48 protein-coding genes, 4 tRNA genes and 1 pseudogene are annotated in these 57,671 nt (G+C 35.8%); 20 read left to right on the forward strand and 33 right to left on the reverse strand.

What is annotated here, in order from left to right; genetic code table 11:
- Positions 1–159: 159 nt before the first annotated feature.
- A complete protein-coding gene (locus tag BHE19_RS20470) occupies positions 160–540 on the forward strand; it encodes a DUF1508 domain-containing protein (protein ID WP_070908668.1) in 381 nt (126 codons plus the stop codon).
- A 193-nt stretch (positions 541–733) separates the two neighbouring features.
- Here the strand turns inward: BHE19_RS20470 and BHE19_RS20475 are convergent, their stop codons facing one another.
- Together BHE19_RS20475 and BHE19_RS20480 are read right to left on the reverse strand one after the other, a co-directional pair.
- On the reverse strand, positions 734–958 hold the full coding sequence (locus BHE19_RS20475; RefSeq protein WP_017497763.1) for a PG1828 family lipoprotein: 225 nt from the start codon (positions 956–958) through the stop codon (positions 734–736).
- 325 nt (positions 959–1,283) lie between these two features.
- On the reverse strand, positions 1,284–2,537 hold the full coding sequence (locus BHE19_RS20480; RefSeq protein ID WP_070908669.1) for a 3-deoxy-D-manno-octulosonic acid transferase: 1,254 nt from the start codon (positions 2,535–2,537) through the stop codon (positions 1,284–1,286).
- A gap of 135 nt (positions 2,538–2,672) precedes the next feature.
- On the opposite strand from BHE19_RS20480, the gene BHE19_RS20485 reads away from it, so the two are divergent.
- The 4 genes from BHE19_RS20485 to BHE19_RS20500 all read left to right on the forward strand — a co-directional run bounded on the left by BHE19_RS20485 (position 2,673) and on the right by BHE19_RS20500 (position 5,484).
- Positions 2,673–3,806: a DegT/DnrJ/EryC1/StrS family aminotransferase gene (locus tag BHE19_RS20485; RefSeq protein WP_070908670.1), complete on the forward strand. Its 1,134-nt coding sequence runs from the start codon at positions 2,673–2,675 to the stop codon at positions 3,804–3,806.
- Positions 3,807–3,849: 43 nt separating this feature from the next.
- Positions 3,850–4,863: a UDP-glucose 4-epimerase GalE gene (gene galE / locus BHE19_RS20490; RefSeq protein WP_017497766.1), complete on the forward strand. Its 1,014-nt coding sequence runs from the start codon at positions 3,850–3,852 to the stop codon at positions 4,861–4,863.
- A gap of 118 nt (positions 4,864–4,981) precedes the next feature.
- A complete protein-coding gene (locus BHE19_RS20495) occupies positions 4,982–5,179 on the forward strand; it encodes a hypothetical protein (RefSeq protein ID WP_070908671.1) in 198 nt (65 codons plus the stop codon).
- The gene (locus tag BHE19_RS20500) at positions 5,167–5,484 is read left to right on the forward strand and encodes a hypothetical protein (RefSeq protein ID WP_070908672.1); all 318 of its coding nucleotides are present in this window, start codon (positions 5,167–5,169) and stop codon (positions 5,482–5,484) included. Before BHE19_RS20495 ends, BHE19_RS20500 begins: the two co-directional genes overlap by 13 nt.
- 88 nt (positions 5,485–5,572) lie before the next feature.
- Here BHE19_RS20500 and fabD read toward each other — a convergent pair whose 3' ends face one another.
- Entirely contained in the window at positions 5,573–6,448 is an 876-nt protein-coding gene (fabD, locus tag BHE19_RS20505; RefSeq protein ID WP_017497769.1) for an ACP S-malonyltransferase, read from the reverse strand.
- 72 nt (positions 6,449–6,520) lie between these two features.
- A complete protein-coding gene (locus tag BHE19_RS20510; RefSeq protein ID WP_017497770.1) occupies positions 6,521–6,883 on the reverse strand; it encodes a hypothetical protein in 363 nt (120 codons plus the stop codon).
- Positions 6,884–7,069: 186 nt separating this feature from the next.
- On the opposite strand from BHE19_RS20510, the gene BHE19_RS20515 reads away from it, so the two are divergent.
- Positions 7,070–7,930: a helix-turn-helix domain-containing protein gene (locus BHE19_RS20515; RefSeq protein ID WP_017497771.1), complete on the forward strand. Its 861-nt coding sequence runs from the start codon at positions 7,070–7,072 to the stop codon at positions 7,928–7,930.
- Positions 7,931–8,083: 153 nt separating this feature from the next.
- Here the strand turns inward: BHE19_RS20515 and BHE19_RS20520 are convergent, their stop codons facing one another.
- The 4 genes from BHE19_RS20520 to BHE19_RS20535 all read right to left on the reverse strand — a co-directional run bounded on the left by BHE19_RS20520 (position 8,084) and on the right by BHE19_RS20535 (position 11,734).
- Positions 8,084–8,617 carry a YceI family protein gene (locus BHE19_RS20520; protein ID WP_070908801.1) on the reverse strand — a complete coding sequence of 178 codons (534 nt, stop codon included), beginning with the start codon at positions 8,615–8,617 and terminating at the stop codon, positions 8,084–8,086.
- 256 nt (positions 8,618–8,873) lie between these two features.
- On the reverse strand, positions 8,874–9,104 hold the full coding sequence (locus BHE19_RS20525) for a (4Fe-4S)-binding protein (RefSeq protein WP_070908673.1): 231 nt from the start codon (positions 9,102–9,104) through the stop codon (positions 8,874–8,876).
- A 173-nt stretch (positions 9,105–9,277) separates the two neighbouring features.
- Positions 9,278–9,994, reverse strand: a complete 717-nt coding sequence (locus BHE19_RS20530; protein WP_017497774.1) for a pirin family protein — start codon at positions 9,992–9,994, stop codon at positions 9,278–9,280.
- Positions 9,995–10,252: 258 nt separating this feature from the next.
- Complete coding sequence (locus tag BHE19_RS20535; RefSeq protein ID WP_070908674.1) at positions 10,253–11,734, reverse strand: helix-turn-helix domain-containing protein; 1,482 nt, start codon at positions 11,732–11,734, stop codon at positions 10,253–10,255.
- A 197-nt stretch (positions 11,735–11,931) separates the two neighbouring features.
- Here BHE19_RS20535 and aceB point away from each other — a divergent pair, with 197 nt between their 5' ends.
- On the forward strand, positions 11,932–13,533 hold the full coding sequence (gene aceB / locus BHE19_RS20540; protein ID WP_070908675.1) for a malate synthase A: 1,602 nt from the start codon (positions 11,932–11,934) through the stop codon (positions 13,531–13,533).
- 121 nt (positions 13,534–13,654) lie between these two features.
- Complete coding sequence (gene aceA, locus BHE19_RS20545; protein ID WP_017497777.1) at positions 13,655–14,935, forward strand: isocitrate lyase; 1,281 nt, start codon at positions 13,655–13,657, stop codon at positions 14,933–14,935.
- Between the two features lie 187 nt (positions 14,936–15,122).
- Here aceA and BHE19_RS20550 read toward each other — a convergent pair whose 3' ends face one another.
- From BHE19_RS20550 to dinD, 6 genes are all read right to left on the reverse strand, one after another.
- Positions 15,123–15,698, reverse strand: coding sequence for a Crp/Fnr family transcriptional regulator (locus BHE19_RS20550; protein WP_017497778.1), 576 nt, complete (start codon positions 15,696–15,698; stop codon positions 15,123–15,125).
- Positions 15,698–16,015, reverse strand: a complete 318-nt coding sequence (locus BHE19_RS20555; RefSeq protein ID WP_070908676.1) for a DUF6370 family protein — start codon at positions 16,013–16,015, stop codon at positions 15,698–15,700. Before BHE19_RS20555 ends, BHE19_RS20550 begins: the two co-directional genes overlap by 1 nt.
- A gap of 3 nt (positions 16,016–16,018) precedes the next feature.
- On the reverse strand, positions 16,019–17,179 hold the full coding sequence (gene purT / locus BHE19_RS20560; protein ID WP_070908677.1) for a formate-dependent phosphoribosylglycinamide formyltransferase: 1,161 nt from the start codon (positions 17,177–17,179) through the stop codon (positions 16,019–16,021).
- Positions 17,180–17,564: 385 nt separating this feature from the next.
- Complete coding sequence (locus tag BHE19_RS20565; RefSeq protein ID WP_070908678.1) at positions 17,565–19,439, reverse strand: peptidase U32 family protein; 1,875 nt, start codon at positions 19,437–19,439, stop codon at positions 17,565–17,567.
- Between the two features lie 135 nt (positions 19,440–19,574).
- A complete protein-coding gene (locus tag BHE19_RS20570) occupies positions 19,575–20,120 on the reverse strand; it encodes a dihydrofolate reductase family protein (RefSeq protein WP_070908679.1) in 546 nt (181 codons plus the stop codon).
- Between the two features lie 122 nt (positions 20,121–20,242).
- On the reverse strand, positions 20,243–21,082 hold the full coding sequence (gene dinD, locus BHE19_RS20575; protein ID WP_070908680.1) for a DNA damage-inducible protein D: 840 nt from the start codon (positions 21,080–21,082) through the stop codon (positions 20,243–20,245).
- A 220-nt stretch (positions 21,083–21,302) separates the two neighbouring features.
- On the opposite strand from dinD, the gene BHE19_RS20580 reads away from it, so the two are divergent.
- Entirely contained in the window at positions 21,303–22,361 is a 1,059-nt protein-coding gene (locus tag BHE19_RS20580; protein WP_070908802.1) for a serine hydrolase domain-containing protein, read from the forward strand.
- Between the two features lie 56 nt (positions 22,362–22,417).
- On the opposite strand, the gene BHE19_RS20585 is transcribed toward BHE19_RS20580, so the two are convergent.
- The gene (locus BHE19_RS20585; RefSeq protein WP_070908681.1) at positions 22,418–23,608 is read right to left on the reverse strand and encodes a pyridoxal phosphate-dependent aminotransferase; all 1,191 of its coding nucleotides are present in this window, start codon (positions 23,606–23,608) and stop codon (positions 22,418–22,420) included.
- Between the two features lie 69 nt (positions 23,609–23,677).
- Positions 23,678–24,772, reverse strand: coding sequence for a fatty acid desaturase family protein (locus BHE19_RS20590; protein ID WP_017497785.1), 1,095 nt, complete (start codon positions 24,770–24,772; stop codon positions 23,678–23,680).
- 108 nt (positions 24,773–24,880) lie between these two features.
- Here BHE19_RS20590 and rsmG point away from each other — a divergent pair, with 108 nt between their 5' ends.
- Positions 24,881–25,510 carry a 16S rRNA (guanine(527)-N(7))-methyltransferase RsmG gene (gene rsmG / locus BHE19_RS20595; RefSeq protein WP_017497786.1) on the forward strand — a complete coding sequence of 210 codons (630 nt, stop codon included), beginning with the start codon at positions 24,881–24,883 and terminating at the stop codon, positions 25,508–25,510.
- An 84-nt stretch (positions 25,511–25,594) separates the two neighbouring features.
- Here the strand turns inward: rsmG and BHE19_RS20600 are convergent, their stop codons facing one another.
- Positions 25,595–26,326, reverse strand: coding sequence for a hypothetical protein (locus BHE19_RS20600; protein ID WP_070908682.1), 732 nt, complete (start codon positions 26,324–26,326; stop codon positions 25,595–25,597).
- Positions 26,327–26,811: 485 nt separating this feature from the next.
- Between BHE19_RS20600 and BHE19_RS20605 the strand changes: the two genes are divergently transcribed.
- The 3 genes from BHE19_RS20605 (at position 26,812) to BHE19_RS20615 (ending at position 30,532) form a co-directional block, all read left to right on the forward strand.
- A complete protein-coding gene (locus BHE19_RS20605) occupies positions 26,812–27,867 on the forward strand; it encodes a sensor histidine kinase (RefSeq protein WP_070908683.1) in 1,056 nt (351 codons plus the stop codon).
- A complete protein-coding gene (locus BHE19_RS20610) occupies positions 27,864–28,583 on the forward strand; it encodes a LytR/AlgR family response regulator transcription factor (RefSeq protein ID WP_070908684.1) in 720 nt (239 codons plus the stop codon). The genes BHE19_RS20605 and BHE19_RS20610 overlap by 4 nt, the downstream gene beginning before the upstream one ends.
- A gap of 200 nt (positions 28,584–28,783) precedes the next feature.
- Positions 28,784–30,532 (forward strand): CocE/NonD family hydrolase, encoded by a 1,749-nt coding sequence (locus BHE19_RS20615; RefSeq protein WP_165607940.1) that lies wholly within the window; start codon positions 28,784–28,786, stop codon positions 30,530–30,532.
- 44 nt (positions 30,533–30,576) lie between these two features.
- Here BHE19_RS20615 and BHE19_RS20620 read toward each other — a convergent pair whose 3' ends face one another.
- Positions 30,577–31,281: a LytR/AlgR family response regulator transcription factor gene (locus tag BHE19_RS20620; protein ID WP_070908686.1), complete on the reverse strand. Its 705-nt coding sequence runs from the start codon at positions 31,279–31,281 to the stop codon at positions 30,577–30,579.
- Between the two features lie 103 nt (positions 31,282–31,384).
- A complete protein-coding gene (locus tag BHE19_RS20625; RefSeq protein ID WP_070908687.1) occupies positions 31,385–32,437 on the reverse strand; it encodes a sensor histidine kinase in 1,053 nt (350 codons plus the stop codon).
- A 308-nt stretch (positions 32,438–32,745) separates the two neighbouring features.
- On the opposite strand from BHE19_RS20625, the gene BHE19_RS20630 reads away from it, so the two are divergent.
- Positions 32,746–33,819, forward strand: a complete 1,074-nt coding sequence (locus BHE19_RS20630; protein ID WP_123923452.1) for an NHL repeat-containing protein — start codon at positions 32,746–32,748, stop codon at positions 33,817–33,819.
- 124 nt (positions 33,820–33,943) lie between these two features.
- Here the strand turns inward: BHE19_RS20630 and pruA are convergent, their stop codons facing one another.
- From pruA to map, 7 genes are all read right to left on the reverse strand, one after another.
- A complete protein-coding gene (pruA, locus tag BHE19_RS20635; protein WP_017497795.1) occupies positions 33,944–35,569 on the reverse strand; it encodes an L-glutamate gamma-semialdehyde dehydrogenase in 1,626 nt (541 codons plus the stop codon).
- A gap of 154 nt (positions 35,570–35,723) precedes the next feature.
- Entirely contained in the window at positions 35,724–36,110 is a 387-nt protein-coding gene (apaG, locus tag BHE19_RS20640) for a Co2+/Mg2+ efflux protein ApaG (RefSeq protein ID WP_008467225.1), read from the reverse strand.
- A 79-nt stretch (positions 36,111–36,189) separates the two neighbouring features.
- A complete protein-coding gene (locus BHE19_RS20645) occupies positions 36,190–37,452 on the reverse strand; it encodes a type IX secretion system plug protein (RefSeq protein ID WP_070908689.1) in 1,263 nt (420 codons plus the stop codon).
- 82 nt (positions 37,453–37,534) lie between these two features.
- Positions 37,535–40,441 carry a DEAD/DEAH box helicase gene (locus BHE19_RS20650; protein WP_070908690.1) on the reverse strand — a complete coding sequence of 969 codons (2,907 nt, stop codon included), beginning with the start codon at positions 40,439–40,441 and terminating at the stop codon, positions 37,535–37,537.
- Between the two features lie 121 nt (positions 40,442–40,562).
- Positions 40,563–41,336 (reverse strand): class I SAM-dependent methyltransferase, encoded by a 774-nt coding sequence (locus BHE19_RS20655; RefSeq protein ID WP_070908691.1) that lies wholly within the window; start codon positions 41,334–41,336, stop codon positions 40,563–40,565.
- A 79-nt stretch (positions 41,337–41,415) separates the two neighbouring features.
- Positions 41,416–41,790, reverse strand: coding sequence for a GxxExxY protein (locus BHE19_RS20660; RefSeq protein ID WP_070908692.1), 375 nt, complete (start codon positions 41,788–41,790; stop codon positions 41,416–41,418).
- A gap of 67 nt (positions 41,791–41,857) precedes the next feature.
- Complete coding sequence (gene map, locus BHE19_RS20665; RefSeq protein WP_017497801.1) at positions 41,858–42,676, reverse strand: type I methionyl aminopeptidase; 819 nt, start codon at positions 42,674–42,676, stop codon at positions 41,858–41,860.
- Between the two features lie 250 nt (positions 42,677–42,926).
- On the opposite strand from map, the gene BHE19_RS20670 reads away from it, so the two are divergent.
- Positions 42,927–44,180 carry a DUF445 domain-containing protein gene (locus BHE19_RS20670; protein ID WP_070908693.1) on the forward strand — a complete coding sequence of 418 codons (1,254 nt, stop codon included), beginning with the start codon at positions 42,927–42,929 and terminating at the stop codon, positions 44,178–44,180.
- Positions 44,181–44,421: 241 nt separating this feature from the next.
- On the opposite strand, the gene BHE19_RS20675 is transcribed toward BHE19_RS20670, so the two are convergent.
- The 6 genes and pseudogenes from BHE19_RS20675 to BHE19_RS20700 all read right to left on the reverse strand — a co-directional run bounded on the left by BHE19_RS20675 (position 44,422) and on the right by BHE19_RS20700 (position 53,802).
- Positions 44,422–45,810 (reverse strand): TolC family protein, encoded by a 1,389-nt coding sequence (locus BHE19_RS20675; protein ID WP_070908694.1) that lies wholly within the window; start codon positions 45,808–45,810, stop codon positions 44,422–44,424.
- Positions 45,810–47,156 carry an HlyD family secretion protein gene (locus BHE19_RS20680; protein WP_070908695.1) on the reverse strand — a complete coding sequence of 449 codons (1,347 nt, stop codon included), beginning with the start codon at positions 47,154–47,156 and terminating at the stop codon, positions 45,810–45,812. Before BHE19_RS20680 ends, BHE19_RS20675 begins: the two co-directional genes overlap by 1 nt.
- Before the next feature lie 3 nt (positions 47,157–47,159).
- The gene (locus BHE19_RS20685; RefSeq protein ID WP_017497805.1) at positions 47,160–48,827 is read right to left on the reverse strand and encodes a peptidase domain-containing ABC transporter; all 1,668 of its coding nucleotides are present in this window, start codon (positions 48,825–48,827) and stop codon (positions 47,160–47,162) included.
- Between the two features lie 16 nt (positions 48,828–48,843).
- Positions 48,844–49,515: a TetR/AcrR family transcriptional regulator gene (locus BHE19_RS20690; RefSeq protein ID WP_026110125.1), complete on the reverse strand. Its 672-nt coding sequence runs from the start codon at positions 49,513–49,515 to the stop codon at positions 48,844–48,846.
- Between the two features lie 203 nt (positions 49,516–49,718).
- On the reverse strand, positions 49,719–51,236 hold the full coding sequence (gene gpmI, locus BHE19_RS20695) for a 2,3-bisphosphoglycerate-independent phosphoglycerate mutase (protein ID WP_070908696.1): 1,518 nt from the start codon (positions 51,234–51,236) through the stop codon (positions 49,719–49,721).
- A gap of 139 nt (positions 51,237–51,375) precedes the next feature.
- Positions 51,376–53,802 (reverse strand): annotated as a pseudogene (locus BHE19_RS20700) (DUF5916 domain-containing protein).
- A gap of 317 nt (positions 53,803–54,119) precedes the next feature.
- On the opposite strand from BHE19_RS20700, the gene BHE19_RS20710 reads away from it, so the two are divergent.
- Positions 54,120–54,842, forward strand: coding sequence for a murein L,D-transpeptidase catalytic domain family protein (locus BHE19_RS20710; protein ID WP_070908698.1), 723 nt, complete (start codon positions 54,120–54,122; stop codon positions 54,840–54,842).
- On the opposite strand, the gene BHE19_RS20715 is transcribed toward BHE19_RS20710, so the two are convergent.
- Positions 54,831–56,414, reverse strand: a complete 1,584-nt coding sequence (locus BHE19_RS20715) for a L,D-transpeptidase family protein (protein WP_070908699.1) — start codon at positions 56,412–56,414, stop codon at positions 54,831–54,833. The genes BHE19_RS20710 and BHE19_RS20715 overlap by 12 nt on opposite strands.
- Positions 56,415–56,981: 567 nt before the next feature.
- On the opposite strand from BHE19_RS20715, the gene BHE19_RS20720 reads away from it, so the two are divergent.
- The 4 genes from BHE19_RS20720 (at position 56,982) to BHE19_RS20735 (ending at position 57,593) form a co-directional block, all read left to right on the forward strand.
- Positions 56,982–57,054 (forward strand) — tRNA-Gly (locus BHE19_RS20720).
- Positions 57,055–57,160: 106 nt separating this feature from the next.
- Positions 57,161–57,233: transfer RNA gene (locus tag BHE19_RS20725), tRNA-Gly, on the forward strand.
- A 107-nt stretch (positions 57,234–57,340) separates the two neighbouring features.
- A tRNA-Gly gene (locus tag BHE19_RS20730) sits at positions 57,341–57,413 on the forward strand.
- A gap of 107 nt (positions 57,414–57,520) precedes the next feature.
- Positions 57,521–57,593 (forward strand) — tRNA-Gly (locus BHE19_RS20735).
- Positions 57,594–57,671 lie beyond the last annotated feature (78 nt).

Here is a 57,671-nt window from a genome sequence, read left to right on the forward strand (position 1 = left end):
AGAATCTAAGAATCTAAGAATCTAAGAATCTAAGAATCTAAGAATCTAAGAATCTAAGAATCTAAGAATCTAAGAATCTAAGAATCTAAGAATCTAAGAATCTAAGAATCTAAGAATCTAAGAATCTGAAATCAGTAATTTAAAATCTAAAATAATAATATGGGTGCCTTTGTAATTAGTAAGCGGTTTAATGATGAATATAAATTCGTATTTACTTCGAGGAAGGGTAAGGTGATATTTACGAGTCTTAGTTATGAGTTGAGGTTTGAGTGCGAAGAGGATATCGAGAAGTTTAAGGTGAATATTGAGATGGCTCGGTTTTTAAAGTTTAAAGGAGCTGGGGGGAGGTATTTTTTTAAATTGATGTTGGGGGAGCTTCATTTTGCTACAAGTCGAAAATACACAACGGAATTGCTTTTGCAGAAAGGAATCAAGGAAATTGTGACTTATGCTTCTAGAGCTGAGATTTTGGATTTTTCCTCGAGTGAATCTATTTTTGAAGATGAAGTTGTGGGTGAGGAAGTGGAAGTGGAGGATTAGGAAATAAAAGAGTGTCTTTTGTTTTCTAGGTTTTGGTAATTGTATAAAGGCCTGGTGGGTTTTGAAGACTTATCAGGTCTTTTTTTATAGTGTGTGTTGTGGTTAGGAAAGGCATTGTGGTTTTGTTGGGTATAAGGCATAAAAAAAGCTATCTGCAAAGAGATAGCTTTTTATTTTTTTGAGTAATTTAGAATTACTTTTTAGCAGGAGCAGCAGCTTCTTCAACTTTTGCAGCAGCAGAGTCAACTTTTGCAGCAGCAGAATCAACAGTTGCAGCAGCAGAATCAACTACAGCAGCAGCAGAATCAACAGCAACAGCAGTAGAATCTACAGCTTCAGTAGCTGCAGCGTCAGCTTTTTTACAAGATACAACAGTTAAAACAGCAACAACAGCTAAACTTAAAAATACTTTTTTCATCTTACTTTATTATAAAAGGTTAATTATTAATTCGTGGCAAAGATATAAATTTTTTAATATGTAAAATATTTTTTTATTTTTTTTTTAAAATATTTTCATTGCTCACGATTATCTTATTTATCAAACAATGTGCCAAATTAATAATAATATGTTAAATTATGGTATATTTTGTCTAAATTATTTTTTATTGAAGATTCAATAAGAGAATTGGGGGTTTTTATACTCTTAGTTGCAGTTTGTTTTGTGTTTTTTAGAATATTAGGTAGCGCTATGAAAAAACAAAAGAGCTTAAATAAGCCCTTTTGTGTGTAATGTTGTTTCTGAATCACGTGCGATTCGTATAAAAAGGTTGCGCGACGATATTCATGATGCTGTTTGTAGCTCCTTTATTGTTCTGAATATACGATTTACAAATCTGACTCTTTTCTTCTAAATACGCTTTGTCCTGAAGCAAACGATCAAGATTTTGCTTTAATTCCTGATTGTTCGAGATTACAAGGCATCCTTTGAGCGCTACCAGTTCAATTGCTTCGGCGAAATTCGAGTAGTTGGGGCCAATTACAATTGGGATTCCAAAAGTAGCCGGTTCTAATATATTATGGATTCCCGGGTTTCCAAATCCGCCGCCAACATAAGCAATTGTTCCGTAACTGTAAATTTTAGTCAGTAATCCAATAGTATCTATAATAAAGACATTGTAATTAGATAAGTCGGCATTTTCTTTTTCGGAGAATAATATTGTTGATTTAGTAATTTGCGCTTTCAGGCTTGTGATCTGATCACTTTTAATGTTGTGAGGTGCAATGATGAATTTTACATCTTCGGATGCCTGGTTGATGTATTCTGCTAATAATACTTCATCTTTAGGCCAAGAGCTGCCTATAATGATGGTTGGAGTGTTGTTTTTGAATTTTTCGATAAAATCCAAAGTGTTGTCTCTTTCTAAAATAGCATTTACACGATCAAAACGAGTGTCTCCTGAAACAATAACATTATCAAAGCCAATACTCTTTATTTTTTCTTTCGAATTTTCGTTCTGAACAAAAAAGTAAGTGAATGCTTTTAATGCTTTTCTGTAAAAACCGCCGTACCATTTAAAAAACATCTGATTGTCTCTGAAAATTCCGGAAATTAAATAGGTCGGGGTTTGGCTTTTCTCTAATTCATTCAGGTAATTCAGCCAAAATTCATATTTTATGAAAAATGCCAATTCAGGATGAGCAAGCTTTAAGAATTTCTTTGCATTACTTTTAGTGTCCAGTGGAAGGTACAGTGTAACAGCTGCAGTAGTATTGTTTTTTCGGACTTCGTAGCCTGAGGGAGAGAAAAAGGTAACGATGATTTTGTGCGCAGGGTATTTTTCTTTGATTTTTTCGATTACCGGAAGGCCTTGTTCGTATTCACCAAGTGAGGCCGAATGAAACCAGATGGTTTTATCTGAAGGCTTTATCTTTTCTTCAAGAATCGTGAAAACATTTTTACGACCTTCGACAAAAAGCTTAATTTTCGGACTAAAAAGCGCTACAATTTTCAGAAAAAAGCCAGCAATAGAAATAACTAAATTATAGAGAAAAAGCATCTGTTTGTTTTTGTGGCTAAATTACGGTTCTTTCGATTATTTTCATTGGTTTGAAGGTATTAAATAACTATTTTTGTTCCTCCTTTTAGAGACGCTGAATGAAATGCAAGTCTTTAATTTTAAAATATATTGAAAATGAAAAAAATTCAAATGGTTGACCTAAAAAGTCAATACGAAAAAATAAAAACTACAGTTGATGCCTCTATTCAGGAGGTCTTGGATACCAATACTTACATAAACGGTCCTTTAGTACACCAGTTTCAAAAAAATCTGGAAGACTATCTGGGAGCAAAACACGTGATTCCGTGTGCAAACGGAACCGATGCTTTGCAAATTGCCATGATGGGATTGGATTTGAAACCGGGTGATGAGGTAATTACGGCCGATTTTACTTTTGCAGCTACTGTTGAGGTAATTGCTTTGCTACAATTGACGCCGGTTTTAGTAGATGTTGATGTCGTAAATATGAACATCGATATTGAAGCGCTTAAAAAAGCGATTACACCAAAAACAAAAGCAATTGTTCCGGTACATTTATTTGGACGTGCAGCAAACATGGATGCTATTATGGAAATTGCTGCCGAACATAATTTATATGTAATCGAAGACAATGCACAGGCAATTGGAGCAGATTATATTTCTAAATCAGGAGCAAAAAACAAAGTTGGGGTAATTGGTCATGTAGCGGCAACTTCATTTTTCCCGTCTAAAAATTTAGGCTGTTATGGAGATGGAGGAGCAATTTTTACCAACGATGATAAACTAGCGCACATCATTCGCGGGATCGTTAATCACGGAATGTACGAGCGTTACCACCATGATGTTGTAGGAGTGAATTCACGTTTGGATAGTATTCAGGCCGGAGTTTTAAATGCAAAATTGCCATTGTTGGACGAGTACAATGCAGCACGCCGTTTAGCGGCAACAAAGTACAATGCAGCTTTTGCCGGAAATACACATATTATTACACCGGAATTTGATGCAAGTCAAAATGATCATGTTTTTCATCAATATGTATTGAGAATTATTGATGCAGATCGTAATGCTTTGATGCAGTATTTATTGGATAAGGGAATTCCGTGTGCGATTTATTATCCGATTCCGTTGCATTCACAAAAAGCTTATGCTGATTCTCGTTACAAAGAAGAGCAGTTTCCAGTGACCAACCAATTGGTGAAAGAAGTAATTGCTCTACCAATGCATACAGAACTGGATGATGAGCAAATCAAATTTATAACCGATTCTGTTTTGGAATTTTTGAATAAATAATAAAGATTAAACCAAATAAACAACAGCACAAAATAACCACAAAATGAAAGTATTAGTAACAGGAGGATTAGGATTTATTGGTTCTCATACCGTTGTAGAATTGCAAAATGAAGGTTTTGAAGTAGTCATTATTGACAACCTTTCCAATTCTACAGAAGATGTTTTAAAAGGGATTACGTCCATTACAGGAAAAACACCTTTATTCGAAAAGTTGGATTTAAGAGAAAAAGCGTCGGTTCGGGAATTTTTTAAAAAGCATAACGATGTTACCGGAGTAATTCATTTTGCGGCTTCAAAAGCAGTTGGTGAAAGTGTTGAAAATCCATTGTTGTACTATGAAAACAATATTGCTTCATTAGTATATTTATTGCAAGAATTGCAGCAAAAACCTGAAGCGAGTTTTATTTTTAGTTCGTCTTGTACCGTTTATGGTCAGGCCGAAAAAATGCCAATTACTGAAGATGCTCCGGTACAGGCGGCGATTTCGCCTTACGGAAATACGAAACAGATAGGTGAAGAAATTATTACGGATACCGCTAAAGTAACCAATATCAGTGCAATTTTACTGCGTTATTTTAACCCGGTTGGAGCTCATGCAACGACTGAGATTGGCGAATTACCAATTGGTGTTCCTCAAAATTTAGTACCTTTCATTACACAAACAGGTGTAGGACTGCGTCAGGAATTATCGGTTTTTGGAGATGATTATCCAACTCCTGATGGTACGGCAGTTCGTGATTATATTCACGTAGTAGATTTGGCAAAAGCGCACGTAATTGCCTTACAACGTTTGTTGGCTAAAAAGAATTTGCAAAAAGTTGAAACTTTCAATCTAGGAACCGGAAAAGGAAGTTCTGTTTTAGAAGTGATTCATAGTTTTGAAAAAGTAAGCGATAAAAAATTACCATATAAAATTATGCCGCGTCGTGAAGGTGATATTACAGAAGCTTACGCAAATACAGATAAAGCAAATAATGTTTTAGGCTGGAAAGCCCAATTAAGTTTAGACGAAGCCATGGCAAGTGCCTGGAAATGGGAACAGAAAGTTCGTTCTTAATTTTTTTCAGACGAAAATAAAATATAAGAAAAACCCCAAATAATCTAAAATTTATTTGGGGTTTTTATTTTTGGCTTAATTTATTTTTGTAAATTTGTAAGAATAAATTGTAGGAATTATGAAGAAGAAAAAAGAAGAAGTTAGAGCTAGCAAGGTGGAAGAGCCTGCTGTGGAATATGAAGTTCAAAAATCTAAATTTAAAGGAATTGATCAGGAAACTTTTGATTTTGATGCCGAGTTTGCAAAAGGACTGACTCCAGAGGAATTTAAAGCTGAAATGTTTAAGAGAATTCAAGCTTATCCGTGGAAAAAGTAATTTTTGAAAAAGAAGTTCTTGACTATTTTGATGATTTAGTTTTTGCGCTTTTTAAAGAGGAGTATTTTGGTTTTCCTGAATCAGCTCAGAATTATGTAGATAAGATAGTTGTTTTTATTATTTCAGATATTTCGAGTTTTCCTCACAAGAAAACACCAAAATTACTCCAATATTTAGGTTCAAATTATATTTTTTACAAACCCAATGCCGAAACAACCTGGTATATCTTCTTTGAAAAAAGAAATCAAAATTATTTGATAACCGGAATTGTAAATAATTACAGTGCAGAAGCAAAAGGGTTATAAAAAACAAAATCCTCATAAACAATCTTGTTCATGAGGATTTTTTTTATGTAGTGAGTAACTGAAAACTGTTACTGAGACTAAATGCTAATTATGCATTCGCAGTAACCGCTTCTTTGTCAATTTTGTTAATCAAACCTGCTAACACTTTTCCCGGACCAACTTCAGTGAATAAAGTAGCACCGTCAGCGATCATTTGCTGAACAGATTGTGTCCATTTTACCGGAGCAGTCAATTGTATGATTAAGTTCTTTTTGATTTCGTTTGCATCTGAAACAGCATTTGCGGTTACGTTTTGGTAAACCGGACAAACAGGAGTGGAGAATGTAGTGGCTTCAATTGCAGCAGCTAATTCCTCTCTTGCAGGTTCCATCATCGGAGAGTGAAATGCTCCTCCAACAGGTAAAATTAAAGCACGTTTTGCGCCGGCAGCTTTCATAGCTTCACAAGCTTTTTCAACAGCCGAAGTTTCTCCGGAAATCACCAATTGTCCAGGACAGTTGTAATTTGCCGCAACAACTATTCCGTCAATAGAAGCACAAACTTCTTCTACAATATTATCAGCTAAACCTAAAACCGCAGCCATTGTAGATGGAGTGATTTCACAAGCTTTTTGCATAGCTAAAGCACGTTGAGAAACTAATTTAAGACCGTCTTCAAAAGACAAAGTTCCGTTGGCAACCAAGGCTGAAAATTCTCCTAAAGAATGTCCTGCAACCATTTCTGGTTTAAAATCGTCTCCTAAAGTTTTAGCTAAAATAACGGAGTGTAAAAATACCGCAGGCTGTGTAACTTTAGTTTCTTTTAGTTCTTCGGCAGTACCTTCGAACATGATATCTGTAATTCTAAAACCTAAAATTTCATTAGCTTTTTCGAACAATTCTTTGGCTAAAGCCGATGTTTCATATAAGTCCTTGCCCATTCCTGTAAATTGTGCGCCCTGACCCGGAAATACGTATGCTTTCATTTGTCTAATTTAAAGATTGAATTTTTTTGAATTGAAAATTAGTTTCAATTGAAAGGCAAAAGTAGCTTTTTTTTACTTCGTATAATCCTTAAACATGTAAATCCATGCTAATCTTGAAAATCTAAGATTGAAAGAAGTCAGCAGGGTAATGACGACAGCGATAATCGGAATGATTCTTAAATCGAAATTCTTTTCGAAGAAAAATTGTGCGATACAGTACGTTGCAATTCCCTGAGCGACTGTTAATCCGTAGTTTACATACATAGCGCCAAAGAAATAACCAGGCTCTTTTTGAAACTTATAATTACAGTGACTACAAAATTCGTTCATCTTTGGAAGGCCAAAAGTGAAAAAAATATTTTTATCTGTAAAAACCTTTCCTTTATGACAAATGGGACATTCGTTGCTTAAAATATGAGTTAATGCACTTGACATGATCTTGTTGTTTTTTATTTATACAAAGGTAATTCAGAACAGGATTAAAGTCTTTTTTATATCTTCGCTACTTATAGCACAATAAAGACATTTATTATGATATCGCCTGCCTTAAACGAATTTGTAAACGAAAAATAGGATTAGGCGATCGCATATATGACCAGTAAAAAAATAAATTCTACTTATATGAAAAAATACCCGGTTTATAGTGTTCAGAATTTTAGCTGTAATGATATTCATCGTGATTTTTATGTCAATACCTTCAAAGAGCATTTAAAAAGTCATAGTTTTGTAGAAGAACCACACCGGCATGATTCGTATTTGATGGTGTTTTTTACGAAAGGCTCTGGACAGCACGAAGTTGATTTTGATCAGTTTGAAATTAAAAAGGGAAGCCTGTTTGTGCTACAGCCGGGACAAATGCATCATTGGAGTTTATCTGAAGATGTTGAGGGCTTTGTGATTATTTTTTCACAGGAGTTGTATAATTTATATTTTGGACAGAAAAAAATCAACGAATATAATTTTTACCATTCGATTCACAATCGGCCGGAAATGGTTTTTGAAGAAAAAGGAATTACTAAAATCCGTCCTTATTTTGACTTATTAATTCAGGAAAGTACTCAGGAGGGGCGATATCAACTGGATAAAATGTTGAATTTGCTAGATTGTATTCATATTGAAATAGCCCGCAAATACAACGAAACCTATTCGCATCAGGCGCATTCGTATAACATTAAAATTGACAAGTTCGAAATGCTTTTGGAGCACTATTTTAAACAAGAAAAATTACCGTCTTTTTACGCTGAAAAATTAAGCATTACTTTAAAGCATTTGAACCGTATCTGCAATGAAATTCTGCAAAAAACAGCCACAGAAGTGATTACGGACCGAGTGATTCTTGAAATTAAAAGAATGTTGATTGACAAACAATTAGCGGTTAACGAAGTAGCGTTTAAAGTAGGCTACGAAGATTATTCGTATTTCTCCAGATTCTTCAAAAAACAAACCGGACTATCGCCAACGGAATTTAGGAATAAGAAGTAAAAAAAGAGTTGGGCTTCGACTTCTCCCAGCTTGACATTTGATATCTTTAAAGTACAAATGTCAAGCTGGGAGAAGCCGAAGCCTCGTCCCTACAAACAAAGCCCTGCAGATGCAGGGCTTAATAACCAATCAATTAAATTCTGAGATATTGAATTAAGCTTGTTTTGCAAACTGTAATTCAATGTTCAAACGAACTTCTTCTCCAACCAGAACACCACCGGTTTCAAGAGCTGAGTTCCAGTTGAGTCCCCAATCTTTACGGTTTATTTTTCCTTCGATATTTAATCCGACTTTTGTGTTACCCCATGGATCAGTCATAGTTCCGCTAAACTCTACCGGAAAAGTTACTGATTTTGAGGTGCCTTTGATGTTTAGATCTCCGGTTAATTCATAGCTCCCTTCATTGATTTTTTTGAAAGAAGAACCTTTGAAAGTTAGTTTTGGATGATTCTCGGCATCAAAGAAATCGCCACTTCTTAGGTGATTGTCTCTGTCTGTATTTGCAGTATCAATAGAAGTGATGTCGCCTGAGAATTCGATCGCAGCATTCTCGAAATTGTCACCGTCTGTGTTGATTGTTGCATCGTAAGTTCCAAATTTGCCTGAAACATTGGTAAACATCATATGTTTAACTTTAAAACCAATTTCTGAATGTGTTGGGTCAATTGACCATTTTGTAGTTGCCATAATTTTATCTTTTAAATAATTAATTTCATTTTGATAGGACAAAGTTACGGTGGTAGTGAGCGTAAGGGACTTAACCTAGATTAAGAAATAAAAAATGCGATGACTTTTTGAGTATCGCATCTTTTATTGTTGTTCTGAGTCCCCCGGTTAGAGGGAAGAGTCTTAGTTTTTTGCCACGGATTAAAGGATTTTTATGGATTAGTATGTTTCAATTCAGAAAAAATCTTTTTAATCTAGGTAATCTGTGGAAAGAAAATCAGCTTTTGTCATTCATGTAAAAGCTCAATGCTCCTGAAGGACATTTGTGAATGGTTGAAATAATTTTTTCTGTTGTAGAGCGTTCAGGAATGATCCATGGTTTTTCTTTTGGGTGAAAAACATCGGGATTGTTTTTTACACAATTGGCAGAATGAATGCATTTTCCGGACTGCCATACAATGGTTACTTCTCCATTGCTATATTCTTTCGTAAGGTCATTTGGATTCATGATTGAAAATTTTAGCGGTTAATTTTAGTTTTAAATTCAGACCAATTTTCTATTAATAAATTTAATACTTCTTTTTGGTTTTTTTGTGATTTGAGAAAAAAAAGAAACGATAACATGCTGTTATACAGTATGATTATCGTTTCTTTTGAAGTGTGTGTGAGGTATCTTACAAATTAGTAATTCATAGGAACTTCCATTAGCAGGAATTCGGCCTCAGTGTTGGCTTTGATGTTTAAAGTTTCAAAATCAGAGATTCCCATAGCATCACGAGTGTTCAATTCCTGACCGTTTATAGTTACATTTCCTTTTAAGATAAAAACGTAGACCCCGTTTCCTTCTTTTTTTAGTTTATAGGTTGTAGCGATTCCGGAATCGAAATTTCCCATATGAAACCAAGCGTCCTGGTGGATCCAGACTCCTTCATCATCAGCATTTGGAGATAAAACCTGAGACAGTTTGTTGTGTCTGTCGGCAACATCTAAAGTGATTTGTTGGTAACGCGGAGTTACATTTCTTTGGTTAGGAAACAGCCAGATTTGTAACAGCTTCGTTTGCTGATCGGCATTTGGATTGAATTCACTATGTTGGATTCCGGTTCCGGCACTCATCACCTGAATGTCACCATTTTTAATAATTTCGGTATTCCCCATGCTGTCTTTGTGTGCTAAATCACCTTCTAACGGAATGGTAATGATTTCCATATTATCGTGAGGATGAGTTCCAAAACCCATTCCGCCTGCAATAGTATCGTCATTCAGAACACGAAGCGCTCCAAACTGAATTCTTTCCGGGTTGTACCAGCTCGCAAAGCTAAAACTGTGATAGGCATTAAGCCATCCGTGATTTGCATTTCCTCTTGTTTCTGCTTTGTGTATTACTATATTTTCCATGATGATAATTGTTTTGTTATTTTTTATAGTACAAATTTACGATCAACATGCCTGAAAAGCACTTAATGTAGATTAAGAAAAGGGGCTGAGGTTCGGAGTTGCTAAGGGACTAAGGTTTTTAGTTACAAAGGTACAAAGGTTCAGAGGCTTTGGCGACGACTTAGATTGGCTTGATTTTCGTGTTTATGATCTAAACATTCTAAGAATCGAATAGTTCAATAATCTGAGGATCTAACAAATTCAAAGGTCTAAGAAAGTCTAACTGTATTGCGAAATAAACTGCTGCACAACGGCATCTGTATTCTCGTGGCGTTTTTTCTTTTCCAATGCGATTGGAGGAGCGGCTCTTTCGAGGCAGTCTTTTACATCGCAGGTTTCACAGGTGACCCCTACAATTCGTTTTACAAGTGGTTTTCCTTCGATGAATTTGAATTTCTTTTTCATCGTCGGATTGATTAAAATACCAACCGAAATACTTCTTATGTTGTCTTTGATGAAAGGATCTTTTGTGGCTGATGAAAAAACCAGATATTCATTTCCGCTATGAACATAGCTCGAAATCTGTGCGTCAAAAAAGTGTGGTTTGTTTTGTTTGATAGCCTCGTCTATGGTTTTTACCGAAACCCATCTTCTGCAATAATGCTCGTTGGTTTCGTTTGCATGTGGTTCTTGTTGATTGGTAATGTGTAATTCCTTTTTGATTTGGTAAAAATCAGAGCCAATTTTATGCGACATTCTTAAAAAGAATAAATTTTTCAGATGGAAATCTTTAGGGAGTAAATTGGTTAATCTTTGATAAAAAGATTCCGGTGAAACTTCAAAACTTTCGATCAACGTTACAAATTCTTCCGGATTTGGATTTTCGTTATTTAAAAAGTCATTGATTTTGTTTACTAACAACTGTCTAGGCAGTAATAAAGCACCTGCGAAATAAGAAGCATAGAAATTATGCAATACCTGATCAAAGTTTTCGAACTTGATCCAACTGAAAGTCAGTAAACGATCGGATAAATTCAGATAATTATAAGCAATTTCTTTGGCCAGAATAAAAGCCTTTTGCGGATCGTCGATTTCTGTTGAAAGTAAGAGGGTTTTGCTTTTTGGTACGTAGATGGAACGCAGATCTTCTAAGGCTTCCTGATCAGTGAAGGCAATTTCTTTGATGGTGTAGTCAAATTCCTCTTTAAGAATAGCTTCGAGTTCTTTAATAGTGATCTTAGAGTCTAAATTAATTTGAAAGGACTTAGAAAAAGCAATGACCTTTTCTTCTAAATCTTCAAAATAATTACTGTGAGCCTCCTGATACGAGCGTAAGGCAGCCAGGAAAAAACTCTCCCTGCTCAGATTGTAATGCTGGGCAATTTCGATAATGGTGCTGATAAACGCATTGACCTTGGCGGGGGCATTGGCAATAATATCAATTAAATCTGCCTCCTGAATGCCAAAAAGCTCCAGAGGAATCTCTTTTAAAATTCCTGATTTTAAGATTTCTCCAATCGGAGCGAGGTTGTTGTCCAGTTTTAAAGAAACCATTTGGTCGTAAGTAACATCCAAATGTTCGCATAAAAGCAAAATCTTATCTGTTTTTGGATATTTCTTTCCTTTTTCAATCTCGTTCAAATACGATTTTGAAAGATTGGTCAGTTTCGCCAAACCAAATAGAGAGAGGTTTTTCTGAGTACGAACTTGCTTGAGTTTTAGCCCAAAAATCAGCTTTATATAGTCTTTTTCAATATCCATAATATCAAATGTAAGTAATCTAAAAATAATCGCCAAAAAAGTTTTTTGTAAATTTAGCGAACGTTCGCTTGTTTTGTAAAAAACTTTTTTCTAATATTGTGGTGTAGAAAATATTAACGGTCAGATTGTTATAACAGAAAAGATCTTTTATTAGCAAAAAATGACGAATAATGAAGAACTAATCAAAAGCAACAGCGATGAAAAACCAATTAGAGATTACCGAGACGGCTATGGAGTTTTTGGCCGAAAAGAAGCTTTCTTATCCAAAGATCTGGACAGAAGAGGCAATTGTTTTTATAACCGAACTGCATCGAAAATTCGATTCACAACGAAAATTATTGTTACTGCAACGTGAACAAAAACAAACCGCTTTTGATCAGGGAGTCATGCCGTCTTTTCCTTCCGAAACCAAAACCGTCAGAGAAAGTAATTGGGTGGCAGGAGAAATTCCAAAAGATTTACAGGATCGTAGAGTTGAGATTACGGGACCGGTTGATCGCAAAATGATTATCAATGCATTGAACTCAGGAGCGAAAACTTTTATGGCGGATTTTGAAGACAGTACTTCTCCGACCTGGCAAAATTTAATGGACGGACAAGTGAATTTGATTGATGCGGTTAACAAGACGATCTCTTATACCGATTTGATTAAGCATAAATCGTATCACCTGAATGAAAAGATTGCGACATTGATTGTGCGCCCACGTGGATTGCATTTACCGGAAAAACATCTTTCGATTGATGGGAATGCGGTTTCAGGTTCTTTGGTAGATTTTGGTTTGTATGTTTTTCATAATCATAAGAGACTTTTAGAAAATAACTCAGGACCTTATTTCTATATTCCAAAATTAGAACATTATCTGGAAGCGCACTGGTGGAATACCGTAATTGATTTTACCGAAGATTATTTGAAGTTAGAAAGAGGGACGATAAAGGTTACTGTTTTAATTGAAACCATCACAGCAAGTTTTCAGCTGGACGAAATTATTTTTGAATTGAAGGAACATATTGTGGGATTGAATTGTGGGCGTTGGGATTATATTTTCTCTTACATTAAAAAATTCCGCAAGCATTCCAAGTTTATTGTTCCGGACCGCGATCAGGTCAATATGACTTCGCCTTTTATGAACGCTTACTCGAATTTGGTAATTCAAAGGTGTCATAAACGAGGTATTCATGCCATCGGAGGGATGGCCGCTCAAATTCCGATTAAAAATAATGAGGAGGCAAATGCAATTGCTTTCGCAAAGGTAAAAACCGATAAAGAACGTGAAGTAAAGAATGGTCACGATGGAACGTGGGTAGCGCATCCGGATTTGGTTGCTCTGGCTAAAAATGTTTTCGATGCCGGAATGCCAACTCCCAATCAAATTCATGTTAAAAAAGAATATCGCAAAATAACAGAAGCAGATTTGATAGAGCCACCAATTGGAATTATAACAGAAAATGGGGTTCGTAAAAACATTAATGTTGGGGTTTTGTATTTGGCTTCATGGCTGAACGGACAAGGCGCCGCAGCCTTGCACAATCTGATGGAGGATGCTGCTACGGCCGAGATTTCAAGATCGCAATTGTGGCAGTGGCTTCAGAATAAGGTGACTTTGGATAACGGGCAAATACTGAATCTGGCGTATTATCATGAGTTGGCTTTAGATGAATTCAAAAAAATTAAAGACGAGCTGGGAGAGGAAAATTACGAAAACCGTCAATTCCCGTTAGCGGAGAAAGTTTTGGAAAGACTGGTTGTAAATCCCGATTTCGTTGATTTTTTAACCCTTCCATGTTACAAATATTTATAAAAAATGTCGCGCTGATCATTAAAAATCTGCGTGAAAAAATAAACCTTTTACAAGTCACAGTCAGAACTGTGAACTGCGACTGCAGACTATTTACTTACTAACCAACTTAACTTATATTTTTATGAAAACAACAGAAGACAGAATTCAGGAATTGATTAACGATTGGATCACAAACCCAAGATGGAAAGGTGTTGAACGTCCGTATACTGCTACTGAGGTGGTTACGCTTCAGGGCTCTTATCATATTGAGCATTCTATTGCTAAAATGGGGGCGGAGAAATTATGGAGAAAGTTAAAAAGTCAGGATTATGTTGCTGGTTTAGGTGCTTTAACAGGAAATCAGGCGATTCAGGAAGTCGATGCTGGTTTAGAAGCGATTTATTTGAGTGGCTGGCAAGTGGCTGCCGATGCAAATCTGGCAGGAGAAATGTATCCTGACCAATCGCTTTATCCGGTAAATAGCGTGCCGATGGTGGTAAAGAAAATTAATAGTGCCTTGTTGAGAGCTGATCAGATTCAGGTGGTAAACCAGGTTGAAGATAAAAAAGATTATTTGGTTCCGATTGTAGCCGATGCAGAAGCCGGTTTTGGCGGAAATTTAAACGCTTTCGAATTGATGAAATCGATGATTGAAGCGGGTGCTTCAGGTGTTCATTTTGAAGATCAGTTGAGTTCTGCTAAAAAATGCGGGCATTTGGGCGGGAAGGTTTTAGTACCTACTCAGGAAGCGATCAATAAACTGATTGCTGCTCGTTTGGCTGCTGATGTTATGGGCGTTTCGACATTAATTGTAGCCAGAACAGATGCTGATGCAGCTAATTTACTGACTAGCGACGCAGATCCAAGAGATGCAAAATTTATTACCGGTGAAAAAACCAATGAAGGCTTTTTCTATGTAAACAGCGGAATCGATCAGGGAATCGCAAGAGGTTTGAGTTACGCTCCTTATGCTGATTTGATCTGGATGGAAACTAGTAATCCTGATTTGGTTTATGCCAAGAAGTTTGCAGACGCAATGAAAAAAGAGTTTCCGGGTAAAATGCTGGCATATAATTGTTCTCCGTCTTTCAACTGGGCGGCAAAATTATCAGTAGCAGAAATGGAAACTTTCAGAGAAGATCTGGCGGCTATGGGGTATAAATTTCAGTTCATTACTCTGGCAGGATTCCATGCTTTAAATACCAGTATGTTCGAATTGTCTAAAGCGTATAAAGAACGTGGTATGGCAGGATATTCTGAATTGCAGGAAAGAGAATTTGCTTTGCAGCAAAACGGATTCAGAGCAGTAAAACATCAGGCTTTTGTAGGGACTTCTTATTTTGATGCGGTTCAAAATACAGTAACGATAGGAAGGTCTTCAACTACTGCAATGAAGCATTCAACAGAGGTTGAGCAGTTTTAATTCAAAAAAGAACCAGTTCATATGAACTGGTTTTTTTTTGCCACAGATTTCACAGATTAAAAAGGATTTTTTTTCTGTTACGAATTTCACGAATTTCCACAAATTAAATTGGCTAAAGAGGTGAATTAAAATTCGTGGAAATTCGGGGCAACATTTTTTTAATCATTCTAATCTGTGAAATCTGTGGCTATTTTTTTAAAAGCCGGGCTTTCATTTTACTGAAAAATTCAGGTGTGACGCCAATAAAAGAAGCAATTTGCTTTTGAGGTACTTTATGAACCAACGTGCCGTATTTAGCACAAAATTTTTCAAAGCGTTCTTCTGCCGTCAGACTTAAATTATCCATTAAGCGTTGTTGATTGGCAACCAGAGAATTTTCAATTAAAATTCTGAAAAAACGTTCTAATTTAGGAATATCGAGATACAATTGCTCCTGATTTTCTTTGGATAAAGAAACGACTTCCGCATCTTCTAAGACTTCTATAAAAAGTTCTCCCGGTTTCTGTGAAAAATAGCTGTACATGTCACTCATCCACCAGCCCTGACAAGCAAATGCCAGAACATGTTCGACAATATTATCATTGATGTTGAAGCTTCTTAGAATTCCCGAATTTACAAAATACGAATGTGTACACACTTCACCGGCATTCAGTAAAATGGTTTTCGCCTTGTAAAAATGGGTTTCTGTTTTGGATAAAAAATGAGCCTGCTCTTCAGGTGTCAATGAAACATGTTTGGCTATGTTTTCAAGAATTAATGCCATTATTTTTCTTTTATCAGTGTGAAAGAGCTTGCTTTAAAGCGATCATTCTCTATTTTTCCAATAACTGAAGCTTTGCGAACAGCATTGCAAAAGCCGTCTTCCGCATGTGCGTCACCATGTTCGTCAATTGTTGTTCCGTCTACGAAATACGTTTTACCGTCAATACGAACGGCTAAATCACAGCTTTTGCCTTTCATTCCAAATTGACATTCGCCACAAGCGGTTTCTACAATTACGGGTTTTTCATTTGTTTTCTTATCCTGAGCCTGAGTTGAAATTCCGGCAAGCAGGAACAGTGCAAATAATGCGTTTTTCATTTTTTAAGAGTTTACGGTTATTAGTTTTGAAGTTGTTTTGGCACGTTCTGTAATTTCGTCGATTGGTGTTGTGAGAGTGTCATGACTTAAAACGACTCCCATTCGACGGTAAGGTCTTGAAGTTGGCTTTCCGAAAATTCTGAAATCAGTTTTAGGTAAAGCGGCTACTTTTTCAATTCCGGTAAAAGTTGGGTTTGTCGAGTCTTCTGAGGCCAGAATCACGGCACTCGCACCGGCTTTTTCAAGAGTGATTTCAAAGATGGGTAAGCTTAAAATAGCTCGTAAATGCAATTCGAATTCATTAAAATTTTGTGTACCGGCAAGAGTTACCATTCCGGTATCGTGTGGGCGTGGGGATAGTTCTGAGAAATAAACACCCTCGTTGGTTAAGAAAAATTCAACACCAAAAAGGCCTGCGCCTCCCAGAGCTTCGGTAATTTTTTCGGCCATATCCTGCGCTTCATATAAATCGGCATCAGAAATTTTTGCAGGCTGCCAGCTCTCCTGATAATCCCCGCGTTCCTGGCGGTGTCCGATTGGAGCGCAAAAAAGTGTTGGATTGTTATTTTGAGTAATAGTTAAAAGTGTAATCTCAGAATTGAAATCTACAAAAGCTTCTACGATAACTTCGATGACATCACCACGTGAGCCTGCAACGGCATATTGCCAGGCTTTTTCAATATCGCCTTCCGTTTTGATAGTAGATTGTCCTTTTCCGGAAGAAGACATTAATGGTTTTACTACGCAGGGAATTCCAACTTCCTGAACGGCTTTTTGAAGTTCTTCTGCCGAGGTTGCATATTGGTATTTTGCGGTTTTTAATCCTAGTTCTTTCGAAGCGAGATCGCGAATCGCTTTTCGATTCATGGTAAAGTTGGCTGCTTTCGCAGATGGAACAACGGTAATGCCTTGTTTTTCGTAATCGTAAAAACGTTCTGTTCGGATAGCTTCTATTTCAGGAACGATAAAGTCGGGCTGGTGTTTGGCTACGATTCGGTCCAGTGCTTCGCCGTCGAGCATGTTGATGACTTCGAAGCTGTGTGCTACCTGCATGGCCGGAGCATTTTCGTAATTATCGACAGCAATTACAGTTTGTCCGATTCGTTGAGCGGCAATGACAAATTCTTTGCCCAGTTCACCCGAACCTAGGAGTAGTATTTTCATTTTGGATTAATTGTGTTGTTGGAGAAGTAAAAGTAGCGAAAAAAGAGTTTAACCGCAAAGTTCGCAAAGAATTACGCAAAGAGCGCTAAGTTTTTGTCTTTTAGATAAAGTAACCGTGTAGCTTGTCATTTCGATCGAAGGGAGAAATCATACTCGTAATTCGACAAAGATTGACGACAATTGGGATTGAGTTTCTTGTGTGATTTCTTTTTATGTCTAAATGATAAAACTGAGAAATAACGGGGTGAATTTAACCACAAAATCCGCAGGGAATTACGCTAAGAACGCAATTTTTTTTGATGTTCAGTTAAAAGAAAAGGTCCGCAAAGATTAAAAAAATCTTTGCGGACCTTGCGTAGTCCTTTGCGAACTTTGCGGTTAAATTCTAATGAAAATGATCTTCTTCTATTTCGAATTCTGCATCTTTTTCCCAGATTTCCATTTCACAAGGTTTGCAGTTGAATTTTAGTTTGTATTCCAGTTCGCCTTGTTTTAAAACCAAGGGCTCTTTTACCTTAACACCTACTATATCTTTTTGGTGTATCGGACATTTCTTTAATTCGTATTTGATGCAATACTTAGTGGTCATCACACGAGATTTTCCCGGATCCCATTGTAGTTCGAATGCTTTTTCAATTTCGGTAACGCCATGACGCTCGTAGAATTTACGGGCTGTTTTGTTGGAAACATTGTACATGAAATCCAATTTAGTTTCCGGATACGGATGTGATGTTTTAACGAGTTGGTGTTCTTCGCGTTTGTAATTGGCCAGACGAATTTCAGTCAACTGATCGTAAACGGTTCTTCGCATTTCGTTGATTTTTGAAATAGGAAGGAACCAGTTTTGAGAGAACATTACATTGATTTCATTGGCAGTGTAAGGGGTAAAACCTGTTTTGGCCAATTGAGTTTTAATGTTCTCTTCGATAGATTCACCGGTTTTAGTCTGCTCTTTTGCATGTTCCAGGGTAACAGTGCTTACATTACCGTCTTCATCAGTAGCGATTAGTTCGAAACCTGTTGCAGTTTCTGTAAGTAATAAAGTAGTGCTCAATTTACGAACAGCACTATCTTCTCTCTCAACAATTTTGATGAAAGCGGCATCGTTGTTACGGTAAATAAAAGTTCCGTCTTTTACTTCTTTTAAAACGTTTGGATAAATTTTCCCGTTTTCGGCTTTGTTTACATAGATTCCGTCGGCTTCATTGTTTTCGTTGATGAAACAAAGTCCGTCACCGTTGTTTAGTAATTCGCCATTTTCGATTTCGTAAGCGTTTCCAACTGTTCGGATTAATTTACCAATATATTGACCTTTTGATTTTGGGCTTTCCCAGGAACCAATGGAGCTGTGTCTTTCGTTTACGAAATAATCTGTATAACCACGGTTGAAAGTTCTGCTTAAAGAAGAATCAAAAGTATAGGTACATGTTCCTGATGATGCTTTCATATACTTATCACTTCCTGCGCCTTCTAAATAGCTGTCTAGTTTTTGACGTAAATAGGAAACATTGTTTTTAACGTAAACGACATCTTTTAAACGGCCTTCGATTTTGAAAGAAACGATTCCGGCTTCAATTAGATTCGGAATCTGATCTGAAATATCTAAATCTTTGATCGAAAGCAAGTGACTGTTTCTGATTAGGGTTTCTCCGTTTCCATCGATTAAGTTGTAGGGTAAACGGCAGTTTTGTGCGCAGGAACCGCGATTGGCACTGCGTTCTCCGTTGGCTACACTCATGTAACAGTTTCCGCTAAAGGATACACATAATGCACCGGTTACGAAAAATTCTAATTCAACATCAGCTTCGTCGTATATCGTTTTAATTTGATGCAGGTTCAATTCACGGGCTAAAACCACACGTTTGATTCCGGCATCTTTAAGAAATTTAATTTTATCAGCATCACGATTATTGGCTTGTGTACTGGCGTGAAGTACGATAGGAGGTAAGTCCATTTCCATGATTGCCATATCCTGAATAATCAGGGCATCAACACCAATGTCGTACAATTCCCAGATCATTGAACGGCAAGTTTCGAGTTCGTTGTCGTACAAAATGGTATTCATAACCACAAAAACCTGTGCATTAAACAGGTGTGCATATTGTACCAGTGCGGCTACATCTTCGATAGAATTGTTGGCGTTTGAACGTGCTCCAAATTGTGGTGCACCAATATAAACGGCATCGGCGCCACTGTTTATGGCTGCCATTCCTCCAATTAAATCTCTGGCAGGAGCTAATATTTCAATCTTCTTCTTCATTTTAAGTACTTTAGGCTTTTGTGGTATTCACGGAAAAAAGTTTGCAAAGTTCTTGTAAATATTTCGAGTTTGCTAATGCTGAAGTGACTTTTTTTGAAATAGTTAGGTTATATGGAATGATGATAAATGGACTTTTTATTTAACGGGTTCGTAAATAAGCTGTATTACACCCGATTTAAAAATATTGGTGGTCAGTAACTTTAATTCTAATCTTTCCTTTAAGTCTTCAAATAGTGGTTTTCCGCTTCCCAGAGCTATTGGATGAACTGATATTCTATAGGTGTCAATAAGATTGAATTGAATAAAAGTTTTAATAAGGCTCGCTCCGCCATATAACCAGATATCTTTTCCCGATTGTTTTTTGATTTCGTTTGCCTTAGTTACGATGTCAGAATTGATAAAAGAGGCATTGTTGTCTTCTCTGTTTTGACTGGAGAAAACAAATTTGTTCTTTGCGTGAACTTCTTTCCAAAGTGACTTTTCAGCAGGATTTGCATTTTCATCAGGCTGATAATTTCCCCACATATCATAGCTCACCCGGCCATAAAAAATAGTATCTATACTGGATAAGAATCCATCAAAATCCATGTCATCGTCCATGATACACCAATCTGTTTCTCCGTTGGGACCTTCAATAAAACCGTCTAAAGTTACTGCCAGGTCTAAAATTATTTTTTTCATTTAGAAATTTTGTTTTATATATTTTGACATAAAAATAGAGTTCTTTTTGAATGAATCTGATTGTTTCTGTGTAAAAATGTTCTTTAGTGGAGACAGATGGTTAGAAATAAGAACTTTGAAAATTAATCTTTCTTTTTTCTGTTATTTTTTAAGAGTTTTTTTTCATCCCCGTCTAATTTTCGTTGTAGCTTTTTAACATCTTCTGCAGTAGAGAGATTCTCTGGAATTATACCTCTTTTTGTGAGCATTTCTCTGACAGCTATGTTATTATCAACGTGTTCATTTTCTATTTTGTTCAGTCCTTTGAGATCTTTGTTCTGAACATTCAAACCAGTCATTTCTGCAGCTAAATCTTTTGCTTTTATACTTATTGTAGGTAAAAAATCTGCTATAGGTCTGTTTTCGGGAATGCCCATTTTCTTTTTTAACATGTTTGTGCTTAATTTAAATAAGGCCTGATCTCCCTTACTTCTTATCAGTGCAAATCCGTGACTGTCTACACCTCTTTCGTATAAAATTCCGGATAATTGTTTTTCTGTCTGACTCAGTTTTTCTCTTGCTTTAATTCTTTCAAACTCCAAAAGACGTTGTTCTACCATTTCTGCTTTGCGTGTTTGAACTGCAAAGTAATTTTGCGCGAATGAAATTTCTACTTTACGGCTATCTCCATTTTGTGCAATTAGGTAGCATGCATATCGGGTTAGTGCAATATCATTTACAGGTCTTTCTGAATTAGATCCAATTTCGACCATTTTCCTGACATCAGGAAAATGGTTGTCTATTATCTCACCTGCATTTTTGCAGGCATCTTTGGCTTTCTGAATAACTCTTTCAAAGTTTTCCCATTTACTATATCCAAGAAGTAATTGCAAATCACGTGCACTCCAACATTCTACACCTTCGAGTTCTGAGGTTGCCAATTCAAATTTTTTAAAAAGTTTTTTTATTTCTTCTGATTTCATATTGTCTAAATATTTCTTTCACACGATTTAATAGTAATGTGTTTTTAAAGATATCAAAAAGAAAATAAAATAGTAAGTTTTTTCTTTTCTTTTTGTAAGGTAAAAGGCTGACGGGTAGTTCAGCATAAAGAACCTTTATAAAATCTAAAATTGCATTTTTTGTAACCTTTAGCTGATGGATACCGTCAAAGCTTTATCAATCAAACTAAATAATCGCAAAATGAAAACCATTTTAAAATCGTTTATTACTCTATTTCTAATTAGCTGTTCGGGTTTGTCCGCTCAGAATTTTGAGGCTAAAATAGATCATTTAATTACTTCGAAATTTAAATCTGAAAATCCGGGTGCCGTTTTTCTGGCTGTTAAGAAAGGAAAAGTAGTATACCGAAAAGCTTTTGGAATGGCCAATTTAGAAATGAATGTTCAAATGAAACCCGAATCGGTTTTTGAAATCGGATCGATGACCAAACAATTTACGGCTGTTTCTATTCTGATACTAGTAGAGCAGGGGAAGCTCCAGCTGGATGATGCGATTACAAAATTTATTCCCGATTATCCAACGAAAGGTAATGTAATAACGATCCATCATTTGCTGACACATACTTCCGGAATTAAGGATTTTACGAGTATGAAAGCAATAAAAGATATTGCCCGACGTGATTTGTCACCAAAAGAATTGGTTGATTTTTTCAAGAATGAGCCGGTTGATTTTAAACCCGGGGAACAGTATAAGTATTGCAATTCCGGTTATGTTCTTTTGGGGTATATCATTGAAATGGTTTCAGGTCAGACTTATGAAGAATTTGTAACGCAGCATATATTTAAGAAAATAGGAATGAATAATACCTTTTATGCGAGCCATGATAAAATGATTAAAAACAGGGCTTCCGGTTATCGGGACAGGAATGGTTTTAGTAATGCCAATTATATCAGTTTCTCTATTCCGTATGCTTCGGGATCGATTATGTCAAACGTTGATGATTTATGGAAGTGGCAAAATGCAGTAAAGAGTAATGCCTTATCGAGCCCTGCTTTCACAGTAAAAGCTTTTACGAATTATCAGTTGAACAACAAAACGAATATAGATTACGGCTACGGCTGGCATTTAGAAAAAGTAAAAAATAAAATGGTGTATGAGCATGGTGGAAGCATTTTTGGATTTAAATCGATGGGGATTTACGAACCGACAGAACAGGTTTATGTAGTAGGGTTAAGTAATTGCGATTGCAATTCGCCGACTGCAATTACAAAAGAGATTGCTTCACTTTTAATCGACTAGATAAAAAAAAGGTGTTTTCGAAAGAAAACACCTTTTTGGTTATTGTTTGTATGGCATTATGCAGTCAAAGCTTCTTTTATTCTGCGTAAAGCTTCTTTTAAAATATCATCGCTTGTAGCATAAGAGAAACGGATACAATTTGGATTTCCAAAAGCATCACCTGTTACCGTTGCTACATTAGCCTCAGCCAATAAATACATAGAAACATCGTTTGCATCTTTAATTTCAGTTCCTCTTAATGTTTTTCCGAAGAAAGAAGATACATCAGGGAAAACGTAGAAGGCTCCTTCCGGAACGTTGATTTTTACACCTGGAATTTCTTTAAGCAATCCAACAACTAAATCTCTACGGGTATGGAAAGCCTGAACCATGTGGTTTAATACACTTGGATCGGCTTCTACAGCTGTAATTGTGGCACGTTGTGCTACAGAATTTGCTCCGGAAGTTACTTGTCCCTGGATTTTTACGCATGCTTTTGCGATAAATTCAGGAGCTCCGATATAACCAATTCTGTATCCTGTCATAGCAAATGCTTTTGCAACTCCGTTTACAGTGATCGTTTTTTCTAACATTCCCGGAATTGATCCGATGCTGCAGAAAGTTCCTGAGAAATTGATGTGCTCATAAATTTCGTCTGAAACTACATAAATATTTGGATATTTTTCCAACACTTTTGCAAGTGCTGTCAATTCTTCTCTGCTGTATACAGATCCGGATGGGTTGCAAGGAGAAGAGAACCACATCATTTTTGTTTTTGGTGTGATGGCAGCTTCTAATTGCTCAGGCGTCATTTTGAAATCAGTATCTACAGAAGTAGGAACTTCAACCGGAACTCCGCCTGAAAGTTTTACGATTTCAAAGTAAGAAACCCAGTAAGGTGCCGGTAAAATAACCTCGTCACCATCGTTTAACATTACTTGGGCAATATTGTATAAAGATTGTTTTGCACCTGTAGAAACCACAATTTGAGATGGTTTGTATTCTAATGCATTGTCTCTTTTGAATTTTTTGCAGATTGCTTCTCTCAATTCTAAATAACCTTCTACCGGAGAATAAGTACTGTAGTTTTCGTCTACTGCTTTTTTAACTGCTTCTTTAATGAAATCCGGCGTATTGAAATCCGGTTCTCCTAAACTTAAACTGATAATGTCTTTTCCCTGTGCTTTTAATTCGCGTGCTAAAGCAGCCATTGCTAAAGTTTGTGATGTCGCTAAGTTGTTGATTCTGTCTGAAAGAATATGATTCATTATAAAATTTTTGAATGTCTTTAATTTCAACTTTAATTAAAGACGGTTAATGATTAATAGTTTCTTATTTTATGCTAGCTCGGGTTTTATTCCAAGATCTCTTAAGTGTCTGTAATGTGCTAATACAGCTCCTCTCATCGTTTTAAATTCATGATAAGGCAAGTTGCATTCGATGGCCGTTTGTTTTACGATTTCGGCAATTTTTCCGTAGTGAATATGACTGATATTTGGAAAAATGTGATGCTCGATCTGGTGGTTTAATCCTCCGGTAAACCAGTTGACAACTTTGTTTTTTGGTGCAAAATTAGCGGTGGTGTACAACTGATGAATTGCCCAGGTGTTTTCTATTTCTCCATCTTCATTCGGAACAGGATTTGAAGTTTCTTCTACTACGTGTGCCAATTGAAAAACGATACTTAAAATTAATCCGGCTGTGTAATGCATTACGAAAAACCCGATCACGACTTTCCACCATATTACCCCCAAAATCATTGGTAAAGCGATCCAGATTAAAATATAAATTATTTTTGTGATCACAAGAACGGTCCATAATTTGGTTGGACTTTGCGGCGCTCCGTAAGATAATTTTCTTTTAATATAGTCTTTCATTTGCTTGAAATCGGTTGTTAAGGCCCAGTTGAAAGTCAATAGTCCATATAAGAAAAAAGAATAGTAATGTTGAAATTTATGAAAACGACGCCATTCTGCATTTTGTGTAAAGCGGATAATTCTTCCGGCATCAAGATCTTCATCATGACCGTGAATGTTTGTATACGTATGGTGAAGTACGTTATGTTGTACCTGCCAGTTGTGAACGTTTCCGGCTAATACGTAAATACTTCCCCCCATGATTTTATTGATCCATGATTTAGAAGAGTACGACCCGTGATTTCCATCGTGCATGACATTCATTCCAATTCCGGCCATACCAACTCCCATAAGGATATTTAGGAGCAATTGTGCCCAAAAAGGCATGTTAAGCGTTAATATTAAAAAATAGGGTGTTAAAAAAACAGCGAAAAGAATAATGGCTTTTAAATGCAGCTTCCAGTTTCCTGTTTTCTGAATATTGTTCTCTTTGAAGTAATTGTTTACTCGTGAGTTAAGCGTTCTGAAGAACTTCAGATTGTCTTGCTTCGCAAATGTAGGCGCAGTGTTATTCATAATTAATTTAAATAGGTTTCAAAGGTAATTATTATAAATTTTCAATTTGCAAAATTGAGTTAAATATTTCAATCGTAAAGTACTACTTTTGTTAAAAAAATTAGAGCAATGGATGAGATATTGAAATATTTTCCGGATTTGACTGAACTTCAAATCCAGCAATTTCAAAAGTTAGACTTTTTATACCACGACTGGAATGAAAAAATCAATGTTATTTCAAGAAAAGACATTGATGCCTTATATACAAAACACATTTTGCACTCGCTTGGAATTGCTAAAATTATGAAGTTTGAACCGGGGGCAACGGTTTTGGATGTTGGTACCGGAGGTGGGTTTCCAGGAATTCCGTTGGCCATTCTTTTTCCTGAAACCCGTTTTTATCTGATTGATGTCATAGCAAAAAAAATTAAGGTGGTTCAGGGAGTTGTAGACGCATTAGAATTGAAAAATGTTAAAGCAGAACAAAAGCGTGCTGAATTGGTAAAAGGCGATTTTGATTTTATTGTAAGTCGTGCCGTAACCAATATGCCGGATTTTGTTTCGTGGGTAAAAGGTAAAATAAAGAAGCAGCATAAACACACTTTGAAAAATGGAATTCTATATTTAAAAGGAGGAGACTTAACAGAAGAATTGGCAGCTTTTCCAAAAGCTACTTTATATGATTTGTCGACTATTTTTGAAGATGAATTCTTTGAAACTAAAAAAGTGGTCCATTTGCCTTTAAAGTTCACTGTTTAGAAACTATAAAAGAACCCAATAATGTTTGTTTGTTTTCAGAGCATTATTGGGTTTTGTATTTAAAATAGTATTAGTACATCATAATTAGGAAACTTTTTGTGATAGTTGAAGGAACGGATTACTCTTTTGATCTGAATTTTGGATGTACTTATTCACCGCTTTTTCTGATGCCATAATGGTATATCGAAATTTAGGATTAAAGAAAAAATCGCGACAGATTAAGGACTCGTTATGAGAATCGTATACCTTTTCATCCGTTTCATCAAGATCTTCATTTGCATATGGACACGGATACAAATAAGTTAATTGTATAATGATATTGTTGAACCAATTGTCAAAAACGTTTTTCTTAGGCGTTATATGACGGGCAAGCAGTACCAGTCCTAAAATTTCATTTTGTAAAAAGTAAGATCCTTTTCTATATCTTACATCGATCATTCTCACGGTCATATGTGCTACCCATAATGGACCGTTTATAGGGCCTGAAGCCGGGATGTCAAAATTAGTGTCAAATAATAAAGGGCTTGATAACTCCGGATCTTTAGTTGAGCACCAAAGTGCTTCGATGCGTTTTTCGGTATCAGTGATACTGGTATTATGGCCTAAAAAACGCCAGTAGATCCACTCTAGTAAAGCAGCACTAAGTCCTACCGTTGCTTTATGATTAATATTTAACAATTTAGTTTCGAGTTCTTTGTATTCATCCAGAGGATCTAAGAACTTTTCCATCTTCTTTTTATTCCATTTGAAATCAATTGGATGCCCAATATGTTTTGAGTTTAGAATAATCTGCGGAGCATTTTTCAAGCTTTTCATAAGTCAATTGTTGATTTTTTTGGTTGATTCCTTTGTTGAAAGTGGATTGTATAGTAATTGTTTATGAAGTTTATCTCTCGGTTTTTTGTGATTAAGATTTATGTTTTTTCTTGAGGTTATGCTGCAAATTTATGTTGGGTTTTTCTTTTTTAATGTAACGACAGGACATATAAATAACATGATAAGACAAAGTTCTAATTTGTAATGACTCTAAATTAATATGAAAGAAAAAACATATAATTTTATTTGTTAATGGATTTTTTTTTGTAAGTAAAAACACCTTTGTTCTCTTTGGTTTTATGAAATAAAAAAAAACAGATAAAAGCCAGGTTTCATTTAAGATCCGGTTTTTGTATGTTTTATGTGTTAATTCAGGAAAGAACGTCATTCGTCTACAGTTATCTTTCGCTTATGTACTTTTATTTGCTCAATCTCTGTTAGTGGAATATCTTTACTACAGCATAACAATTTTTGGCTAGAGAATAATGGTAAAATTATCTGCATATTGGAAAATTCAGCTCATTGGATGGGCGGCAACTTCCTTGTATTGGGGAGTTTCGGCCTTCTTTGGAAGTAGTTTTATGTGGACAATTGGCATAGCTGATTTTGTATTAGATGTGTTTATCGGTATTTCATTGACGCATCTTTACAGAAATTTTGCTTTGAAAAGAGGTTGGAATAAGTTCAGTCTGAAAAAATTGGTTCCAAGAATGGTGTTGAGTGTTCTTATACTTTCTGTGTTGTACATGCTTTTGATTGTGGGGAAACTTTACCTTGTACGGCTATTTGTTTTAAAAAGCACATCAATTTCATTTATTTCGTTTTTACAATCCACGCAGTTGCAGGTTTTTATTACTGGTACCAGACTAATGTCTATTTGGGTGCTGGCTTATCATCTGTATCATTATTCAAGATTAGAGATTGAAACCGTAAAAGAAAATGCCAGATTGTCTATTATATTAAAAGAAGCACAATTGAATAATCTGAGTACACAGCTTAATCCGCATTTCTTTTTTAATTCACTGAACAGTATTAAATTTTTGGTATTAGAAGATCCGCATTCGGCACGACGGGCGATTGACCTTTTATCTGATTTGCTTCGGAATTCTTTAAATAATAATATAGGAAATTTAGTAGTCTTAAGCGATGAAATCAGTCTGGTTAGGGATTATTTGGAGTTGGAAAAAATACGATTTGAAGAACGTCTACAGGTACAAATTGAAGTAGATAGCAATCTGTCTGATCATTTAGTTTTACCTTTAAGTATTCAGGCACTGGTGGAGAATGCAATAAAACATGGAATTGAAAAAAGAAAAGAAGGAGGAGCTGTTACCGTAAAAGTAGAGCAGTTGGACAGTTTTATAAACATCAGTGTTCAAAATTCGGGGAAGCTTAATAAAGAGATTAAGGATTTTTCAGGTATTGGATTGAGTAATCTGAAAGAGAGATTGCTGTTGCGATACAAAGGAAGAGCTTCTTTTGAAATTAAAGAAATGGAGAGCGAAACCGTTTTGGCAACTATTTTATTCCCATTAGAATGAGAAAGATAAAAGTTATAATAGTAGACGATGAACGTTTGTCCAGAGAAGAACTAAAAAGAGCACTGGAACCACATGAAGATTTTGTTCTTGTTGGAGAAGCAGGAAATGCTGATGAGGCCAAAAGTCTGATTGAAGCCAAAATGCCGGATCTGATCTTTTTGGACATTCAGATGCCTGAAAAATCCGGTTTCGATTTACTGGAATCTCTCGATAATGCGCCGGCAGTACTTTTTACAACGGCTTATAATGAATATGCTGTGCAGGCTTTCGAAGTAAATGCTTTAGATTATTTAATGAAACCGATTAGGGAAGAGCGTTTTGCAAAAGCAATTGAAAAAATAAGAAATACTTTATCCGGAAAGTATTCTTTGGGAGACGTTGCAGTAAAAGATCGTAAGATTTTCATTAAAGATGGAGAGAAAAGATTCTTTATTCAGTTGGATGAAATTTATCTGATCGAATCTCTTGAAAATTACACCAGACTTTTTTTTCAGGATAAAAAAGCTCTTCAAAGACGTTCCCTCCGCCAATGGGAAGAAATGTTGGATGAGAATGTTTTTTTTAGAATAAACAGAACCGAAATTATAAACCTTAATCACATTCGGGAAGTTAACAGAACCGCTAGCGGCAAACTGGAAGTAACGTTAAAAACGGGTGAACTCTTAGAAGTTTCAAACCGTCAGGCCGTGAAGTTTAAAAATCTCAATGGGATTTAATTAAAAAAAGAAAAACTCATTCTTTTTAAATCGCTATAGCAAAAGAAGAGGTAATACAAATGAAGCTGTTTTTAGAGGTACTGAAAACAGCGGGACGCAGTGTGTTGTTTTTGGATTAAAATTCCGGAAAAATAAAACCCAGATCTGACATGACTGATTCGTTTAAAATTGCAACAGAACTACTTAAATCAAATAACTCAATGAGGCTAATTTTAAAATTGGTGTTTTTTATTTTTTCAGTAATCAACACCTATGCACAACAGACAAGTGTGACAAGATCAAAAGATCTGGAAAGCGCTTATGACATTCAGGACAGTGTAATGATTAAAACCAGAGATGGTGCTTTAATATCAGCAATGGTTGTTCGGAAAAAAGGAAATTTAACTCCCCAGCCGGTCATCTATCAGCATACCATTTATGCCAGAGAAAAAGGCAGAGATCTCAAATCTTTAAAAGCAGCGGCAGATAAGGATTATATAGGGGTCATGTCGTATTCACGCGGGAAACGATTTAGTCCTGATGAAATAACGCCTTATGAAAACGAGACGAATGATACTTATGATGTTATCGACTGGATTAGTAAACAGAAGTGGTGCAACGGAAGTGTCGGGATGTATGGCGGAAGTTATAACGGGTTTACGCAATGGGCAGCGTGTAAAAAAATGCACCCTGCACTTAAAACGATAGTTCCGTATGTTGCTTCCAGACCGGGAATGGGGTTGCCAATGGAGAATAACGTTTTTATAAACCCTAATTACGAATGGGCGTTTTACGTTGGAAATAACAAATATCTGGATACGGTTGCGGGAAACGACAGACAGCGCTTCAGGAATATGCAGTTTAAGTGGTGGGAAACCGGTGTGGCTTACAAAAAAATGGATAGCATTGACGGCACTCCGAACCAATTCTTTCAAAAGTGGATCAAGCACCCGTCATTTGACGAATACTGGCAGAAAATGGCACCATACGGAAAAGAATTTTCGCAGATCAATATTCCGGTTTTAGCCATTGATGGTTACTATAATGATTCTCAAAATTCAGGATTGTATTATTTGAGAGAATTGGAGAAATACAATCCGAAAGCCGACTCGTATTTAATCATTGGCCCGTACGGTCATTTTGGTGCACAAGTAGGGGGTGATGCTGTTCTGAATGGTTACAAAGTGGATGAGGTGGCTCTAATTAATACCTATAAAATAACCTATCAATGGTTTGATTATATTTTGAAAGGCAAACCCAAACCGGCAATCTTAAAAGACAGAATCAATTATGAGGTAATGGGAGCTAATGAGTGGAGAAGTGCTCCGTCTATTGCTAAAATGAGTAATAGTTTGCTAACGTTGTATCTTACCAATGATCCGGTAGAGAAAGGAAAATTTTACTCGTTGAATGCCACAAAACCTGGTAAGAAAAGTTATTTGCCGCAGGAAGTTGATTTTGCAGACCGACAAACCATTAATAACGATTATTATCCCGATCCCATTATTGATAACGAAGTAGATACGTCCAATGGTTATGTTTTTATTAGTGAACCTTTTACTCAGCCGATAGTGGTAAATGGAGCATTTTTGGGAGAAATAAAGGCCAGCATCAATAAAAAAGACATGGATATTGGAGTTACCTTGTTTGAAGTAACGCCAGACGGAAAATATTTTGAGCTGTCTTATTTTATAGGCAGGGCGAGTTATGCGAAGGATATTACGAAAAGAAATTTGCTTCAGCCCAATAAAATAGAAAGTATTCCTTTCTCCAATACCCGTTTGGTGAGTAAACAATTGAGTAAAGGAAGTAGACTGTTGATTACTTTGAATGTAAATAAAAATGCTTTTTCGGAATTGAATTATGGAACAGGGAAGGATGTCAGCAGCGAGACTATGAAAGATGCTAAAGTGCCTTTAAAAATCAAATGGTACAACGATAGTTTTGTACAGATTCCAATTTGGAAATAAAACAAAGAATCCCAATCTTATTTGTTTTTAAGATTGGGATTTTTTTATTTCAGTAAAGCTGTATCTAAATGATGTAACCAATTTTCTTTGTAGCTATTTCCTATTGGTATTGCTACTGTATTTATTTCAACTTCATTCTTAGAATAAGCTGTTAGTTTTTTGATCTGAATGATATAAGAACGATGAACACGCACAAAATTGGAATCTAATTGTTTCTCAAAAACAGAAATATTCTGCTTAATATGATGTGATTTTCCGTTTTCGAGATGAATGGTAATATAATCTTTCAGGCTTTCAATAAATAAGATTTCATCAAATACAATTTTAATATTTCTGCTTCCGCTGGTTACAAAAACATGATTTTCAGAGTCTGATTTTGTTTCCTTTTTTAATGGCTGTACTTGTTTGAATTTTTCTATCGAGACAAAAAAACGATCAAAAGTGATAGGTTTTAAGAGATAATCAATGACATTAAGTTCATAACCTTCTATGGCATATTCCCGATAAGCCGTTGTGAAAATTACCTTAGGCGGATTTTTTAATTTCTTTAAAAATTCATTGCCTTTTAAGAGTGGCATTTCTATATCTAAAAAAATCAAATCGACTGTGTTTGTTTCTAAAAAAGTATAAGCATTCAGTGCGTTTTCGAAAGAATCGATTAGTTCGAAATTTTGAAAATTCACTAAATGAGAAGCAATTAATTCTCTTGCCAAAGGTTCGTCGTCAATGATGATGCATCTGTATTTCATTCAAAAAAGAATATTTTTTAGAAAATCTAATTTATGGGTTTTGAATAAGCTTTGGTTATAGCTCTAAAAAAATCTTAGGAGTTTTCATTTTGTAAGCTTAAAATTAAATGTTGAGGTAAAGTTTAACAGCATAAGTAATTTGCGTTTCTTCAATTTCTAATTGATGTTTTTTAGGATATAATAAATCCAATTGTTTGCGAACATTGACTAAACCAATTTTAGATTTATCCGAAGTTTTACCAAAATCGTTTTTAGGTTTTGTGTTGTCAATGCTAAAAATGATTTGTTGTTTTTTGCTTTCTAAATGCAAAGAAATTATTGCTTTTTCAGTTTCGTTAATTACACCATGTTTAAAGGCATTTTCGATAAAAGTTAATAGAATTAAAGGAGATATCTTATTGCTCACTTCAATGTTTTTTGTAAATGAAATAGTCAGTCTGTTTTCGCTGTAGCGTAATTTTTCCAGACCAATATAATTTTCAATTAACGCAATTTCTTTTTCGATCGATACATAATCTTCGTTACAGCGATATAAAACAAAATCTAAAATTTCAGATAATTTAGCGATAACTTCCGGTGCTTTATGATCTTTTTTTAAGGTTAAAGTGTAGAGATTGTTCAATGTATTAAAGAGGAAATGTGGATTCAGCTGATTTTTTAGGATCTTCAGTTCCATTGATTTTTTTTCTTCTTCTAATTTTAAAAGCCGTTGTTGTTTGCGGTTAAAACTTATAAAGCCTAAAATAATAACAGGATAGGTAAGGAATGAGAATTCTCTCAGCATCAATTTAACCGAAGTTAATCTTTCAATAACGGTCATTTTATGACCAGGCCAGTAATCAAAGAAACCCGGGAATTTTGGTTCGAGATAATAAAATTTTAAAATCATTAAAAGGGCAAAAACGAAATAAAGCCAGCCTAATGCGGAAACTGTAAAAAGTAAATATTTCTTTTTGTTTAATGTCTGAGGAATAATCCAATAAATCAGACCATACCCAACAGCTGCCTGTGCTACAATTTTCCAGGAATATATAAATAGAAAAGCATAAGAATCTTCGTTATCAGCTTTATTCGAAAAATAAAAAAATAAAAAGAAAATCCAGTAAAAACAATGAAGTGCTGCTCTTTTTAAATCAATTTGTTTGATGAAATTCATTAGCATATTTTAAATAGGAGCAAGATAACAAAATATAGAAATAAGCTCTGTTTAGGACTATAAATAATGAGATTTTGCCTTCAATAACAGCATTTCAGCATACGAATACAACAGAATTGAATTATTCATTATTTGATTGCTAAAACAGCCTTTTTAGTTGCGCTTGTAATTATCAGAAGTTCTTGCAATTATATTCGCTTAAAAATAATTATGATCAAATTTATCCTTGTATTGATTCTATTTCTAAGCAACATGTTGAAATAAAATCTCCTTAAAATAATAAACGGATCTAAAACGAAATGAAAAAAATGATTAAACACACAATTGGTATTCTGATTTTGACAAGTTCCTTAAACTTATTTTCGCAGGAACAAAAACAAGAAATTAAATACAACGAGACTTCTAAAGTAATCAAGCCTGCTTTGTTTGCAGACTTGGGCGAAACTTGCCAAACTCCGGACGGAATGGCTCTTGATAAGAAAGGAAATTTATTTCTTTCGATTACAAATGCAATTTCATTTGAAAAGTACGGCAGTAAAATTTTAACTTTCGATAAGAATGATAAACCGATAACCTGGTTCGACAAATTACCATTACATCCTGTTACACAAAAAGTACATCCGATGGGAATGGAGTTTGGCCCTGATGGGAATCTATATATTATGGACAATCAGTTTTTTGCTGGGAAAGAGAATTTCTCCAGATTACTAAGAATTATCGTAAAAGACGGGAAGCCTGTAAAAGCTGAGGTTTTAGCCGAAGGATTTAATTTTGGAGAAGCCGTAAGATGGTTTAAAAATCGAATTTATATTACAGATGCTTTATTTGAAAATCGAAGAGAAAGCGGAATTTATAGTTTTTCGTTAGAGGAATTAAACAAGAAAAAGATTGCTCTGGATTCATCAAATAAGAAAAATTATCTGATTGCAACTTTTATCTTAAAACCTGAAGTTACCAAGAGTACCATTGGGATTGATGGAATTGCTTTTGATAAAAAGGGAAATCTATATGCGGGAAATTTTGGTGATGGAGTAATTACTAAAATAGAATTCTACAGTGATGGAAAAGTAAAATCTAAAAAAGTTGTTTTTGATTCGGATAAATTAAAATGTTGCGATGGCTTTTTTTATGATAAAAAGCGAAACTCTATTTTCATTGCCAATTATGAAAATAATAGCGTGCACGAATTAAATTTAGATACAAATACGATTTCTTTAATTTGGGAAAATGATAATGCTGACGGTTCTGACGGGCAATTAGATAATCCTTGTGAAACTATTGTTTATAAAGGAAAACTGTTAGTTGTAAACTATGATACTTTTGAAGGTGAAAAAAACAAAGGCGCAGATCGCTTTCATACTATTTCCAGTTTTAAATTATAAATCCCTTTCAGAAAAAAGACAATAGGTTAAACAAAACAAAAGCCAAATCTAAAAACTTAGATTTGGCTTTTTTATATTAACAAAGTTTCTAACCTGAAACTTTGAAACTTGAAACTAAAAATGATTAACCTAAGAAAGGATATCTGTAATCTTCAGGAGTTACAAAGGTTTCTTTGATGGTTCTAGGAGATGCCCAACGCAATAAGTTTAATGCGGAACCTGCTTTATCGTTAGTTCCTGAAGCTCTTGCTCCACCAAATGGCTGCATTCCTACAACAGCTCCTGTTGGTTTATCGTTGATGTAGAAGTTACCTGCAGCATTTTGTAATTTTACTGTAGCTACTTCAATTGCATAACGATCCTGGCTAAATACTGCTCCTGTTAAAGCGTACTCAGAAGTAGTATCTACTAATTCTAAAGTCTCTTCCCATTTAGCATCTTCGTAAACATAAATAGTGATTACAGGTCCGAATAATTCGGTTTCCATTGTAGTATATTTTGGGTTTGTAGTTACGATAACCGTTGGCTCAATAAAGTATCCAACTGATTTATCGTAGTTTCCACCAACGATGATTTCAGCATCAGCATCTTTTTTAGCCTGGTCGATGTAGCTCGCCAATTTATCAAAAGAACCTTCGTGGATAACCGCTGTAATAAAGTTTCCGAAATCTTCCGGAGAACCCATTTTCATTGATTTTACATCGGCAACTAATTGTTCTTTAACCGCTGGCCATAAACTTTGCGGAATATAAGCTCTTGAAGCTGCAGAACATTTTTGTCCCTGAAATTCAAATGCACCACGGGCAATTCCTGTAGCCACTTGTTTTACGTTAGCGCTTGGGTGTGCAATGATAAAATCTTTACCACCAGTTTCTCCAACGATTCTAGGGTAAGTTTTGTAGTGGTGAATGTTAGCACCAATTTTAGCCCAGATGTCTTTAAATACATGAGTTGACCCTGTAAAGTGAACTCCTGCAAAATCACGACTTGCTAAAACAGTATCTGTAATCATTAAAGCATCACCAAAAACAACATTGATAACGCCATCAGGAACACCTGCTTCTTTGAAAATATCAATAATGATTTTTGCAGAGAAAACCTGACTGTCGCTTGGTTTCCAAACCACAACGTTACCCATCATAGCAGCACTTGCAGGAAGGTTAGCAGCGATAGCAGTAAAGTTGAAAGGAGTAATCGCGTAAACGAAACCTTCAAGAGGTCTGTATTCTAAACGGTTCCATGTAGAAGAATCTGATTTTGGCTGATCTCCGTAAATCTGAGTCATGAATTCTACGTTGTAACGTAAAAAGTCGATTAGCTCACAAGCAGCATCAATTTCTGCCTGGTGAATATTTTTAGACTGACCGATCATTGTTGCAGCATTAATGCGGGCTCTGTATGGTCCTGCAATAAGCTCAGCAGCTTTTAAGAAAATAGCAGCACGTTGTTCCCATGCCATATTTGCCCATGCTTTTCTTGATTCAAGAGCGTTGGCAATCGCTTTTTCGATATGTTGTTTTTCAGCTAAGTGGTAGGTTCCTACGATATGTTTGTGATCGTGAGGAGCTGATATTGTTCTTGTATTTCCAGTTCTGATTTCTTCGCTTCCGATGTATAACGGCACGTCGATTTTAGAGTTCCATAAAGTAGTGTAAGCTGCCTGAACTGCTGCTTTTTCTGGTGAGTTAGGTGCGTATCCTTTTACCGGTTCGTTTACCGCTTTTGGTACGTGAAAGAATCCTTTTAGCATGTTATTTAAAATTAGATAATTAGACAATTTAAGAATTAGACGATTTGATTGTTACGAATAATCTAACGCTGCACAAAAGTACAAAGGATAAATTAATAATTTGTCAAATTTGTGATTAAGATAACGATAAAAAAGGGAGTTTTAAACCTAATTTTTAGTTTAAAGCAAAAGGAGCACACATTCTGAAAGTAGGAACAATTACTTTGAATGTTTTGGTAGTGGTAAAGTTGATCATATTAAAATGACCTTTCATCGCGCCATATGGAGACGATAATAAACAGCCTGAACTATAAGTGTGATTTTCGCCGGGTTTTAAAACCGGTTTTTTTCCAATTACGCCTTCACCGTCAACTACTTCAAGGTCGTTTAAAGAGTCGAAAATTTCCCAGTGACGGGAAGTTAACTGAACAGAATCTTTGCTGTGATTTTCGATTGTAACGACATAGCTAAAAGCAAAGTGAATCTTATAGTTCTTGAAGTAAGTACCTTCAAAACTAGTCAAAACAGATATTTTTATGCCTCTTGTTATCTGAGAAACCATACTAAAGTAGTATATATGTGTGCGTTATAGGTGCAAAGCTACGAAAAAAAATCTTTCTGCCTAAATCCTTAACAATGTTTTAATTTATGATGTTTATCGAGTTTGCATTTCCTTTGCCAATCACTCTCTGGTATCGATCTGTACTTTCTCTGTAATACACCAGGATGGTATATTCATTCTCAGTCTGATAAAAGTTTCCGTCTATGGCATTTTCATAATCAATCACTCCTTTTTTATCGGCAACCGTGTATTGAAAAGCAGTAAAACCCTGTTTGATCATTACGGCTTTTTCAAATATGCCTTTCTCTGAATTGTAATTCATTTTGTATTCCGGAGCTAAGCAGTAATTGTTGAACATCCCGCTGATATAAATGTCCTTATTCGAGGCTCTGAAAGTTGGAGCGGACAGGCTGAAATATACCCAGGCATAGTCAGCTTCGATTTCATTGTTGGAAGCATTGATATTCTTCACTACGAAATTTCCGTTTACATCCTGATTGTTCGAGTAAATCTGATTGGCTCTTGCGAGATTGGTGAACAAATAAGAGTTATAAATGTCGCCGCTGCTTCCTACCTTGGCTACATTGGTGCTAGCCGCGCGGATGTCTTTGTTTTCAAAATACAAAAACTCATTACCGCCCCAAAACTGAGTTTCTTTATCGTATTTGTACACCAGCTGATTCCCAATGGTGTATTGCGGCACAATATTTTTAATAGAAGTGTTAAAGTTGCCATTCTGTAGCAGCAGCACTTTTACATTTTGCAGCGGAGTCTGAAAAACAATATCATTAGAGCTGATATTAAAATCCAGATTTTGTTTGTGTTCTATGTTAGACAAATCCCGGCTTCTTTTTACCTGAGTCGCTACAGTACAGTGATTTTCGTATAAGATAAATTTTCTGGATAGCACAACTTCTTTGTCCTCATTTAAAATACGAAGCATATAATTGCCAGAAAGACGCAATTGACTGGTAAACTGATTCGGGAAAGGAAGTCGGTAATGCGAATAGATTTGAAGTGTATTGAACGAATTCGAATAGTCAGTAATTCGCTGATTGTCAAAACCGATGATGTAGTCTGTTTTCGGAATATCAGACGGTTTCCAGTTGTAATCGCAGTGTATCACTTCAAAATAATAATTGGCTTCATTGCCAAATAAATCGTCAAATTGAAATTGAAATGCTTCCCCCAATTCGAAGATCGGAATCACATTACTGCCGTTCTGAACAAAAGAGACGGTTTTAATATTGTAAGGCGGATTTACTTCAGTTTGTACTTCCTGAGCAGTAGCCGAAGCAAAAATGAAAAATATAAGGAGGTTTCTAAACAATTTTTTTGGCATCTTATTAAGTTGTAAGATTGTAAATATAACAATTTTATAGAACCTAATAAGATGCTGTTTTACAGGTTTTGAAAACAAATTATCAGGAGCCCAGCAGGTATTCCAGATTAGCTTCAATTTCGTCGCTGATGTGACTTTCTTCCAAAAGCGAATCCGAGAGTAGTTTTTTGTTTTCTTGTAATTTGATGATTTTTTCTTCGACTGTATTTTTTGAAATGAAACGAACTACGTTTACTTTGTTCAATTGTCCGATACGATGTGCTCTTCCTACTCCCTGTTTCTCTGCAAAAGGATTCCACCAGGGATCAAGGAATAAGACATAAGAAGCCTTGGTAATGTTGAGACCAACGCCACCCGCCTTAAGGGAAATAAAGAATAATAAAGGGTTTTCTTTTTCCTGAAATCGTTTTACCTGCTGTTCTCTTTTTTGCGACGGAGTTTCACCGGTAATCTCGCAATATTCTATTTTGTTTTCTTTACACCAATCCGTATAAAAATTCAAATTGGTCACAAAGGAGCTAAAAATGATGACTTTTTGTTTTCCCTTGACTAAATTTTTCAGGTAATTCGTAACGGCAATGTATTTTCCGGAATCTACTTCAGAATCCTGATCGACCATTTTGGGATGATTGCTCAGCTGTCTCAGCTTCATTAAAGTATTGATAATGCTAATTTTATCAGGACCTGATCCATCCGTTTTCAGTAAAAAGTTACGTGCTTTTGATTTCTCTTTTTCGTATAGTTTTTCCTGTTCAGCATCCATATTGCAGTAATAAACCTGCTCTGTCAATTCAGGTAAATCTTTTAAAACCTGTTCTTTGGTTCTTCTTAAAATATAAGGCTGGATGAGGTTTTTTAATTCATTTAAAACTTCTTCGTTCTGTTTTTTCTCAATAGGATTTTTGAAATTCTCCATGAAAAAAGCATAACTCCCCAAAATATCCGGATTGATAAACTGCATCTGCGACCATAAATCGTCAAGCGAATTTTCGATCGGTGTGCCGCTCAAAGCAATTTTATGTCCCGTGCTGATCTTATTGATGGCTTTAAAAATCTTAGAATCTTTGTTTTTAATGTATTGACTCTCGTCTAAAATCAAATAGCGGAAATCGTATTTTTCTAAAATAGAAATATCACGATGAACAATGCTGTAACTCGTAAAAATTAAATCGGTTGAATTTAATCTGCTTGCCAGTAATTTTCGGTCATTGCCCACATATTGCATTTTCGAAAAATGAGGCGTAAACTTTCCGGCTTCATTGTACCAGTTAAAAACCAAAGAAGAAGGGAGAACGATCAAGGCCTTAAGAGGTTCTCTTTCGATAGTCGTATCGTTTGAGAATAAATCAAAATTGGTCGTTTTGGTCGTAAAGCCCAATTGTTCCTGTACCGCAACTAAAACCGCTAAAGTCTGCAGCGTTTTTCCAAGTCCCATATCATCGGCCAGACACGCACCAAGATTGGCATTAAAGTGACCTAAAAGCCATTTTACACCGTCAATCTGATACGGTCTCAGGGTTGCTTTTAGTAAATCGGAAGCTGTAAATTCAACTTTATGAATCTGGTCCGGATCATTGGCGATTTCTGAAATTCCGTCTAAAGCAGTAAAATTACTTTTACGCAACAAAACAGTTCCGTTTTCTGTCTTTGCCAATTTTGCCAAAGAGCCGTATTTGCTAAACCATTCCAGCGGAATCAAAAAATAATTTCCGTCAGGCAACATAAAGAGTCTTTCTTTGCTTTTTATGTTTGGAATGATTTCGCTGAAATTGATTTTATAAGGACCAATTGTGATGATTATTTTAATGTCGAACCAATCGGCTTTCGTTTCTTTTGCAATTGAAATCGTGTTGCTTTCGGTGATGATTTGTTTGCTTTCGAGTTTGAGATTCTGAATGGTAAAACCCAGACTTTCGAGTGGTTCTTTATGGTCAATGATGAATTGAATATTGACATACGGATCAGAAGTCTCAGCATCAGAACTCAATCCAAACAATTCATTTTTGATTTTTGTTAAACCAAGACTGAGTAATTTGTCTGTATAGGAAATCTCATCAGCGCTTCGTTTAAACTGAATAATTTTAGGTTCGTTGGCAACACTAAAATCCACAAAAGAGTGTGTTTTTTTAGTTTTACCCGCATCAAATGAATAGCCGTTATAGTCAAAAAAAAGGTTGAGGTAATAACAGTTTTTAAAAAAATCAAAAATAGGCTGAATCGTGCAGGAGACAATGGTGTCGCGGAGCTCAATTTCAAAGCCGGTAGATTCGATGTCGATTTTTTTGGCTATTTCCGGAATGAAATTCTTGAAGTAGTTGTCAACTAGTTTTGATGGTATTTCGATTGATTTCTTCTTTAAAAAAGGCAGCAGTTTTTTAGAATTAAGTTCTTTTAACTGCCCAAGTTTTTTGTCGATGATCAACCAGCTTGGTTCGTCCAAAAGAATATCCACACTTTTATCCATTGGCAAAAATGTGGTTTCGCCTTCTTTTAAAGATAAAGTATAAGTAATGCCTTCGGCGTGTTTGTCAAATTGAATCTGAGGTTCAAATTCTAACGGATTTGTATCGACTCTCCAACGATAAAAATCCTTTTCGGCACTCATATTAGCAGAGAATGGAAATTGTTCTTTTACAATTAGATTGTAAAAGGATTCTAAGTTAAATTTTAAATGCTGACGAATGGCAAATTCAATTTTGGAATCTTTTTGTAAATCAGCAATTGTTTTAGCCGATTTGATTTTAGTGCTGAATTTCTTGAAAATAAAATCAGGTTTTAAAGAGTCGCAAGCCGTCAGTATTTTTTTTGTATTGGAATCTAAATTTTCAAAAAGAACTCCAAAACTTTCAAGTACATCTGTACTCGCTTTTTTGTCCAGATATTTAATATCATCGGTATTTTCAATGATATAAGCTGTTGGGAGGTAGGTATTCAGGTTTTTTTCAAAACTGATGTCAAAGCAGAACTGAAATGATTTTGTAGGTTCCAAGATTTAGGGATTTGGTTGGCTTATAATTTAGAGATTGGGCAAAAAAATAAAGAGTTTTCAAAATATCAATAATTTGAAAACTCTTTTTAAATGAACTTGTATCACTTATATGGTGAAAGAATTAGTTTTCCTGTTTGAAGCAAAGCGGGATGATTTCGCCCTTTGCCAGACAATATTTTTCTACCAGTTCCGGAGAAATTTTATGGGTGTAGTCTTCTTCGATAACGATAAAACCGATGCTTCTTAACTTGTCAAAATAATCACGGCCATAAATACGCACGTGATCGTACTGACCAAATATTCTGGCACGTTCTTTTTGATCGGTGATGGTATCGTCAGCAAAAGTAACCGCTCTGGATAAGTCCTGCGGGATTTGAAGAATCGCCATTCCGCCCGGTTTTAAAACACGATATAATTCACGCATCGCTTTTGTGTCATCCGGAATATGTTCTAAAACGTGGTTGCATAAAATAACATCATATTCATTGTCTTTAAAAGGCAAATTACAAATGTCTGCTTTTACATCTGCCAAAGGCGAGAACAAATCGGTTGTCGTGTAATCCAGATTTTTCTGCTTGCGGAATCTTTTGTAAAAAGCCTGTTCCGGAGCAAAGTGCAATACTTTTTTAGGTGCCGTAAAAAAATCAGTCTGATCGTTTAAATACAACCACAGTAACCGATGTCTCTCTAATGAAAGTGTGCTTGGCGAAAGCACATTGTTACGTTGTTTCCCATATCCATAAGGCAAAAAACTTCTAAAACTTTTCCCGTCAATCGGATCAGTATATTTGCTTCCTCTTAATGATAAAGCTAAAACAGGACGCGCCACATAACTTAAACGAATTAATATTGGACGGGGTATTGTATTAAGTACTAATTTAAAAAGTTTCTTCACGGTAAATGTATTTGAACACGAATTTCACAAATTAACACGGATTAATGTTGTGGTGAAATTTCACGAACCTTGATTTGGGTTAAAGTATTATTCTTTCATATTTAAGGCTGTCTTCTCCAAAATTAACTAGTAAACCCAGTTTGTTTTGTGAGGCGGCCAGGTAATTTAATGTTTGTTTTATTTCACTTGTTGTTAGAGCTGTAATTGCTTTAAGTTCCAGAATAATTTCGTCAAAAATAACAAAGTCTGCAAAATAGTAACTAGGCAATATAATATCTTTATAAACAATATTATATCTTAATTCCCGATTGTACGGGATATTGTTTTTTTGAAATTCATATTCTAAAGCATCACCATAAACCTTTTCACTATGTCCCTTTCCTAAAATTTTATGGACTTCCATACAGATTCCAATAATTTTATAAGACTCATCTTTTAAATATAAATCACTCATCATTCAGTCTCTCTATGGGTGTAATTTCAGCAAAAACAATATTTCGTGTTAATTAGTGAAATTTGTGTTATAAAACCAACGGCACTTTTCGGAATTCATCTTCCTCATTGCTTTCGATTCCAAGCGCTTTATAGATGTATTGAAAAGTCGATAAAATTTCTGGTTTACCATCCACTAAAGCGACATCATGTTCGAAATGAGCACTTGCTTTTCCGTCTGCGGTAGTAATGGTCCAGCCGTCTTTGTGTTGTTTGATGTTTCGGGTTCCAAGATTGATCATAGGCTCGATCGCTACAACCATTCCTTCAACAAACAGTTTTCCGCGACCGCGTTTTCCGTAGTTTGGCATTTCTGGTTCTTCGTGCATTTTCTGTCCTAAACCGTGTCCTACCAACTCGCGAACTACTCCGTATCCGTGAGCTTCTGTATATTTTTGGATCGCATTTCCAACATCTTCCACGCGATTTCCGGCTTTAAATTCTCTGATTCCTACGTAAAGAGATTCTTTCGTTACTTTCAAAAGTTTTTTAACTTCGGGAGCAACTTCTCCAATTTCGAAACTATAGGCGTGATCACCGTGATATCCATTTTTGAATGCACCGCAATCTACCGAAATAACGTCACCGTTTTTCAAAGGTGTATTGTTCGGAATTCCGTGTACAACCTGAGAGTTTGGACTCATACAAAGTGAATTCGGGAAATCATACAGACCTAAGAAGCTTGGAACTGCACCGTGATCACGGATAAATTCCTCAGCCAGTTTGTCCAGGTATAATGTAGTTACTCCTTCTTTAATTTCAGAAGCAATCATTCCCAATGTTTTAGATACGATCAAAGCACTTTCGCGCATTAATTCGATTTCTTCACGTGATTTTACAATAATCATAATTTCGGATTTTCAGTTCGCAAAAGTACAAATTTTAATATTATCTTTTTATTTAAAAATTTTTCGCAACGAATTCACAAATTAAATGGAATGACAGGCGTTTAAAAATTGGTCGCGAATTCACGAATCAATATTTATGCGTAAAGTTTGCCAATAGAAATTTGTGAATTCGTGGCGAACGGATAATTAATGAAGAGTTATTGGTTCACAGAAAAAACGTAAATTAGTAATCATTGAAATGAATTAAATTATGGAAACGTCTGTAGATCATGAAAATATAGTAAAGAAGAAAGCCCTGAAACGGATGAAAAATAATGCATTGGGACTCTTAGGTATCGCAGTGCTTTTGTTTGTAGTAGCGGTTTATTTTAAGATTCCGATGCTTCAGGCTTTTAGTGAAGCGGCGATGGTGGGCGGTATCGCCGACTGGTTTGCAGTGGTGGCATTGTTCCGTCATCCGTTAGGAATTCCGATTTGGCACACGGCCATTATTCCGACTAAGAAAAATGAAATTGGTGAAAACTTAGGGAATTTTGTTTCGGAAGAATTTCTGAATCGGGAGAAACTGGAAATAAAACTCGAAGAATTTAATTTTGCTACGAAAGCAGCTGATTGGCTTTCGCAGGAGGAGAATGCCAATAAAATTGCCAGTGTTGTGGCTTTAAATATTATTCCGGGAGTTTTAAAAACGATAAAAGATGAAGATATCAAACGATTTATTCAAACTCAGTTCAAAGAAAAACTGGAAGCAATCAATTTTGGCGATTGGGTAGCGTTGGCGTTAGAGCCTTTGCAGAAAGGAAATGTGAAAGAGGAACTGCTGACCAACGTGTTGAATGTGATGAGTACAGAGCTTGCTAATAATAAAGATCTGATTCGGAAAAAAGTGAAAGCATCGACTCCGTTTTTAAGTTTTGGTTTGGCAGATAAAAGTATTACAGAGGGAGTTTTTAATGGGCTTGCTGATTTTTTAAACGAAGCCAAACATCCCGGAAGTGCTATCAGGATTAAGATAGATGAGTATGTGTACAATTTTCTGGACAAAGTAAAGCATTCAGAAGAGATGCGGGAGAAGATTAATACTGTGATATTGGGTTTTGCCGGAAAAAAAGAGGTTCAGGATTATGTCAACGGAATTTGGGATGAAATAAAAAGATCGATTTCAGCTGATTTGGAAAAGGGTGAAGAATCGTCAATTAAGAAAAATATTTCGGGTTTGATTGAGGGGTTCGGAAATGGATTAAAAGAAGATACCGTTATGATCGACAAGATCAATAATTTCATCAAGAACGATTTGCTTTCGATGCTGCTAAACAATAAAAAAGTAATTGGAGATTTGATTTCGTCTACCGTGAAAAGCTGGGATGGAAAGGAGGTTTCGGAAAAATTAGAACTGGAGATCGGAAAAGATCTGCAGTATATCCGAATCAACGGAACTTTGGTAGGAGGTCTTATTGGACTCGTGATTTATGCCGTCGAATGGACGTATCATTATTTGGTCTAATCCATCAGTAAAAAATGATTTAACACATAGAAGGATTATGCGTTAAAAAACGTGAAATGTCTTTTTTAGGAGTATCGGGACTATGAGCCTGGATAATAGCCACAGATTAGGGGATTAAAAAGATTATGAAATCTGCAAGATCTGCGTGCAAAAAGATTTAACACATAGAGACATAGATTGAATGCACAAAAAAGAACGCAAAAAGAAATATGTTTCTATGTGTTAAAGTAGATTTTAAACTTTAATCCGGATTGGCCATGATTTTGAACAACTCTGAATTTGAGATGTAAAATCGATTGTCCAGAGCAATTGCGGCTAGTTTTGCGCTAACCAGATTGTTTTCTCGTGTATTGATCAGAAATAACGAGCTTTCTCCGAAAGAGAACAATCGTTCTTCTGAGGTTAACATCGCGGCATTATTTTCTACTAAATTTTTTACCAGTTTCTTTTGTCTGATCAGCGAATTGATTTCTACTTTCTGTGCACTTATTTTGTTGGTCAGCTGTGTTCGTTCCAGAGCAAGAGCAAATTCATTTTCCTGAAGTTTGTATTTGGCCAGTTTCAGACTTCCACGTTCTTTTCGAAGAAACAAAGGGAAGTAAAATTCTAAGCCAACTTTGTAATCGTCAAATTTATAATTGTCAATATATCTAGGATCAGATAAATAAGAATACCCAACGTTTATTTTAGGCAACAGCATGTTTTGCTTCAGGTCTTTTTCAACCTTGAGGATGTCTATTTTATTTTGCAGTGCATTCAGCTTCGGATGTGTTTCTAAATTGGTATCGCCTTGTAGTAGATCGTTTGTTTTCAGCGTTTCTTGTAAAGTCGATTCAAGCGCTGTTTCCGGCACTAGCTCGTCTGAAATTTCCAATGGGATATTATTCTCCAGCCACATATAATTCGATAATTCGAGTTTGGCTTTGGTTAATTTTAATTTAGAATCTTCCAGACTTAAGGCTCTGTTTCTTACAATAATTCCGGCTTCAATACTGTCTATTGCCGGCTTGTCGCCTTGTTCGATGAGCGATTTGATTCCTTTTAGACGAATTTCAGCATTGTTGTTGTACATTTCATAAAGCTTCATTTCCTCGAAGTTTTTCTTCCAGTTGAAATAAGCCAGTGATGCATCATACAAAATGCCAACCGCCTGAAGTTTTCTTTCAGCCTGACTTAGTTTGATCTGAATTTTAGCTTTTCGCACATCTGCCATTCTTTGGTTGATGAACAATCCCTGTCCAATTGGAACACTGATCCCAAAAGAAGTTAATCCCTGATTGGGAGTAGTATTTTCAGGATTCAGGTACACTCCTTCGTTATTGTCGAATCCCGCTTTCAGTTCAATTCCGTACCAGGTCGGGATCTTAAAACTGCTGTTTAGAATCGAATAATATTCTTTGTCTTTAAATTTTTTCTGACTGAAATCAACTTCAATTTTTGGGTCAAAACCACCACGTGCCATCATCAGATTAGCTTGTGCTTTGCTGACTTCCAAATTGGCATTTTTAACCAATGGATGGTATTTTTTTACATACCCCAAAAACTCATTGTAGGTGAGTTCTTTTGAGAAGGGCTGCTGGCCAAAAACGGTACAGCCCAGAAAAAGAAAAGCGATAAGTATTGGTTTCATTATTTTTTTTCTTTAGTTACTTTTTGGGTACTTTTATAATAATTAGGAGGGAATCCGTTTAGGGTTCTCCAGATTTCGAACCAAATTGGCACCGTGTCTAATAGGGCAATAGTTTGAGCACCGGAACCAATACTTAATTGTTTTGGCCATTTCGTCTCATCCGGGTCCGGAGCAATTAAGATTCTGTATTTACCATTCTCACTGATGAAGTTTTCTATCGCTACCACTGTTCCTCCAAAAGTTCCGTAAGACATGTCCGGCCATCCTGAAAACACAATGGTAGGCCATCCGTCAAACCAAACGCGTACTTTTTCTCCTTTTCTGATCAAAGGGAGGTCAATTGGGCTGATATAGGTTTCTACTGCGATATCATAATGAGAAGGCATTATCGTTACAATTGGTGTACCTTCTTTAATCGTTTCACCTAAACCTGCCTGCAAAGCGCGGTTGATGTAACCGTCCTGTACCGCTCTGATGTAGTACATGCCATTACGCAAGCTGTAATTGGCATATTGATTCTCCAGTTTGCTCACTTGTGCTTCCGTATCAAATTTATTACTCAGGGTGGTAAATTGGTCACTTCTTGCTTTGGCTACTTTTTCACCGTACTCAGCCGTAATTCTGTTAATCTCTACTCTGGCATTGATGTATTCATTTTTACTGGTGAGGTATTTGTTTTCCTGCGTGATGATTTTAGCATCTACATCTTGCAGTTTCAGACGTTTTTCTTCGACATCGGTAAGTGGTTTCAAACCTTCTTTGTTTAATTGCACCGAACGATTGTATTGTGTATTGGCAATTCGCAATTGCGTTTTTACAGCTACAAGATCAATACTGTCACTTTTTATTTTTAAAAGTGATTGTTTGACTTTATTTCTGGCTTGTTCCAGTTTTAGTTTTCTTTCGTTTTCAATCGCCTGAATCTGACCGGAAAGCGTGGTTACTTTTTCGCCATAAGATTCTAAGGAATTTTTCTTCGCGTCGACCTGATTTTTGGTATTTTCAACCAAATTAGGATCCATATAATCTTCCTTGATCTCAGAAATAAACAGAATCGTGTCTCCTTTTTTAACAAAGTCACCTTCCTGCACGTACCATTTTTCAATACGTCCCGAAATCACACTCTGAATCGATTGTGGCCTTTGGTTGGGTTTTAAAGTGGTTACCGCTCCCGAACCCGAAATATTCTGAGTCCACGGCAATAAAAGTGCAATAATTCCCAGAATGGAAGATGCAATTATAATTCGGTTTAAAATTTTATAATGTGGCCTGTTGCTTAGGTTTCTTACAGTCTCATAGCGATCAAGCGGCTGTAATTTTGTTTTATTGTCAGAGATATTTAACATGGCTTATTGTTTTTTTTGATCCAGTATAATTTGACCGTTTTGCATTGTAATTTTTCGCGTCGATTTGGTTTTCCAATATGGATTTTTGGAAGAAACGATAATCGTCCATTTGTTCTTATCCGAAGTAATAAAATCTATGATTTCATTCGCCACTTTTTCGTCCATAGTGTCTGTTGGATCTTCGTAAAAGAGCACTTTTGGCTTGTGAATAATACTTCTGGCCAACAGGATTTTTTGAGCATTAGAAGACGATAACTGTTTTCCTTCCGGGTGAATATGGGTATTCAGGCCTTTAGGTAATAATTTAATCAGCGGACTAAGCTGAACTCCGTCCAGTGCCCATTTCAAATCTTCGGTACTGATCATTGGATCATTAAAAGTAATGTTCTCTAAAATAGTGCCCTCAAATGGTGTTTCGTTGTGAATGATGCTGCCAATTTGTGAGCGGTATTGTTTCAGATTTATTTTTCTGAAAGTATCGTCGTTGATGTAAAAAGCTCCCGAACTTTGTCTTAATAAGCCTGATAGCAATCGAATAAGCGTTGTTTTTCCTGATCCGTTTTCACCTTCAATAACAATTTTTTCACCCTGATCGATTTTTAACGTAATGGAATCTAGGGCATTGGTTGGAGAATCCGGGAATTTGAATTTTAAATTCTCTGTTTCTAAAGAGATGCTGTTGTAGCAGTGATCGTTTAGGGAATCAGACTCGGAGTTTTCCTCTAAAGCTAAGTCCGTTACCTGTCCGATTTTTTCAACAGAAGTTAAAACATCATAGAAGCTTTCAAGTCCCAGAATGATTTTTTCTACCGATGTAATCACAAGTAAAATGATAATCTCAGCAGCAACAAACTGCCCGATGTTCATTTCCTGGCTTAGTACCAGATACCCTCCGATAGACAATAAACTGGCGGTAATAATGACTTTGAAAATAATCAATTGGGTAAACTGTTTTTTGATTACGCTAAAGTGTTTCTCTCTGTAATTCAGATAACCCGCTACGATCGAATTGTTTTTTTGAAGTGCAAAATCATAATTCAGTTCATTACGGAAACTAAAGTTATTACGGGCCATTTCCTGTAACCATCCCGCCACTTTGTATTTGAATTTGGATTCTTTTAAACTTGTTTCTAAACCTGATTTGTATGAAAATTTAAAAATAAAGTACAAAAGAAGGAACAGTAAAAGTCCGAACACAATAAAATAGGGATGATATAAAGACAACAGAATAATTCCGAAAGTAATCTGCAGTAAAGCGGCAGAAAAATCGGTTAATAATTTTGAAGTTCCTTTTTGAATCGTTAGGGTATCAAAAAATCGGTTCGTTAGTTCCGGTGGGTAAGTGCCATACAATTCTTCTGATTTTATTTTAGGCAGACGGGCTGCAAACTCAAAAGAAGCACGAACAAATATTTTTTGCTGTAAGTTCTCTGTGATACGCAGCTGCATAAACGAAAGTACTCCAACAAGAGCCACACCACCCACTACAAGTATAATAAGTACAATCCAGGAAACACTAACTCTTCCGGATTGTATAAAAGTAATGATGGCCTGAATTCCCAGTGGAAGCGATAAACTGACTAACCCGGCAAAAATGGCATAGAAAAAAATTTGGTAAATGTCTTTTTTGTCCAGTTCAAGTAAATGGTAAAATCTTTTTAAAGGAGTCATACTGTTTTTGTTATAATTAGCGCAAAACGTTTTCTGCAAGGTTTAGGTAAAATTGAGTTGTCGTAACCGTCTCATTACAATCTGTAATTGTTTTCAAATGATCCGTTAGAAAATGCTGATGTAAACTTCCTTCAACAATGGTTGAAACCAGTGATTTGGCGTAAGGATAATCGGGATTTACTTCTTTTACAATCTCAACAATTCGATTAATCATTCTTTTGTAAATTAAGAAAAAGCCCTCTTTGTTTTCCTGATCCACTTCTTTTGTGTGAAGTGTTTTGGTGAACTCGGCAATTATGATCTTATTTAAAATAGACTCATTAATATGATCTGTATAAATATCGTCAGATATTTTTTCGGTTACAATCGTAATGGCTTTTTTAAGCTTTTCTTTTTTATCGGTGATGTTAGTGGTATTAAAAACTAATTTATACTCGATCCAGCTCCAGTACCAGGATGACAGGTATACCAGCAGTTTGTGTTTGTTCTCAAAATAACGATAAATCGAACTTTCGTTTGAGCCTATTTTTTCACCTAACTTTTTAAATGTAAAATTATCAAAACCAATATCGTCAATTAGAAGAATACTCTGCTCAATTATTTTTTTTCCCAACGCAGATGTTTCCGGATCTTTTACATAGATCTTTTCGTTGATCTGCATTTTTATATTTGATAGTATAATTTGCATGAAAAAACATTTTTTCTGCAAAGATAATAGTAAAGCTATTAATTAAGAAATTTTAACTATTATTTATGTTTGTTTTTTTTAGTCCCGGTCCCGTTTTAAAATAGGAAACCCGACAGGTTTAAAAAAAAACTGTCGGGTTTATTTATTTTGAGGATTTAGTACTATCGCGATTCAGACTGAAAACTGCGACTAAAAACTAAATACTACAACAACGAATGGCAAGTCATCGCATTTGGCTGAGGCACGCCCATTAATTCCAGAATTGTAGGAGCGATGTCACCCAGAACACCATCCTGAATATTTTTCAACTCTTTATCGACTAAAATAATCGGTACCGGATTGGTGGTATGTGCTGTATTTGGACTTCCGTCAGGGTTAATCATCGTTTCGCAATTTCCGTGATCGGCAATAACAATCGTGGTGTAATCGTTGGCAAGAGCCGCTTCGATTACTTCTTTTACGCAGGCATCTACTGCTTCACAGGCTTTAATTGCAGCACTCATGATTCCCGTATGACCTACCATGTCACCATTGGCAAAATTTAGACAGACAAAATCTACTTCGCCTTTGTTTAATTCAGGAACCAAAGCGTCTTTTAATTCATAGGCACTCATTTCCGGCTGTAAATCGTAAGTGGCAACTTTTGGGGAGTTTCTTAAAATGCGTGATTCTCCTTCAAATGGAGTTTCTCTTCCTCCCGAAAAGAAAAAGGTCACGTGCGGATATTTCTCTGTTTCGGCAATACGAATTTGTTTTTTACCTGCCTTCTCTAAAACCTCACCCAGAGTTTCGGTAATATTATCTTTGTTGTAAACGACTTTTACGTTTTGGTACGTTTCGTCGTAGTTGGTAAGCGTTACATAATACAAGTTTAATTTGTGCATGTTCTGCTCGTGGAAGTCTTGCTGCGAAAGCGCTTCTGTAAGTTCACGGCCTCTGTCGGTTCTGAAGTTGAAAAAGATAACAACATCATCCTCGGTGATGGTTGCCAGTGGTTTTTCCTGCTCGTCAACCATTACGATTGGTGCGATAAATTCATCGGTTACATCGTGTGCATAACTGTCAAGAATGCTTGAAACCGCATTTTTAGACGGAGTTCCTATACCGTTTACTACTAAATCATAAGCCAGTTTTACGCGCTCCCATCGTTTGTCACGATCCATTGCATAATAACGCCCAACGATTGAAGCAATTTTTACAGGAGTATTTTTGATGTGCTCTTCTAGATCCTGAATGTATTTTGCTCCCGATTTAGGGTCAACATCACGACCGTCTGTAAACGCATGAACAAAAACATTTTCCAGCCCGTATTCCTGAGAAGCATCGATTAATCCGCGTAAGTGCGAAGTATGAGAGTGAACACCTCCGTCGGAAACTAATCCTAAAAAGTGAACTTTTTTATTGTTTTCTTTAGCATAAGTAAAAGCATCAATAAGGACTTGTTCTTTGGCAAGTGTTTGATGTGCTACGGCTAAGTTTATTTTGGCTAAATCCTGATATACAATTCTTCCGGCACCAAGATTCATATGCCCCACTTCACTGTTTCCCATCTGACCTTCAGGCAAACCAACGTTTAATCCGTCAGTACGAAGCTGAGCGCTTGGGTAATTTTTGTAAAGGCTGTTTATAAAAGGAACATTTGCATTGTCTATTGCAGATACTTTAGGGTCAGGAGATTTTCCCCAACCGTCTAAAATCATAAGGATTACTTTCTTGTTCATTAGTTTTCGTTTTTTACAAAGATAATTCATTTCTAAAGTCGACAAAAAAGCGCGGTGACAATTATGTTTAATAAAATGAAGCGTAGTAAAAAATACTAATTTGGTTGCAGAACCCTAAAAATTTTAAAATTAATTCACGCTAGGCTCTTCTTCGGATCTTATTTTTGACCCCATTATAGTCTATAAAATATTTCACACTTACTGAAAAGATATGTTTTAAAGCCTGATTGTTCAGTAAATCGGTGATGTTGTGTTTAAAGTCTTTGTTGATAATGCGTTCAAAATTAACACCATTATTGCGATATAAAACCGAAAGCTGACTGCCCGGAGCAAACCACCAGGAATACGATAAATCAGTGTTCCAGGAATAAAAGCTTGAGTTTTTATTCTTGGTGTATTGTGGATAAGGCGTTAAAGTTCCGTTTTGCTGAAGTTCAAGGATGTCTTTATTTTCGGCATAAGACCAATATTGTCTTACAGCCAGATTAAGTGTCATCGCACTGTTTATGGCATATTTTCCGTTTAAAGTGTTCGAATAAGTAATAACATTTCGATTCGCAAAAACGATTGTTTCAGGAGTGTTGTCATTATCATCATCGTCAAAATCGTCAATATAACCTTTGTTGTTGTTTCTTCGCAGGAAACTAAAAGCATAGGTTAGTAAAAGTTTATCGCTAAAACGGTATCGAGGTCCAGCATCAACACCATAGGCCATTCTTCCTGCTTCGTCCGCAAAGATTATAAATGGATTTAAGTCCAAAGCAAATTTCTTGTTGTAATTAGTCGAAACGCTTCCCCAGATTTCTATTTTTCTTGGAATGATAACATAGCGGTTTTCGGCTCTTGGCTCGTAATAATCATGTGAATTTAGAGGGAAAAGATCAATCCCGGCACCGTAAAAATTGTTTTTCAGGGTAGAAAGATTGACTTCTGTGCTAATTCGGTTATCCTGTACTTTTCCGGATTCTTTATTGAATTCGGTATACATATCATAGTCAACCCTGAAAGTATTAAAGAGTTTTGTAGGGTTTAGAATGCGGTAGTTACCATTTCCGTAAAGATTGTAATAATTGGTATAAAAATTAATCCCCATATCGTTGGGGTCAAAACCTTTAGAAACAAAATCGGAGCCAATACTATAGCGATAATTTCCGCTGGTTTCTGCAAAACGAATGGTACTGAAAACACCATTTTTGTCTTCAGTATCGTTAATCAAACTGTATTTTACATTACCGGATAAGCTGTAGGTGTTGGCTTTGGTTCTTAAGTCCCAGGCCAGTGCCGTTACGTTGGCATCCCTGTAATGCCCATTTCGGGTAACGTTTGTATTGATAAGAGTCACGGAAGAATTTTTGCGAAAGCGCTGATCTAAAATCAATACATTATAATTGGTTAGAGGTTCAGCAACCACACGTCTTGTTTCGCCTGAAAGAGTGTCTTTTATAGTAGCAAACGTTTTTTCGGTAACCGCATTTAAAATCCCGATTCCTAATCCTTTTTGGGTTCTTCCTGAAATTTTTAAAGCGTTGATGAGGTTCACATTCTGAACTTCTTCAATTATTTTTTCATTGTCATTTAAAGTAATGTCTATGGAAGGTTTGCCTCCAATTCTTCTCGAATAAAACAAACCTCCCTTGTTGAATAAATCAGTTCCTTCTGTAAAAAAGGCCCTGTTTTCGTTGAATTGCTGTTCAAACGGACCTAAATTCAAAATCTGATCGTCGTATTTCGTTTGCCCAAAATCAGGAATCAGAATCGCGTCAAGAGTAAAAGCATCATTAATACCGTACTTAATATCCATACCGCCTTTCAGTGTCCCATATGTTTTTTGACCGTCTGAAGCATTTAAATAATAAGAGGCGTAAGGCATAAAAAACAATCAGGTAGGAGGTTTTATATTGACAATTCCCTCCAGATTACCATTTTGCTGTGTGAATGTTCCAATTTTGGTGTCGATTAAATTCCAGGTATATTTTTTGCGTTCCCGTCTGATCTCTCTGAAAAAATTAATCCCCCAGGTTTGTTTGTCTGCGGCTGAAAAACGTAAGGCGGCATAGGGAATTTTGATTTCAACGGCCCATCCTTTGTCATTCAGCACCGCTTTGCTGAGCCATACGGCATCCCAGGAATAATCTTCGCCATTGGCATCTGTCATGATGCAGTCGCCCTGTACATCTGCTGCCGATACAAAAAACTGAAAATTTTGCTGGCCATCGTTAAAGCCATTGATAAAAACACCAAACATATCGGAAGTTCCGAAATTATCACGCTGCGAAATTTCTTTTAAAATTTTGGAAGGATCATCGTGAAGTGTTGCGGCTATATAGATTGCATCATTATTGTATAAAACCCTTACTTCAGTTTTTTGATTGTCAGGAATAGGTTTGCCGTTATCAGGCTGATACATTACAAAATCTGTAGCCGGAGAAACATTTTTCCAGGCAGGTTCGTCCAGTTTTCCGTCAATTAAAATGTTTTCCTTAGTCAGTTCAGCCTGCAGTGTTTTCTTTTGGGCATGACACCAAAAAGTAAAAAAGAGAAAGCTGATAAAAACTAATTTTTTCATAGTATTTTAAAAAATAGAAGAATGGATATTGCGCTTTGGTTAACAGACCCTGTTTTTTTTCAAATGTTACAGTTTTAATTGAAATAAATGATTTTTCTGTATTTTTTGCAAGAAAAGTACGAAAAATCAATTTTTTATTCATCCTTGAGTAAACCTCCTACAAAAATATTTGTTTTTTGAACCAAATACTAATTTGTTAAGCTGATTCTGTTAAAGTTTCACCAAAAAAGGGCTGATTTACAGCCTTATATTTTGCCAGGTATATTTTTTTTATACTTTTGCCAAACCCAAACCTCTGTTTAACCTAAAGAAATTCAATGATTTACAAGATTTATCCATTACTGGTGTTTTTGCTGTTATCTTTTGGTAAAGATTCAAACAACACCTCCGAAGTTAAAAAAGCAGCTGTAAAAACTATTGCTAAAATAGAAACGTTTACAGTTGATTCGAAAATTGAGAGTATTTACAATACCTTAAATCCCAATCATTTTTCACTACCTGAGCTTAGAACTTTCTCTGAAGCCTTAAAAGGGTTTTACTTCTTGAAAGAAAGAGGCGTAATCCAAAAAGACATCCTGACACTTATCGATTTTAGCCTGTCGTCAAACACCAAACGTTTGTGGGTAATTGACTTGGCTACCAATACTGTTTTATTTAATTCTTTAGTAGCTCATGGCAGAAATACCGGAGAAGAATTTGCATCTAATTTTTCAAATGCCAATTCCTCTTTCAAAAGCAGCCTGGGATTTTATGCGACAGGCGAAGTCTATAAAGGTAAACATGGTGTTTCTTTACGCTTAGACGGACTGGAGAACGGAGTGAATGACAATGCCCGCGAACGTGGAGTTGTCATGCATGGAGCTGATTATGTTTCAGAATCGTTTATCAGAAATAACAAACGATTAGGAAGAAGTCAGGGATGTCCGGCAATTCCAATGGGATTGACTAATGAAATTATCGAGATCATAAAAGACAAATCGCTTTTGTACATCTACCATCCATCCAGAAGTTTCGCGATGGAAGAGAGGCTAATTTCTTAACTTAGCATACAAATCCGAATCCAGATTATAAATATCAGCTCTGAAAATGAGCTGATTTTTTTTGCTCCATGCTGTCCAGTACCATTGGTATAAGGCGTATTTTTTTGTGATTCGAATGCTGGTTGTCTTTTTGGAAGCGATGATGGTGTCAATTTTATCTTTAGACCAATTTGTTGAATCTCCTAAAATATGTTCAGCCAGTTCCAGCGGATTTTCTACACGCACACATCCCGAACTTAAGGAACGGTTGTTTCTTCCGAAATTATTTCGATGGTTCGTATCGTGCAGGTAAACACTATGATTGTTTGGAAATAAAATTTTCATTAATCCCAAAGCGTTATTGTAACCCGGACTTTGTACATAACGGTAATTCCCCGGTTTATTTTCGTTCCAGGCAGCAGGGGAGACTTCCTTTCCGGCGGTATCATAAATAGTAATATTTTTATTCGCCAGATAATTTCGATTGCGTTTCATTGCCGGAACCACATCTTCCTTTAAAATAGTTGGCGGTACAGTCCAGGTTGGGTTAAAAACCACCGTTCTTAATTTTGAAGTAATGATTGGAGTTTTTCTCTTACTTGTTCCTACGACAACATTACGCACCAGAGTTGTATCCTGACTTTCAACAACATTTAATTTGTAATCAGGAATGTTGATAATAAAGTAGTCTTCGGCCAAATCAGTAGTATACCATCTCCAGCGTTCTAAGTTGGCGATAATTTGATGTTTTCTTTTCTCTTTAGAAAAATTAAGGGCACTTATCGTTCCAACTCCGATAACACCATCAGCAGCTAAGCCATGTCTTTCCTGAAATTTTTTAACCGATTCGAAAGTTTTGTGGTCATAAATAGAAGTAAGACTGTCCTTTCCGGTCATGTCTTTCCAGAACAAGAGTCTTTTTTTGATGTTGATCAAAGCGGTGTTAGTATCATTTAAGGTGATTTTGGTAACCGATTCAATAGGCTGGATATCGTCATCCGGAAAAGTATTGATGATTTCCAGTGCTTTTAAAAGTTGTTTGTAAGGAGATGCCTTCGATTGAATGCCGTCTACAATACTATCCAGTTTGTTTTTGTTGAATGCTTTTATCAGGACATTGTTTACGTCAAATGTTTTTTCTTCCAGATCCCAATCGGTGTATAGTTTTTTGGGGTCTAGTTTTCCTTTGTAAAGATGGTTGAGGTATTTTTCAAAATTATAAGTCAGTAAAACATCGTAGGTTGCCAGATCAGAATCACTTAACGAACTAATTTTACTTTCGAATTTTTGTAGTTTCGAAGCTTTGTAATCCTCGGGATCCAGACCCAATTGCTCGGCATCGGCCAATTGCGACAAAACATAGGTTCTTTTTTTCAGATTTCCCCAAACGGTCATGTTTTCTGATGAGTTGTAGAACAGCTTGAGTGTTTCACTTTTAAAGGTACCAATCAGGGCGGTATCAATTGAAACCTTTCTTTCGTCAGTAAGTATAATAGCCGGGGCGGCTTTTTTTACCACGGGAATAGCTTTTGGTGCTTCTTTTTTGCAGCTAATGAATAAACATATTATAAATAAAAAGTAAAAATTCTTCATTCAATATTCTTTTAAATATAAAACAATACACGCTACAGTTTTTAATCCGAACTAAATTACCTGGGGATGGAAGTTTGTTCTTTTCGTAAACGTACAATAGCGTTTTGATGTTAAATCAAATTGGCTTCATCGGTGTTGCAGTAGGTTTACGACGTTTGATTGCAGCCTTTTCAGATTCTTTACTCTTTTGAAGCTTTTCTGCAAAGATTTTCCGGATTTAAATTTGATTTTCTCGGCAAATATAGGTCTGATTTTCTCAAATAATGAAATAATTCTTATTAATTTTTCATTATTAAAATAAGACCGGTTAAGTTGGCCGTTTTCTAAACTTTTCCTTCAAAGATACAACTTTCGGCTGATTTTTCCTTTCGAAGCAGGGATTGATAATCGGAATAAATTTCTTTTGCTGTAGTTTCTTTTATACGAACTCCATTTTATGAGAAATAATTGATTTTATAACTTTTTAATTTTAAATAAGTTATCATTAAATGTGATTTTTTATTGAATTTTTTTGCCAAAAAGCTTAGATTTAACTGAATTTATGCCTTATCTTTGCACCGCAGTAATGCGAAAGTAGCTCAGTTGGTAGAGCTCCAGCCTTCCAAGCTGGTTGTCGCGAGTTCGAGCCTCGTCTTTCGCTCTAAAAAAACCGAGATTTAATCGTTTCGGTTTTTTTAACAAAAATAAAAAATTATTGAGTTTTGTTTTTTTAATGATTTAATTTTTTATATTTGCACCCTGTTAATGCGAAAGTAGCTCAGTTGGTAGAGCTCCAGCCTTCCAAGCTGGTTGTCGCGAGTTCGAGCCTCGTCTTTCGCTCTAAAAAAAACTGAAATTTAATTGTTTTGGTTTTTTTAGCAAGAATAAAAAATTATTGAGTTTTGTTTTTTTAATGATTTAATTTTTTATATTTGCACCCTGTTAATGCGAAAGTAGCTCAGTTGGTAGAGCTCCAGCCTTCCAAGCTGGTTGTCGCGAGTTCGAGCCTCGTCTTTCGCTCTAAAAAAAACTGAAATTTAATTGTTTTGGTTTTTTTAGCAAGAATAAAAAATTATTGAGTTTTGTTTTTTTAATGATTTAATTTTTTATATTTGCACCCTGTTAATGCGAAAGTAGCTCAGTTGGTAGAGCTCCAGCCTTCCAAGCTGGTTGTCGCGAGTTCGAGCCTCGTCTTTCGCTCTTAAAAAAGCCTCAAACAAATGTTTGAGGCTTTTTTCGTTTTTGCCTGTATTCAAGCGTATTCATGTAAAAAAAATC

This window comes from Flavobacterium tructae (assembly GCF_001853485.1).
Classification (GTDB): Bacteria; Bacteroidota; Bacteroidia; order Flavobacteriales; family Flavobacteriaceae; genus Flavobacterium; species Flavobacterium tructae.

Excerpts from the sequence above, each read along its gene's own strand:
- BHE19_RS20470 (WP_070908668.1), top strand. The coding sequence starts at position 160 with ATGGGTGCCTTTGTAATTAGTAAGCGGTTTAATGATGAATATAAATTC.
- BHE19_RS20475 (WP_017497763.1), bottom strand. The coding sequence starts at position 958 with ATGAAAAAAGTATTTTTAAGTTTAGCTGTTGTTGCTGTTTTAACTGTT.
- BHE19_RS20480 (WP_070908669.1), bottom strand. The coding sequence starts at position 2,537 with ATGCTTTTTCTCTATAATTTAGTTATTTCTATTGCTGGCTTTTTTCTG.
- BHE19_RS20485 (WP_070908670.1), top strand. The coding sequence starts at position 2,673 with ATGAAAAAAATTCAAATGGTTGACCTAAAAAGTCAATACGAAAAAATA.
- galE (WP_017497766.1), top strand. The coding sequence starts at position 3,850 with ATGAAAGTATTAGTAACAGGAGGATTAGGATTTATTGGTTCTCATACC.
- BHE19_RS20495 (WP_070908671.1), top strand. The coding sequence starts at position 4,982 with ATGAAGAAGAAAAAAGAAGAAGTTAGAGCTAGCAAGGTGGAAGAGCCT.
- fabD (WP_017497769.1), bottom strand. The coding sequence starts at position 6,448 with ATGAAAGCATACGTATTTCCGGGTCAGGGCGCACAATTTACAGGAATG.
- BHE19_RS20510 (WP_017497770.1), bottom strand. The coding sequence starts at position 6,883 with ATGTCAAGTGCATTAACTCATATTTTAAGCAACGAATGTCCCATTTGT.
- BHE19_RS20515 (WP_017497771.1), top strand. The coding sequence starts at position 7,070 with ATGAAAAAATACCCGGTTTATAGTGTTCAGAATTTTAGCTGTAATGAT.
- BHE19_RS20520 (WP_070908801.1), bottom strand. The coding sequence starts at position 8,617 with ATGGCAACTACAAAATGGTCAATTGACCCAACACATTCAGAAATTGGT.
- BHE19_RS20525 (WP_070908673.1), bottom strand. The coding sequence starts at position 9,104 with ATGAATCCAAATGACCTTACGAAAGAATATAGCAATGGAGAAGTAACC.
- BHE19_RS20530 (WP_017497774.1), bottom strand. The coding sequence starts at position 9,994 with ATGGAAAATATAGTAATACACAAAGCAGAAACAAGAGGAAATGCAAAT.
- BHE19_RS20535 (WP_070908674.1), bottom strand. The coding sequence starts at position 11,734 with ATGGATATTGAAAAAGACTATATAAAGCTGATTTTTGGGCTAAAACTC.
- aceB (WP_070908675.1), top strand. The coding sequence starts at position 11,932 with ATGAAAAACCAATTAGAGATTACCGAGACGGCTATGGAGTTTTTGGCC.
- aceA (WP_017497777.1), top strand. The coding sequence starts at position 13,655 with ATGAAAACAACAGAAGACAGAATTCAGGAATTGATTAACGATTGGATC.
- BHE19_RS20550 (WP_017497778.1), bottom strand. The coding sequence starts at position 15,698 with ATGGCATTAATTCTTGAAAACATAGCCAAACATGTTTCATTGACACCT.
- BHE19_RS20555 (WP_070908676.1), bottom strand. The coding sequence starts at position 16,015 with ATGAAAAACGCATTATTTGCACTGTTCCTGCTTGCCGGAATTTCAACT.
- purT (WP_070908677.1), bottom strand. The coding sequence starts at position 17,179 with ATGAAAATACTACTCCTAGGTTCGGGTGAACTGGGCAAAGAATTTGTC.
- BHE19_RS20565 (WP_070908678.1), bottom strand. The coding sequence starts at position 19,439 with ATGAAGAAGAAGATTGAAATATTAGCTCCTGCCAGAGATTTAATTGGA.
- BHE19_RS20570 (WP_070908679.1), bottom strand. The coding sequence starts at position 20,120 with ATGAAAAAAATAATTTTAGACCTGGCAGTAACTTTAGACGGTTTTATT.
- dinD (WP_070908680.1), bottom strand. The coding sequence starts at position 21,082 with ATGAAATCAGAAGAAATAAAAAAACTTTTTAAAAAATTTGAATTGGCA.
- BHE19_RS20580 (WP_070908802.1), top strand. The coding sequence starts at position 21,303 with ATGAAAACCATTTTAAAATCGTTTATTACTCTATTTCTAATTAGCTGT.
- BHE19_RS20585 (WP_070908681.1), bottom strand. The coding sequence starts at position 23,608 with ATGAATCATATTCTTTCAGACAGAATCAACAACTTAGCGACATCACAA.
- BHE19_RS20590 (WP_017497785.1), bottom strand. The coding sequence starts at position 24,772 with ATGAATAACACTGCGCCTACATTTGCGAAGCAAGACAATCTGAAGTTC.
- rsmG (WP_017497786.1), top strand. The coding sequence starts at position 24,881 with ATGGATGAGATATTGAAATATTTTCCGGATTTGACTGAACTTCAAATC.
- BHE19_RS20600 (WP_070908682.1), bottom strand. The coding sequence starts at position 26,326 with ATGAAAAGCTTGAAAAATGCTCCGCAGATTATTCTAAACTCAAAACAT.
- BHE19_RS20605 (WP_070908683.1), top strand. The coding sequence starts at position 26,812 with ATGGTAAAATTATCTGCATATTGGAAAATTCAGCTCATTGGATGGGCG.
- BHE19_RS20610 (WP_070908684.1), top strand. The coding sequence starts at position 27,864 with ATGAGAAAGATAAAAGTTATAATAGTAGACGATGAACGTTTGTCCAGA.
- BHE19_RS20615 (WP_165607940.1), top strand. The coding sequence starts at position 28,784 with ATGAGGCTAATTTTAAAATTGGTGTTTTTTATTTTTTCAGTAATCAAC.
- BHE19_RS20620 (WP_070908686.1), bottom strand. The coding sequence starts at position 31,281 with ATGAAATACAGATGCATCATCATTGACGACGAACCTTTGGCAAGAGAA.
- BHE19_RS20625 (WP_070908687.1), bottom strand. The coding sequence starts at position 32,437 with ATGAATTTCATCAAACAAATTGATTTAAAAAGAGCAGCACTTCATTGT.
- BHE19_RS20630 (WP_123923452.1), top strand. The coding sequence starts at position 32,746 with ATGATTAAACACACAATTGGTATTCTGATTTTGACAAGTTCCTTAAAC.
- pruA (WP_017497795.1), bottom strand. The coding sequence starts at position 35,569 with ATGCTAAAAGGATTCTTTCACGTACCAAAAGCGGTAAACGAACCGGTA.
- apaG (WP_008467225.1), bottom strand. The coding sequence starts at position 36,110 with ATGGTTTCTCAGATAACAAGAGGCATAAAAATATCTGTTTTGACTAGT.
- BHE19_RS20645 (WP_070908689.1), bottom strand. The coding sequence starts at position 37,452 with ATGCCAAAAAAATTGTTTAGAAACCTCCTTATATTTTTCATTTTTGCT.
- BHE19_RS20660 (WP_070908692.1), bottom strand. The coding sequence starts at position 41,790 with ATGAGTGATTTATATTTAAAAGATGAGTCTTATAAAATTATTGGAATC.
- map (WP_017497801.1), bottom strand. The coding sequence starts at position 42,676 with ATGATTATTGTAAAATCACGTGAAGAAATCGAATTAATGCGCGAAAGT.
- BHE19_RS20670 (WP_070908693.1), top strand. The coding sequence starts at position 42,927 with ATGGAAACGTCTGTAGATCATGAAAATATAGTAAAGAAGAAAGCCCTG.
- BHE19_RS20675 (WP_070908694.1), bottom strand. The coding sequence starts at position 45,810 with ATGAAACCAATACTTATCGCTTTTCTTTTTCTGGGCTGTACCGTTTTT.
- BHE19_RS20680 (WP_070908695.1), bottom strand. The coding sequence starts at position 47,156 with ATGTTAAATATCTCTGACAATAAAACAAAATTACAGCCGCTTGATCGC.
- BHE19_RS20685 (WP_017497805.1), bottom strand. The coding sequence starts at position 48,827 with ATGACTCCTTTAAAAAGATTTTACCATTTACTTGAACTGGACAAAAAA.
- BHE19_RS20690 (WP_026110125.1), bottom strand. The coding sequence starts at position 49,515 with ATGCAAATTATACTATCAAATATAAAAATGCAGATCAACGAAAAGATC.
- gpmI (WP_070908696.1), bottom strand. The coding sequence starts at position 51,236 with ATGAACAAGAAAGTAATCCTTATGATTTTAGACGGTTGGGGAAAATCT.
- BHE19_RS20710 (WP_070908698.1), top strand. The coding sequence starts at position 54,120 with ATGATTTACAAGATTTATCCATTACTGGTGTTTTTGCTGTTATCTTTT.
- BHE19_RS20715 (WP_070908699.1), bottom strand. The coding sequence starts at position 56,414 with ATGAAGAATTTTTACTTTTTATTTATAATATGTTTATTCATTAGCTGC.